Below are 57671 nucleotides of genomic sequence, written 5' to 3' on the forward strand. Positions count from 1 at the left end.
TGTGAATCGCGATTCGCCACGTTTCATCGCCTTGATGCGCGGCTCGTCGCAAAGCAGCGTCGAAAGCCCTTCGAGGCCTGTGCCGCTCACCTGCACATCGACCGAGGTGCCGACCCTTCCCCCGGGTGGAAAGACGATGGTCAGGAGGGGCGAGGACCCGTCGGCGATCGCCGAACGTCCAAGTCCTGCCTGGGCGAAGGTCAGGAATGTCGCGACTGAGATGAGCCAACGAAGGACTGGTTGGAGCATTGGCGGCGCCTCAGATCATTCGAAACCGAAGGTCTCTGGAGTAAGCGAGGCGTACGGCGAGGCGAACGGAGGGAGTCGTGGTGGGTTTTAGGCAGGGTTTCGTTAGTCTGCCGTGACTGCGGCTACTTAATGCCAACCGACATGAGGCAATCCGGTCGATTGAACTCACCCCAGGAACTCCGGAAGCTGAGCCCGGATGACACGAGGCAAACTATTGTTTAGCACCTCGGAGCCGCGGGGTCCAGGGGCGAGTATCGTCGATCCAACGTCCGCTCCTTGGCTGATCGAACCTGGTGATCACCGACGGCTGGGGAATCGAGAGCATCCTGGCAGGAGTCCGCCCGAATTGGGTGGTGCGATCAAAGCTAGGTGAACGGGAGAGCCCGGCCGCGACGGCAATGAGGCACGTTGTGAGGAACGCGGCGACGTCGCAGGTCGTAGTCAAGCAAGCCTGTACCCTCATGGACAATCACCAGGAGGTCAGGCCTTTGGACCGCCATCGGACGAGCCAGATTTGGGACCTACTCGATCATCTGGGTGTGGGAAGCAGGACGTCGGATTTCGGCATCGTCGGGGAATTCTTCGTGGGTCTCGAAGCGATGCGATCAGCTGACAGGTCCAGGTGGAGGTTCCTCGACGGATTCTACTCCCTGATGTGGCAAGACGGGGTGCCCTGGTCCAGGATGTCCCAACAGCAGCAAGTTGCTCGATAACCCAACCCGTCCGGGTTACCCTCTCCTCGGCTCACGAAGGGTTTCGAATCAACTAGCCGCCTGCCTTGGCCGCGAGTCACGAAACCGGACGTGTGACGGGGCGTCGGGCACGAGACGAACTTTCCTAGATCCGCTGGAGGTCCTCATGCGCTGGAAACTACTGCTGTCGCTACTTTTCGTTGGTGTGCCCGCCTTAGCAGAGGACCGCGGCCTGATTGCTCACTGGAATTTCTCCGGCGATACAAATGACACCTCGGGACATGGCAACCACGGACGGGCCTTCTCGGTCGACCTGACCTCGCCCGGCCCCGATGGATCCCCTCGCGGCGCGGCGAGGTTCGATGGGAAGTCGTCCTATCTCGAAGTCCCTGCGAATCCCTCGCTGAACCTCGGCAAAAGCGACTTCACACTCGCCACCTGGGTGCAAACAGAAGAATCGCTCGATGATGTCCTGGGCGATTTGGTGAGCAAATACGACCCCGTCGCCCGACGCGGGCTGAACTGGTGCATTAAAAGCGGAGCCGGATCGACGAACAGTCAGGCCAACGACCGCAATGTCCATCTCGGCATCGACAGCGGCACCGAGCCCGTCTGGACCGACCGCGGGCGGCCCGGCAATGCCGTCTACGTCATAGCAATGGCGGTCCACGACGGGAAGCTGTTCGTGGGAACCTGTGAGGTCGGTCCGGGCGAGGCGGGACACGTCTACCGATACGACGGCGGGTCGAGGTGGGTCGACTGCGGTCGCCCCGACAGCAGCAATGCCGTCACCTCACTCGCTGCTCACGGCGGCAAGCTCTACGCCGGCACAGGTCGTTACCGCCTTGCGGGTTCTGCCTTGCCCGAGTCGACGAACGCGAATCTAGGCGGCAAGATCGCCCGCTACGACGGCGATGGAAACTGGGCCGACTGCGGCCGGCTGCCCGACACAGAAGCCGTGGGCGGTATGGTGGTCTTCCGCGGCGAGCTCTACGCCTCGTCCCTGTACAAGCCGGCCGGATTCTTTCGTTATCAGGGGGGCGACAAGTGGCAGAGAAGTCCCCTGCCCGACGACGGTCGCCGGGTCGTCGCCCTCGGAGTCTATAATGGACATCTTTACGCGGGGTCTTACGATACCTGCTCCGTCAGCCGATTTGACGGCAAGACCTGGAAATCCTTCCCCGCCCTGGAAACCTCCGGTCAGACGTATTCGTTCGAGGTTTTCGCGGGTGAACTCTATGTCGGGACCTGGCCTAACGGGCGAGTATTCCGGCTCGATCGAGGTGAACGCTGGATCTCAGCCGGCCGATTGGGTGAGGAGTTAGAAGTCATGGGAATGGCCGTCCACAACGGTAAACTTTATGGAGGCACGCTCCCGCTCGCGGAGGTCTATCGGCTCGACGACGACACCCGCTGGACCAAGACAGGCCGGCTCGACCTGACCCCCGACGCGAGCTACCGCCGGGCATGGTCGATGGCGATCTTCGACGGCCGCCTCTTTTGCGGAACACTCCCATCTGGGCGTGTCCACGCTCTGGAGGTCGGCCAGAGTCTGACACTCGACCGTGCGCTCGAACCTGGCTGGAAGCACCTCTCCGCCGTTCGCCAGGGAGGGAGGCTCTCACTTTACGTCGACGGAACACAAGTCGCGTCATCGTCCTTGCAGGGACCACCCCTGGATCTGACCAATCAATCTCCGATGCGAATCGGTTTCGGAATGCACGATTATTTCCGAGGCAGCCTGAGCGACCTGCGCGTGTATAACCGGGCAATCTCGGCAGCTGAGATCGCAGCCCTGGCGAAACGGGGTGACGTGACGACGCTGCCATGACGGGCGAGATATTAAGGGCATCGAATCGTCAATAATTCGAATGTTCACGAACTGGGCCTTCAGCCGGACTAACCTAGCTGATTTCGATCCTCGGGCTGTTCGGCATGGTCCCCGCCGCGCAGTCCGGTGGACCGGAATAGAACCGGATCGTTTCGCATAGCGGAGCGTCCTCGATTACAACGCCCGCAGGTACGTGATCGGCATAGTAGCCTCTGATCCCTCCCGGCGATCGACGGATCACTTCGAGACGGCCAGCGAATTAATCGTCAAAGTTGGCAGCACATTAATGATCGTGGTTGGTATCGCGCCGTACTTCGGCCAATCCTACGGGGTCAGGCCAGGGACATTAGGCCGCTGCCTCTTCAGCTGCACTTTCAGGGAGATTGTGCATGTCACGCGGCCAAGCTAAGCAGCCTTTTGCCGGTCGCCCGCATTTCGGCCTCGGTAGTCCCCGGGTGTAGAAACGCACGAATCTCTTCGCCCAGCAATTCACCGCGGCAGGCCCTCCGCTTATCCGAGTGGCTCGGGCGACGCGCCGAACTGTCCCATGGCGAGGCCGATCGGTCCACCAACTCCTTGTCCTTGCGGCCCCAAGCCCATGCCTCGGTCATCGTGAACGTCCACAGGCAGAGGTGGAACGACCCGATATTCGCCCAGATGAACCGCACCTGCTGCTGGCCCGCTCCCACGACCTGCTTGCACTCGCGGAAGGTGATCTCCAGGCTGAGCCAATCGGTCGCCATGCCCAGGATGTCGGCCACGGTCTCCGTGGGATCGGTGCAGAAGTACGCCCGCCAGCCGGTCGGCTCGTCCACTAGCACCACCCGGAACACGCCGTCGGCCGGCCTCCAGGTCGCCTGGAACGTCTTGTACGTCTTGATCTCCTTATCGCCGTACAGGTCGGACGTGTCGGACGACCAGTCGCGCCGCTGGCCACCCCGCTTGGCCAGGTCAATCTTGCCCTCTCCGTAGGTTCGTAGCCAGCCTCGCTTCCCCGCCGGCTTGGAGCCGGGCAAGTTCCGCAGGACTGCGTCCTTGCGAAGACGACTAACGACGGTCATCACCAGGGCCGCCGCCGGCTTGAGGAGGTCCCGCTTGGCATATGCCCCGTAGGCCACCACCCAGATCGGCTTGCCGAGCAGGCCGAGCCAGGGCTTGGCCCAACGGATCAGCTCGACGGCCAACTCCAGGTTGGTGCGGAAGGCCGGCCGATGCTTCGGGTCCATGGCCGGTAGGTCTTTCTTGCGGAGGTACGGCCGGGCCAGCAGCGGCAGGGCGATCGTGCCCCAGGTCCCGTGGGCGACGAGCAGGCCGAGGACGGCGAAGACGTGCCCATCGACATAAGGCGAGCCGGATGGGCCGGGTGCCAGGTTTTGGTGGATGCCGGACCTATGGACGTATGGCCCGTATCTCTTCGTCGGGGTGTCGTCCAGGGCCAGCGTCAGACGCTCGGCCCGGCCAACAGCGGGGTGACCACCTTGGTCAGAAGACGCCAGGCAATGCGATCGGTTCGCTTACCGGCGTTGACGGCGATGTATCAGGACTGAAACCGATCGCTACGTTTGCCCGCCCTGACCCAGGTCGTAACGGTGCGCCGGCCCCGGGCCAGGACGGCGCGGAGGAACAGCAGGGCGAGCCGAGGGGCGGAGCGGGGGTCGAGGGCGGCGGCGAGCCACGAGGACCACTGGCACGGGACGGGAAGCTGGTGCGAAGATGTAATCGAGGGCCGGCTCCGTTCGGGGAGTTAGGCTGGTGTGGTAACCGCAATCGACCCGATCGGGCCTGACCCCGTCTACTCGATGCTGATGAGGTGCCTGTCCGTGCGATGGTACGCTCCCAAGGACCCGACGCCGCGCGAGCAATGCCCCTGCTGGCTGCGTCACGCTCCCGGAACGCGGCATGAGTCTGATCCACCCGGTCTGCTTCTGGGAGGGCGACGCCTTCGTTAGCGACCGCTTGGAAGAGCGTTCGCTCTGCAACAAGATGACCCTGCGCCAAGGCCACGCCAACTTCGTCTCATTCGGGGCGTGCGACCGAGAGATGCTCATTCACGTGGCGACGCCAGAGCAGCGGTCTCGGTACGCTCGCAAGCCGCTCCAGGCGGAATAGCCCCTTACGTAGCCGGGGGCGTCGCGAACGTCGGCTCGGTAACTCGCTTCTCGACTCACGAGCGTGCACGCCGGACCTGGGCCAATTTGAGCTATTCGCGGAGGACAGCAAGCGAATTAACACATTAATTTTCGTAAATTGCTTGAAGTTGAGAGATCGGCCCAACACCAGGTCGAAGCGGGAAATTGATGCCCACTTGGCTAACATCGCTCGGGAGTTGTGGGGGAGACTCGATCGGGACGCCACGGCGGAGCGCTCGACCAGCAATAGACCGGCGAAATCACGTCCCGACTACGAATGTCAAAAGTCCTGGACTCATCCCCAGAACCGCAGTGATTGATTCGATTCAGAAGAAAGGACGATTTCCATGAAAAAATCGCTCATCGTACTCGGGATGGTGAACGTCCTCTCGATTCTGGGGATCGCGGCGCGCGGAGAAGACTTGAAGCGGAAGCCGCCTGATCCCGGAGCTTCGCTTGTCCGCGTGATCACCCTCGGAGATTCCATCACGAAGGGCGTGCGATCCGGCGTTGGCCCCGAAGAGACGTTCGCCGCTCTCGCTGAACGCGCCTTGAAGGCTGACGGGATCGACACCGAGATCGTCAACCTCGGCGTGGGCGGCGAGCGAACTGACCAGGCACTGAAGCGATTAAACATCGTCGCGGAACACCGGCCTAGGGTCGTCACCGTCATGTATGGGACGAACGACAGCTACGTTGACCAAGGCGCGAGCGCGAGCCGGATCTCAGTGCAGGAATACAAGTCGAATCTGAAAGCGATCGTCGCGTTCCTGCTCCTCCATGGAATCGAGCCGGTTCTCATGACAGAGCCGCGCTGGGCCGACGACGCCCCCGTTAACGGTCTCGGAGAGAACCCCAACGTCCGGCTCATACCATACATGAAGGCGTGCCGCGAAGTCGCAATCGAGTGTCAGATCCCACTGGTTGACCATTTCGCCCACTGGAACGTCGCGAACTCAAAAGGCCAGTCTCTGGGCGAATGGACGACCGATGGTTGCCATCCTAACCCAAAGGGTCACCGGGAGATCGCCAAGGCCCTGCTGCCCGCACTCCGCGACGCATTCCGTCCCGCTCCTCGGCCCGTTAACTTCAAGACGACCCTCGAGACCGTGCTTACGCACGACGACGGCCAGTTCCTGTGGTACCACCCCAGAGCGACCGCCGTACCGAAGGCCAACGGCGACGCCGATCCCGATGTCCTGATTACTCTCCAGAAGCACTTGAGCACATCTGACCACTACTCCGGCCTGAGTGTCCTGGACAGCGCCGACATGGGGCGGACCTGGACCGGACCGCGGCCTGTCGCAGAACTGGATTGGGTCCGACAACCGGGGGGAGTCGATCTCGCTGTGGCCGACGTAACTCCCATGTTCCATCCCAGCTCGGGGAAGGTCATCGCCGTGGGTGCACAGGTCCGTTATAGCGAAAGAGGCGAGCAACTCGACGATCAACCCCGTGCCCACCAGACGGCCTATGCAGTGTTCGACCCGAAAACGGGGAGATGGACAGGCTGGCGGCGGATCGAAATGCCAGCTGACGAATCGTTCAATTTCGCTCACAGCGCCTGCGCCCAGTTCGTCGTCGAGGCCGATGGATCTGTCCTGCTGCCGTTCTACATCACCCGATCGGCCGACGCCCCGTTCAGTGTCACTGCAGTTCGGTGCACCTTCGACGGCGATAAGCTAACCTACCGCGAACATGGCGACGTGCTGGGCCTGAACGTGGAGCGTGGGCTCTACGAGCCGTCGCTCATCCGTTCCGGCAGCCGCTATTTCCTGACGATCCGCAATGACCGGAAAGGGTACGTCTCGGCGAGCGGCGACGGCCTGCACTACCGCCCCGTGAAGCCCTGGAGTTTCGATGACGGCGAGGATCTTGGGAGCTACAACACGCAGCAGCATTGGCTAGCCCACGGCAAGACGTTGTTCCTCGTCTATACTCGCCGCGGGGCAAACAACGACCACATCGTGCGCCATCGCGCTCCCCTCTTCATTGCCCAGGTTGATCCCGATCGGTTGTGCGTGATCCGCTCAACCGAGAAGGTGCTCGTCCCGGAGCGGGGCGCCGAGCTGGGAAATTTCGGAGCTGCAGCCATCACCGCTCGCGAAGCTTGGGTGACGGTGGCGGAGGGGATCTGGAACGACAAGGAACGCAGCCGAGGGGCTAAGGGCGCGGTGTTTACGGCCCGGGTCGCCTGGGACGATTCATTGTGGGGGCCGACCCTTCCGAAGACGATGGACACCCTGGAATCTGGCGGGCCCGTCCGCGTCGTTTGCTTCGGAGACAGCGTGACCGGGGTTTATTACCACACCGGTTCTCGCCGCTCTTATACCGATATGCTCGCGATTGCGCTGCGGAGGACTTATCCCCGAGTCGATGTCTCCACGATCAACGCCGGCATCAGCGGTAACACCACTCGCGACGCCCTGGCACGCATCGGCCCCGACGTCCTGGACCACAAGCCAACCCTGGTCACAGTCATGTTCGGACTGAACGACATGACGCGCGTGCCACTCGACGAATACCGCAAAAACCTAGGCGAGATCGTGGCGAAATGCCGGGCGGCCGGTGCCGAGGTAATGTTCTCCACACCGAATAACGTGATCAGTACCTCCGACCGGCCGACCGAACGCTTGCGAGTTTACTGCGACGCGATGCGCGAAGAGGGCCGACGTCTGGGGCTTCCCGTCTGCGACGTTTATGCAGATCTGGAGGCCCTAAAGGATCGCGATCCGGCTTCGTGGCGGCTCTTGCTGAGTGATGAGATCCATCCGAATATGGAAGGCCACAAGCGGGTCGCCGAATCACTGTCTCGGACGATCACCGGGCGTCCGATCGACCTTTCGGACGTCCCACCGCCCGAGCCGGCTTTACCCCAAACGGCTGAACGACTCGCGCGTGGCGAGGTGATCAAGGTCTTGGCCATGCCGCCGATCGACGAATGGATCGGACGTGCAATTCAGTCCGAGGTACCCGGCGCCCGAGTGGATGTGACACGCTGGCCGATCGACGGGAAGAGCCTGAGGGAGTTGGAGCAAGATGCCCGGGAGCGGGTTCGACCGATGGCACCCGACTTAGTTGTCATCGCCTTGCCACGAACGGCGAAGGCTGACTCCCTTGAATCCTTCATTCATGGTCACTCCTGGATTATGAACTCATCCTTGAACTTCGGTGCTGGTGGCTGGGATTGCGTGGTCGTCCACCCCACGCTCTTGGAGCCCGATCCGAACCAGGGAGATGGTCGAGACTCGCTCATACGCAAACTAGTCAAAGCTCAGGACCTGACCCTGATCGATCGTCGCCCCGACGAGAATCGAGCCGCAGAAGAAGTTTTTCGCGACTGGATCCGACGCCATCCGTGGCGGCGTGAATGAATCGACCGCCAAGAGACACGGACCACTGACCTCCTTCGAGTATGAACGGCCGAAGCCCGTTCTCCCTCAACTGTCTCCGGCGGGCGCTCGAAGTCGTCGCGACCTGCTAGGTGGACATGCCTGCGTCGCAGTCGGCCATGACGGTTTCGTAGAGACCAGCGATGAGGACATCAAGGTGGACCGCACGAGGTAGGACGTGTCGCTTAGTCCTACCCAATCAGGAGAGAAGTCGAGACACCGACCCGAACACCGCTCGTGAGGTTCTCGATAGGTGGGACGGAACGATCATCGAGATCGAGGCTCGCCTCCACTCCTTCGAGCCGAGTTCCCGCAGGATCGAGCCTTTTTGTTGTAGCGATCGAGCAAAGGCCGGTCACCGCTCTGCGGATGCGCGGAGGCGACTGGTAGTCCCATTTTTGGAACTTCGCAGTCGTTGGTCGTCAGGAGCTTTCAACGAGATTGACCGAAGAAGGGCCACGACTTGCGAATCGTAGCTTAGCGGATGTGGACCGAGGGTTAGAACGCCGCTCATCGGCTGCTGCGCGTACTACTGTCTTCGAAACCGCCCCATAGATCCCATTTTCGAACCCCCGCTTGAACGCCAACTTGACCCGACGATCCTCGCCCGAGTGGAAGGTCAGGATGGCGATTCGTCCACCAGGGCGCAGGCAGGATGGAAGAACACGAAGGAACGCATCCAGCGAACCAAACTCGTCGTTGACGGCAATCCTAATTGCCTGGAACGCGCGACGGACGGCTTCATCCGCAGCTGCTCCAGGAAGGAGGTCTCGACCTCGGAATGCGTTACGCACGGCCGCAGCCAATGATTGCGTCGTTGTCAGAGGTGCTCGCCCTTGGGCACGCAGAATCGCGCCTGCAACTTCGTGGGGCTGGGTTTCGTCCGCGTTCTCGACGAGAAGGCTGGCCAATTCGACGATTCCCCACTCAGCAAGCCGCTCGGAAGCAGGCTTGCCTTGTCTGGGATTCATCCTCATGTCGAGCGGACCTTCGGACTTGAACGTGAAGCCTCGTCCGGGGTCGTCGATTTGCATCGAGGAGAGGCCGAGATCGGCCAGAATGACGTCGACTCCGGCGGGCGCTTCGGCCGCAAGCACCTGGGCGATTCCGGCATAATTCGTCCGCCTGACGACGAGTGAATCTTCCGGGAACCCAAGGCCTCGTAGTCTAGCTTCGGTCACGGGCAGCTCGATCGGATCGATGTCGATTGCAATCAGCCGCCCGTTGGGCTGGACTGCGGCAAGCAATTCCTGAGAGTGCCCACCGTAACCCAGGGTGCAGTCAACCGCCGTTTCTCCGGGCCTCGGCGAGAGCACTTCCATGATCTCTCGAACAAGGATGGGCCGGTGGGTCCCGGCGGGCGTCCTGCCCCTCGCGAGGACCTTTGCCGCTTCATCGGTGTAAAGTTCCGGTCGAAGCTCTTTGTATTTTTCGTGGAACTGCCTGGGATTTTTGCCCGAATAGCGAGGCCGACGTCCGGGTTTGCTCGAGTCGGAGTCCGTCATCCGGGCAGGCCTCAAGTGCGTTCAGGCGAGTTCCGCCTTGATGGGTCGAACCGCCCCCTTTTCGCCGAGCAAATGGAGGCGGCATGGACCGTTCTGCACAAGCGTTCGAGCTTGTCAGGCGCCGAATTTCTGGAGTCGACCGGCATGCGCCAAGGCCAAGGGAATCAGGTCCTTTGCGAGAAATTGGCCCAAGCCTCCCTGCAGGCAAGGCCGCTCGCCGAACGTGGTGACGAAATCCGGCCGGACCCTCTCGGGTGCCCAGAGGAGGGTCGGAACCGGGTGGAAGCTGTGCGACTTCATCCGGCTTGGGGTCGAGTGGTCTCCAGTCACGATCAAGACGTCGGGGTTGAGGGCCCGGAGTTGCGGGATTTCCGCGTCGAGTGCCTCGATCATCGCGACCTTGCGGGCGAAGTCGCCGTCTTCACCGGTGCTGTCGGTATACTTGTAGTGGATGAAGAAGAAGTCATACTTCTCCCAATTCTCTCGCGCCACCTCGAATTGGTCGGCCAGTGTCTTGCCCGGTTCGACGACCGTCATGCCCACGAGTCGCGCCAGGCCTCGATACATCGGATAGACAGCGATCGCCACCGACTTCAGGCCGTAAACGGCCTCCATTGTCTCGATCTTGGGGAAGGTGGCGAAACCGCGGAGCATCAGGAAGTTCGCCGGGTGCTCGTCCTTCAAAATTTCCTTGGCCTGCCTGAGGAATTCCGCGGCGATCGCAGCCGTCTTTTCCGAGGCCTTATCGCCGGCCAGCGGCTCCAGGGTCTGCAAGCCTGCAGTCAGCGGGTCAGTATCCGCAACATTGTCCGACAGGCCATCGGCGCGGAAACGGACGACCAGGCGATATTCCCTCACCGGTTCGACCAGGACCTCAACGCCCTCGATCGCCACACCGGCTCGAAGCTTGGCAACGAGTTGTTCGCAGACCTCGGTCGGAATGCGACCGGCCCGTCGGTCCGTGACCCGGCCTTCGGCGTCGATCGTGCAGAAGTTGCCGCGGATCGCCACGTCGCGTGGGCCGACCTCGACACCGATGCCCAACGCCTCAAGCACCCCGCGGCCGATATTATTCGTGAGGGGATCGTAGCCGAAGAGTCCCAGATGGCCCGGGCCGGAGCCGGGGGTAATCCCAGGCGCCACAGGGGTGCTCAGGCCGACGGTCCCCTCGGCTGCCAGGGCGTCCAGGTTCGGGGTCCGGGCCGCTTCCAACTCGGTTTTCCCGCCCGCTTCGATCGGAAGCCCGCCCAGGCCATCGGCCACGAGCATGACGATTTTACTTCCGTTAGACTCTCGAAGCTGGCGGATCAGGTCGTGCATCGACATGGGCAAGGGCTCGTAAAGCGTCGGGTCCGTCGTTGGCTCGTATTCTCACGGCTGCCTTAGCGCCGGTCAACCGAGCTTTCTAGGTGCGGGTTTCATCGATCCAGATGATCGATGGAGACTTCTCTTTCGCCTCCAATGCACTGGGCCTGCGATTCACACCTCTTGAGAGCCGATGGTTCTCCTGAACCTGAGTTGGCACCCCAGACGACGACCGCACCTGTCACTCGTGTACTTCGCCCGGGTAGCTCAAATTCCAGTCACGGCGCAGGGTATCCATCAGCTTCAGGACGCCAAGCGTATCGCCCAGTGGCATGCGATCGCTCTCCGTTATGCCTTCCCGCAGGCAACGCATCGCCTCGGCCGCCTCGTGGTGGTATCCGTTGCCGTTATCCGGCCGGAAAATCGTCCGGCTTTTCCCACCACGCCCTCTTGAAGCTAGGAGACGCTGCCCCAAGGCACTTTCCTTGACCGCGAGGAGGAGCTTTTGCTTGGTCGACAGTGCGGCGGGAAGCTCAGTAGGGGTCGGCGTCGCCGGCTTGCGGACGGTGATCGTCAAGCGGGTGGGGTGATAGAAAGGGGCGTGGATGCGTATCTCTCCGGTCGCCCCGGTGATCACCGCCTCGTTAGAAGTCATGGCGATGAGGGTCGAAGTGAGGACCGCGAGGGGCCCGTCAGCGTATTTCAGAACGATCCCCACGCTCCGATCCACTCCGCCGGCCGTCATCGTCGCTTGGCCGCTTACGGAGGAGGGATTGCCGAAAAGCTGATAGGCCAGCGAGAGTGGATAGATTCCGCGATCCAGCAAGCACCCGCCCGCGAGCGAGCGGTCGAACAGGCGGTCCTTCGGGTCGTAAGCTGCGGCGTAGCCGAAGTCGGCCGTCAGCAACTCCGGGCGGCCGATGGCTCCGTCAGAGATCAAAGCCTTCACCTCGGCGATGAGAGGCATGAACCGCATCCACATTGCTTCCATGCAGAAAAGGCCCTTGGAGCGGGCCAGGGCGATGACCGACCCGGCCTCGATCGCGCTCACCGCGAACGGCTTCTCGCACAGGACGGGCTTTCCGGCTTCCAGGACAAGCCGGCAGTCTCGTGCATGCCGGATGTGCGGGGTCGCGACGTAGATGATGTCGACTTCGGGATCGGCTGCCAGCGCCTCGTAGCTGCCGTGAACTTTGGGGATCCCGTATGCGTCCGCGAACAACTTTGCGGAGGACAGGTTGCGGGAACCGACGGCCATCAGCTCGGCGTCCGGGAGGACTGACAGGCCGCGGGCGAACTGCTGCGCAACGCGGCCGGTCGCCAAAATTCCCCAGCGGATTTTTTGTTTGGGCATGGTCGGTCATCGCATCTGTGTGAGGAACCGTCGTGCTCAGGCCAGCGGAAGAGGCTGCAGGGGCTCGAACGAGGTGGTGAGACGTACTGTGTCGCTGAGTTCGAGGGCGTGATGGATCGCCAGGGCGATCTCATTGTTGTGCAAGCAATAATCCATCGGAATTGGGCTAGGCTGCTTTGCCTCGATTGCCGCAGCCATCAACGCCGGGGCGCGACTGAACTCCATGGGGTGCGCCTTTCGGATCGGCGCCGGGATCCCACTCAGTCGGACGAGCGGATATTTTCGCCCGAATGGTGAGACGAGAAGCTTGCGGCGGATGCGGATCAACTTGCTTACCCGAACGGGCTCGCGATAATTCCAGGCGTGTTTGGTGGAGAGGATTCCCTCGTCGCCGAAGAACCGCAACCTCTGGTCCTCGGGAGCAATCAGGCTGCACGTCAGTCGGGCCACGGTCCCGGATGCAAACCGGATGCACGCAACGGAAAAATCCGGCGAGAGCTGATCGAGAGGCTCTCCCGGTGTCTTATCGGGGTAGAGACAAGACGAGAAGGCCGTGACCGAAGTGGCTGGCCCGAAAAATGCCGTCAGCCAATTTACGTAGTAGCCGGCGTGCTCGAGAGTACAGCCCACCTCGAACTCGTCCTTGTACGGCCAGGGAGTTCCCGAGCTGCTCTTCCAGTGCTGGTAGGGGGCCTTGAAGACCATCCCGTCGTCCATCTCGGCATAGACGAGCCTGACGTTGCCGACGACGTTCGCTCGAAGCGCGTGCCAGATCGACTGGGCCGTCTCACCCAGAATGCTCCCGGGCGCGCACGCGATCTGCACCCCGGTCTTCTCGGCAAGAACGACAAGTTCTCTGGCTTGATCGAACTCCATCGCGAGCGGCTTCTCGCTATAAACACTCTTTCCTGAGGTCAGGCAGGCCTTCGATATGGCATAATGATCGCGTGGATTCGTCAGATTCAGGACGAGGTCGATCGACCGATCATCAAGAATTTCGTCGAGCGAAGTGTAGACCCGCCCGACACTGTAAAAGGCCGCGAATCTCCGGCCTCGAGCGAGGTCGCGATCGAAGACCCCTTCCAGCTCTAACGACGGGTAGAGGCGTAGCGACTGCAGATAGAAATCCGCCACGAACCCGCAGCCGATGATCGCAATTTTCATAGATGCAGATCTGCCTGGATCAATCGATCAGACGACGTCGTCTCCCTCAGCACCGATTCGGGCGCTCCGAATCTCGTGCGGAAGGGGCCGGTTTCTTAAGCTCGTCGATCCTACTCGAACAGAGTTGCCAGTGCCAATCAAAGTCACGAATCCAAGCCGTGCTTTGCGGCTCATTTCGACTTCTAGATCGCGACAGGCTGCCGCCGAAGGAGATCTAGCTTATAAAATAAATATATAGAGAGGAACCAAGAGACTGAATCAGATAAAAGAATCGATCACCGACCTAAGAGCCATGGAATTCCCGGTGGGAGAATTCCAGAAGACTTATAAGTGGAGGATAGGGGATTTGAACCCCTGACCTCTTGCATGCCATGCAAGCGCTCTCCCAGCTGAGCTAATCCCCCTGTGGAGGACAGAATTTAATGCTCCAGGGTGTCAGTGTCAAGCGTCCTGTGGCCAGGATAGCGAAATTCCGCGAAGTTGCTCCGAGAGCTAGCATGGGGATGGATTCATGTTCCTTCTGACGAATGATGATGGGATCGATGCTCCGGGCCTGGCGGCACTCGAAGCGGCCGTCCTTGGGCTGGGGCCGGCCTCGGTGGTGGCGCCGGCCTCCGCATACTCGGGGTGCGGGCATGTGGTCACGACTCATGGGGCGATCGCATACGAGGGGAGAGGCGATGGACGGACGGCAGTCCATGGAACTCCGGCGGATTGTGTCAGGCTGGCACTCCATGGGCTGACGCGGGGAGTGACATGGATCCTTTCAGGGATCAATTCGGGCGGGAATCTTGGTGCCGACATCCATCATTCGGGGACCGTTGCGGCCGTGCGTGAAGGAGTCCTGCACGGAATCCCGGGGGTGGCCTTCTCTCATTATCTGGTGCGAGGGCGGACGGTCGACTGGGAACAGGCGTCGCGCTGGACGGCTCTCGTCCTGCAAACGCTGCGCTCGCGGCCCCCTGCTCCTGGAAGTTTCTGGAACGTCAATTTCCCGCACCCCGCGAGTCTCGATCCGGAACAGTCGATCCCCGAAATTGTCTTCTGCGAGGCCGATCCATCCCCGCTACCCCTGGATTATCTGATCGACGAGGGAAAAGCGTTCTATCGTGGAGATTATCACACGAGGCAGAGGCGGCCCGGGTTGGACGTGGATGTTTGCTTCGGAGGACGAATTGCGATCTCGAACGTCCTGGCTTTGGGGGCGGGTCCGGACACAACTGACCGGGATGGAGCGAGGGACTGAGTTCCGATCCGATCGAAAAACGGGCTGCCGGGGGACAATTCGCGGCCGCTTGTTCCATTCGATCTAGCTCGAAAGCGGGCCGCAAGCGGCCCGAGGCTTGATCGTCGGATCGTTTGAGGTAAAGTAGATCTCGTCAGGCACCCGTAGCTCAATTGGATAGAGTACCGGTCTTCGGAACCGAGGGTTGGGGGTTCAAATCCCTCCGGGTGCACTTGCGAGCCGTCAGTCTTTGGACTTCTGTCGCTGCGAGGATGAGCCATCCTTGTCGGCGATGAAGACCCGTTCGTGCGGGAAACGTTCGAAGAGCGTTTCCGGCTTGCTGAAGTTCGTCGAAAGGACCTGCGTAGGATTTCCCGCAATCCACGTCGAGAGGTCGATGGCCTGATAGTGACCGGTGTTGAAGCCGATCAGCACCCGGCAGGGCTTGCTCCCGACATTCTCGATCGAGTGGCCGTAGCCCTGCGGGATGTAGCCGACGTCGCCCTTGTCGAGGGTCTCGGTGCGGTAGCGTCCGTGTGAGCCGAACAGAGTTACCGAGACGTGGCCCTCGATGACGTACTGCCACTCATCGGCGTTTGGGTGCCAATGCAGCTCGCGGAGACCGCCCGGCTCGAGGTCGAGAATCACGCCGGTAACCGTCCTGGCGATCGGGAATCGGTCCTGACCGAGACGCCACTCACGGCCTCCCTTGTGGACCGAGTGCGGCTCCTGCGCGAGGAGTTGGAATTTATGACTCTCCGGCGGCGAGACCATGGCCCCCTGTAGGTTGGGGGGTGTGGATTCGTCGGGGATTGGACCTCTCGCGAAGTAAACCTCATCCGTCGGGAAGCCGTCGAAGGCCGATTCCGGGAGCCCGAAGTTCTTGGCCAGGAGCGTCTTGGGGACGTGTCCCAGCCAGTCGGTGATGCTGAATGTGCCGAACTCGGAGAAATAGCCGTTGTCGAAGATGAGGATGAAGTGACAGGGCTTTTCGCCAAGACACTGGAGCATATGGCCGTGGCCACGGGGGAAGTACCAGACGTCGCCAGGCTCGAACTCGTTCGTCTCGGAGTTCCCTTCGGGACTGATCGCAGTGGTCCTCACGCGGCCCTCGATGACGAAGGCCCACTCGGCGGCGGTGGCGTGCCAGTGCATCTCGCGCATCGCGCCAGGCTCGAGGCGCATTGAGACGCCGGCGAGGCCCTTGGAGATGGGGAGTTGCTTGACGGTCGCCTCCTTGCCGGAGGATCCGCCGATCACCTTCCCTTCGGACTTCTCGAGCTCAAATTTGAAGGTCGGCAGCTCTTTGCCGGCGAGGATCTCATCCGGCACGTTGTTCTGGAAACTGGTGTCACCGGCCTCGGCCTTCGATACGGCGGCCAGCAGGCTCGCCGCGGCCGCGGTCCCGAAAAATCCCCTTCTCGAGACTTCCGACATCGACCTTGCTCCTAGAGAGGTCTCTCCAGAGACGAGAATGGGCGGACTTCGATCGCGGAGGCCACCCCCGAGGTAAATGAACAGCATCCCCGCGCATCCACATCACCCGAGGCCAGGGTCGCCCTGGCGAAGTTTGGAATCCTCGCCAGGGTGATTGTCAGGAGCAATTCGCCTGGACAACGATCGAATCAGCGGAGATTCGGCGATGAGGCGACACCGGGACCGTAGATTCGGCGGATAGGACCCAGGAGAGAAACGGAAGAGCGGGCCTAAATCGATCGTACGGCGTCGTAATCCGTGGGGTATGTTCGATCAAGGCTTGGCGAGATAGGAGTCGAAAACGCGAACCTTCTCGAAAGAAGCCTTGTTCTCCTCGACGAACCGGTCATGACGCGGATGTTCGAGATAATGGGCTTTCGCCGCCTTATTCTCGAAGACGACGTGCAGGGCGATGTCGAAATCCTTGACGCTGACCCCCGCCTCTTCGACGTCATCAGCATAGGTGCCGACGGAGAAATAAGTGACCCCTTCATGGTTGGTCAAGTTCTTCTGGCACGAGGCGATGAAGGCATCTCGGGCAGCCTGGCTGTGGTCCTTCAAGGTGAAGAACACCATGTGGGCCAGGGGGACATTGTCCGCCCGGGGAAGCAGCCTCGCGCCGGCGTCGACAGCCAGGCCGACCGTGAGCAATAAGGGCAGGACGAGGAAGACAGTCGGGGTCATCGCACGCATCATCCAACCCTCCGAAATTCGAGCCGAGCGGCCGAAGGCCAACATCCGGCTGGCCATCATGAACGGTCAAAGGGGCCGCCGCAAGCGATCCGGGCGACCATCAATCGGCCATGCCCTCAAGCCTCTCCCAACGCGCATAAGCAATCGCCAGGTCGGCCTGGATCCTGGACAGCTGCGCCGTGGTCTCGGCGATCTCGGCGCGATCCTTCCGATAGAAGGACGGGTCGCCCATCAGACCCTGGTGACGCGTCAATTCGGCTTCCATGGCCTCGATCTTGGCCGGGAAGGCTTCCAGTTCGACTTTTTCCTTGTAGCCGAGTTTTCTGCTCTTTCCTTTTTCTGCGCGCGGTGAAGAGGCATTCTTTGCGGGGGTCGCCTCCTGGATGGTCGCGGCACGCTGACGGAGATAGTCTTCATAGCCGCCGTCGTACTCGCGGACCTCTCCGCCGGGCTCGAACGCAAGGGTGCTCGTGACAACCTCATCGAGGAAGGCGCGGTCGTGGCTGACGATCAGCACAGTCCCGTCATAGTCGACGATCAGCGACTCGAGAAGTTCCAGGGTCTCGACGTCGAGATCATTGGTCGGCTCGTCCAGCACAAGGACGTTGGAGGGCTTGGTGAAAAGCTTGGCGAGCAGGAGACGGGTGCGCTCGCCGCCCGAGAGGGTGCGTACCAGGCTCCTGGCGCGTTCGGGGCTGAAGAGGAAATCCTGAAGATAGCCCATGATGTGGCGGGGCTGGCCGTTGATCAGGATCGAATCGTATTCGCTGACATTCCGCTGGACGGTCTCCTCATCGTCGAGGGTCGCTTTGAGCTGGTCGAAGTAGGCGACCTCGAGTTTCGTCCCCTGGCGGATTGATCCCGAGGTCGGCTCCAACTGGCCCAGCAGGAGCCGCAGTAGGGTCGTCTTGCCGGCGCCGTTGGGCCCGATGATGCCGACCTTATCGCCGCGCATCAGCGTCGTCGTCAGGCCGGACACGATCGGCGTACTTCCATACTGAAAGGCGACGTCCTTGGCCTCGACGACGAGCGTGCCGGATCGCTCGGCCTCCTGAACCTGGACGCGGGCGATCCCCTGCTTCTCGCGGCGCTGGAGGCGTTGGTCGCGCATCGCCTTCAGGGCACGGACACGCCCTTCGTTGCGGGTCCGGCGGGCCTCGACCCCTTTGCGGATCCAGACTTCTTCCTGGGCGAGCCGCTTGTCGAAGAGGGCCTGCTGGCGGGTCTCGGCGTGGAGGACTTCCTCGCGCCGAACGAGGAAGGTGGGGTAGTCGCACGCCCAGTCGTACAACTTGCCGCGGTCCAGCTCGACGATCCGAGTGGCCAGCCTCGACAGGAAAGCTCGGTCGTGGGTGACGAAGACGAGGGTGCCGTCAAACCGGAGGAGGAAGTTCTCCAGCCAGGCAATCGAGTCGATGTCCAGGTGGTTCGTCGGCTCGTCGAGCAGGAGGATATCGGGCTCGGCGGCAATCGAGCGGGCGAGCAGCGCCCGGCGTTTCATTCCCGAGGAGAGCGAGTCGAACGCCACGTCGGGGTCGAGCCCAATCCGTGAGAGAATCGTCTGGACGCGGTGGTCCTCGGCGAGCCGTGGGTGGCCGTCTTCTGGCAGGCCTTCGGCCACGACCTCGCCGACCGACTTGCTCAAGCCCTCGGGCACCTGCTGCGGGAGGCGAGCAACGCGGAGGCCGGACTGGCGTAGAACCTCGCCTTCGTCGGCGATCAGATCGCCCTCAACCAGGCGTAGGAGGGTGCTCTTCCCCTCGCCATTGCGGCCGAGCAGGCAGAGACGATCGCCCCGGGCGATCTGGAGGTCGACGTGATCGAGCAGCTTGGGGCCGCCGAAGGAGAGGGTGACTTCGCGGAGACTCAATAAGGACATCAGGCCGAACCTCTCCCCTACCTCGCGGCGTGCACGTTCGTTCCAGTACCGCATAGGGTAGCAGAATTCGGGGTGCGGCTTCGACCCCGACACGACGGCACATTGCGGAAGCTCCGCTGTCGGGATAGCCTCGACGGCTCCCGCGGGTCGAAGTCCCGCGTCGAGCCGCGACGATCGCGGCACCCTACCGCCTCAAGAGAGATGTCGATCATGCCGGCGATTTCCGGATGGCAGACGCGGTTCCTTCGCCAGTCGACCTGGTTTTTTTCGGCGTGTCTTCTCCTCAATGGTCCCGCGAGGACCGAGGTGCCCGCGGCCGAGGTGCCCGCGATTGACCTGACGAACGCGATCGTCTACCGGCCGCCTTCGTTGAGCAAGACCGAGCGTAAGGCGGTCGATCTTCTCGTCGACGAGGTCGCCCGGAGATCGCAGCTCCGCTGGGAGATCCTGGACATTTGGCCCCTCAAGGTCGGCCGGCCCGTGATCGCCGTCGGTAAGGCGAATGACCTTGCGGGCACGTCGACGCTTGATGGCTGGCTGGGTCAGCTTGCTGAGGCGAAGGGGGCCGAGGGATATCGCGTTGCTGTCGAGCCCGGCGGTGTCCTGATTGCCGGAAATGACTCCCGAGGAGTCCTTTTCGGCGTGGGCCGACTGCTTCGTGAGTTGAGGATCGATCGCGGGAAGGTCGTGGTCCCGGGTTCGTTTCGTATTGCCAGCGCCCCCGCAACGAAGCTGCGCGGGCACCAGTTGGGATACCGGCCGAAGACGAACTCTTACGACGCCTGGGATGTCGACCGCTGGGAACGATACATCCGAGACATGGCGATTTTCGGCTGCAATGCGATCGAACTGGTCCCTCCCCGCAGCGACGACGACGCTGACAGCCCGCACTTCCCCAGGCCGCCCATGGCCATGATGGTCGAGATGTCCCGGCTGGCGGATGAGTACGGGCTCGACGTCTGGGTCTGGTATCCGGCGATGGACGCTGACTATTCGGATCCCGCAACGGTCGCGTTTGCCTTGCGAGAATGGTCCGACGTGCTCGGTAAGCTCCCCAGGGTCGACGCCGTCTTCGTGCCGGGAGGTGACCCGGGGCATACCCGACCGAAGTTCCTGATGGACCTGCTGGAGAAACAGGCCGCCACACTGAGGAAACTCCATCCGAAATTGCAGATGTGGGTTTCACCCCAGAGCTTCGACGCCACCTGGCACGAGGAGTTCCTGTCCCTGGTTCGAGCGGAGCCGAAGTGGCTCGACGGAATCGTATTCGGGCCACAGGTCCGCGTAGGCCTTCCTGAACTTCGCCAGCAGATCCCCTCGCGTTACCCGATCCGCAACTATCCCGACATCACCCACACCCTGAAATGCCAGTACCCGGTGCCCGACTGGGACGTGGCCTTCGCCCTGACGCAGGACCGCGAAGTCATCAATCCGCGCCCACTGGGACAGGCGGCCATTTTCCGCGCCTGTCGGGCTGACTCGATGGGGTTCCTTACGTACTCCGAAGGCTGCCATGACGACGTGAACAAGATCGTCTGGAGCGGCCTGGGGTGGGACCCGGATGCCTCCGTTCTCACCATCCTGCGTGAGTACGGCCGATATTTCCTGGGCCATCAGTACGCCGACACGTTCGCGAATGGATTACTCGCGCTGGAACGAAACTGGCAAGGGCCGCTGGCGACGAATTCCGAGGTCGAGCGCACCCTCCATCGATTCCAGGACATGGAGCGGGCTGCCTCACCTGCCCTCCTGCGCAACTGGCGATTCCAGCAAGCCCTCTACCGGGCGTATTACGACGCAGCGTTGCGAGACCGGCTCATCGTCGAGACGGCAACTCAGCGAGAGGCCTACATGTGGCTGGGCCGTGCGGAGCGAATCGGTTCGACCCTGGCGATCGAAGGGGCCCGGCAAGCATTGCGGAGTGATGCGACCAATTCTGCTTCGGCGGATCGTCGCGGGCGTGTCTTCGAGCTGGCCGAGGCCCTCTTCCAGAGCATCGGCCTGCAGATGAGCGTGGGAAGGTACGGGGCGATCGCCCTCGGGCGCGGCACGCATCTGGACACGATCGACCTGCCCTTGAACGAACGCCCATGGCTGGAATTGAAATTCGCCGAGATCGGCAAGATGGCCAACGAAGGCGATCGCCTGAAAGCCATCGACGCGATCGTGCGCCGGACCGATCCCGGTCCGGGTGGGTTTTATGACAACTTGGGCGAACTCACCCGCCAGCCTCATCTGGTGCGGGGCATGGGATTCGAGGCAGATCCCGATTTCCGCCACTCGGCGGTTGTCGGGTTCGCCCGTCATCTCGACGGGCCGCTCGCCTGGTGCCGCAACGCCCAGAGCTTGTACGACCAGCCGCTGGAGATGCTCTATGAAGGGCTCGATCCCGAGTCCAGCTATCGCCTGCGAGTGAGCTATGCCGGCGACTCGCCCAAGGTCCCGATCGGCTTAGAGGCCGAGGGAACTCCGATCCACCCGATCCAGGCCAAGCCCGACCCAGTCGGTCCGATTGAGTTCGAGCTGCCATTGAAGTTGACCGAAGACGGGACACTTCGCCTGAAGTGGTCGGCGCAGCCCGGCCGCGGGGGAAACGGCCGAGGCTGCCACGTCACGGAAGTCTGGTTGATCCGGTCGAATCGCTGAGTGGCCAGGTCAACTTCACCAGATCAGGGCTTGGAGGCATTGGCGGGGGGATCGAGCACGCCGAGCGTTCGGAGCCATTGCTCGGCGAACTGGGGCCATTTTGCGACGTTGAACGACGACGGTCGCAGGCCATATCCATGGCCGCCCTTTGCATAAAGGTGCATCTCTGCTTCGACCTTGGCGTCTCTGAGCGACCTGTAGTAGATCAGGGCGCTCTCCACGCCCACGACATCGTCTTCGGTCATGACGATGAAGGTGTGAGGGGTCTGGCTGGTCACTTTCAGCTCGGGCGAGAGGGCGAAGTCTTTGGTGACCAGATAGGCGGGATAGATGAGGAGAGTGAAGTCAGGTCGGCAGCTCACCTTGTCCGTGACATCCACCTCGGGGTAGCCCCGCACGCCGTAGTTTGTGCTAATGGCCGCGGCAAGATGGCCGCCCGCCGAGAACCCGATCACGCCGATGCGGTCGGGCTTGATCCCGAGCTCGGTGGCCTTCGCGCGGACGATTCCCAGGGCACGCTGGGCATCCTGGAGCGCCGGCGTATGCCGCACGATCCCCTCAGGTGGGGGAACTCGATATTTGACCACGATCGCGGTTATGCCGAGCGAATTGAGCCAGGCGGCGACCTCGGTCCCTTCGAGGTCGATCGCCAGCACCCTGTAACCGCCACCGGGGAAGATGAGAACCGCCGTGCCGTTGGACTTCGATGGCTCGGGCCGGTGGATGGTTAAAGTCGGCTCAGTGATGTTGGAGAGGAGCAGAGTCGGCGCTCCCGCATTAATTGTCCTAGAGGTTTCTGGAGCCGCGTCTCCCGTCTGGCCGGGAGCCTTACCAGGCCAGAGGGGGATCGGCTTCTCCGCGGCTCTCAACGGCCCCGAGAGAAGCAGGGAAGGAATCATCGCGAGAACCAGTCGTCGCATCGTGTGTCGCTCCGAGGCAATTCCGGGAGCCGATGCGATCCGCACCGGACTCCGGACAACCGAGACGGACGCATGCCCGGAAAGATCTTGCTTGCGTGGGACTCGCGAAGTCACGGGACTTTTCGCGGAAATCCAAGTTTTCGCAGAACTTTCGGCGAGAACGAGACTTTAAGGTGTAGATGACGCTCCGATCATCGCGAAGCCCTCGATCCGGCTTGTCCGGGCATGATGTGCCGGATAAGTTCGTCGACGACTTCGGGCCTAAGCCGGCCATCGCGCCTCACGAAGAGGCGGCCCTTCGCCGGGCGAGAAGTTCCAGGCCTCAGTTACGTGGAGAGTTGCCGTGAGCACCCGCCGCAAATTCCTGTCCGCCATCCTCCCCGCCTTCGTCGCCGTCGGACTCATCGCCGGAGCGGCCTTCGCCGACGAGCTCTTCGGCGTCCTGACCGAGGTCGACCTCGACGCCAAGAAAGTGACCGTCGTCGAGAAGGGGACCGACAAGGAAGTCATCGTCACCGTGACCCCCGACACCGAATACGTCACGCCCAAGGGCTCGAGCAAGGCCGAGCTGAAGAAGGTGGCCAAGGCCGTCGAGAAGGCCAAGGAGAAGGGTGCCAAGGGGATTCAGGTCAAGGTCGAGCATAAGGGTGGCGTCGCCTCGACGATCACCGCGGCCCCGCGCAAGAAGGCCCAGCCGAAGGATTGATCCCAGATCAATCGGACAGCCTTCTGTCCAGGCGAAACGGGCCGCGCCATTAAGGCGCGGCCCGCTGCCGTTTCACGATCGTCGTCGACCGGATGACCCAACCAGGCCGGCGACTTTCGCCGCGACCAAGGCATCGACCTCGGCGATGGCCGCGTCCGTATCGGCCTGGACGGCGTTCAGCGATCCGCGTCCGCGCGAGACGATCTGCTTGCGAGAGTCCTGGCGGATCCCCCGGATGGCGATCTTGGCCTGCTCCCCGAGCGACTTGACGTGCCTGGCCACCTCATCCTGCTGTTCCACGCTGGCCGGCGGCACGCCGACGCAGACGGTGCTCGGGTTGAGGGCGTAGGCGTTCATCTTCGCCTCGACGAGCGTCCTGACGATGGCAGGGACCGTCGCGGGATCGAACGGGCTGATGTGCACCTGATCCCCCTGGACACGCATCGCACCAAGCTTGCCGATCGGGACGAGATTCCCTCGGATCGAGACGCGAAAGGTCTCCAGGAAGCCGACCCCGACCTTTCCGGGCCGGATGCCCGCAATCTGCTCGGCGAATAGCTTGATCGTCGATTTCATGCGCCCGGACCAGTCGCTCACGATGCATTTTCCCCGGATGAATCCGTTGGCTTGACCTGAGAGGCCAAAAAGCACTCGCGGCCTGACGTCGATCTTGCCAAGATGAGAGTGTTGCGTTCGAAGTGCGACGACGCAATCCCGCCCGCCCCACCAGCGCCGATCGATCTCCGCCTGGCTCGCCCCGACTCGACGAGGTGCCCGCGATGCGTCCTAAACGTGTTTGCCAGTCGGCGTCCGCCGCGATGGCGTTCTTCGTCATGGCCCTGTCCGGCTCATCCGCCTCCAGCGGCGGCGAACTGGCCCGGATCCCGACGACCCGCGAGCAGCGGACGCTGGAATTTCGGTCGCTCCCGCCCGTCCCTGATCCTCCGACACCGGCGGGTGAGAACCCGATCGACTCGATCCTGGCAGGCTGGCGTAAGGCCCAGAAGACCGAGCTCAGGGCTCCGGTCGATGCGTCGCTGTTCGCACGCAAGATCCACCTCGATCTGATCGGGCTTCTCCCAACGCCGGGCGATGTCGAGGTCTACAAGGCCCGTCCGGATCCGGCAAAGACGGCCGACGCTCTTCTGGGCGACACCCGGGGCTATGCCGAACACTGGATGACGTTCTGGAATGACCTGCTGCGCAATGACGAGCAGACGAGCATCGACGGCCTGCGCAAGCCCATCACCCCATGGCTTTACCGGTCTCTGGTCGAGAACAAGCCCTATGACCAGATGGTCGAGGAGCTTCTGAGCCCCGGGCCAGGCGGTCCCGACGGCTACCTGATGGGCGTGAACTGGAGAGGACGGGTCAACCTGAGCCAGCGGCCACCCGTCCAGGCGGCCCAGAATGTCGCGCAGGTCTTCCTCGCCACGTCCATCCGCTGCGCCTCGTGCCACGACGGATTCACGACCCCCTGGAAGCTGAAGGACGCTTACGGACTCGCGGCCTTCTTTTCCGAGGGGACCCTCGAGACTGCCCGCTGCGAGAAGCCGACGGGCGTCTTCGCCCCGGCGAAATTCCTCTACGACGGCCTCGGAGACGTGGCTGCCGATGCCGACTTATCTACCCGACGGGCCGCCGTCGCCGGGATGGTCACCCGGCCCAAGAATCCTCGCTTCGCCAGGGTTCTGGTCAATCGCCTCTGGGATCGCCTGATGGGCCGGGCCCTGGCCGAGCCGATCGACGAGATGACCGAGCCGACCTGCGCCGAGCTACTCGACTGGCTGGCGTATGACTTCATGGGGCATGACTACGACCTCAAGCACACCATCAAGCTGATTGTCACCTCCAAGGCGTATGCCCAGTCGGTTGCCGAGGGAGAGGCCGTGGGAGAGCCCAACGAGCTAGGCCCGGTCCCGCGTCGCCTTTCTGCCGAGCAGTTCATTGATGCCTTCTCACGGCTGACTGGCTACTGGGCCCGCCCCGCCGAGTTGATGAACATCCCGCTTGACGGTCCCGAAGTCAGGGCCTGGCGTCATCGGAGGCCGAGCCCGCTGGCCGTTGCTCTGGGGCGGCCCACGCGTGAGCAGGTGACGACCAAACGCGTCGAATCGGCCACCGTGTTGCAGGCCCTGGAAGCGACCAACGGCAAGACCCTGGGCGACCTGGTCTCGAAAGGCGCCGAGACACTCCTGGCCTCGGATTGGGCCAAGGACGCAGACGCAGTCAAGGCCGCGAACTTGCTCTTCCTCCGTGCTTATTCCCGCCCCGCGAGCCCCGAGGAGCTCGCCTTCGTCGGGCCGATGCTGGGGCACCCCGGAGACCCGGTGGAAGCCCGGCGCGAAGGGCTGGAAGACTTGCTCTGGATCGTCATCAACAGCCCTGAATTCCAGGTCATTCGTTAATCGGCATCGCAATCGACTCGAACCTTGGAGCAAACTCATGCTCGATCCGAACTCGAACCCGCGGGACGGCCGACGCGAATTCCTCAAATCCATCGGGCTGGGCGCGGCGACCGTCGCCACCTTCGGCGGCCGTGCCTGGGCCGAGGATGGGCCGGCGAAGGATAAGGACGCGCCCGCGGCGACAGCCGACTCGATGATCCTCCTCTGGATGGCCGGCGGCCAGGCGCACACCGAGACCTGGGACCCGAAGACGTACACCCCTTATGTGAAGGGGATGGAGTCGAAGGCGGTCATCTCGACGTTTGATTCGATCCCGACCTCCGTCGACGGCCTGCGCATCTCCGAGGGGCTCCCCGAGTGCGCCAAGGTGATGCACAAGGGAACCCTGATCAAGACCTTCCAGGCGCCCGATCTGGGGAAGATCCTCCACTCCCGTCACCAGTTCCACTGGCACACGGGCTACGTCCCGCCGCAGTCGGTCAACGTGCCGTCAATCGGCGGGTTCATGGCCAGGACGCTCGGGTCGAGGTCCAAGGGAGCCCCCGCCTACGTAGACATCGGCCAGCGGTTTGATGTGGGCGGCGAGGATTTTGAGGTCAAGGCGTTTCACACCGCCGGGTTCCTGGGCGACGACTACGGCCCCTTCTTCGTGCCGCAGCCCGCCGAGGCCACGACCGTCGTCCGGCCCCCCACGGGCATGTCTCGCAAGCGGTTCCGCGACCGGATGGAACGGTTCCACAAGCTTCAGGCCCTCAAAGTCGCCGGCTCATCGAGCAAACTGGGCGACGAATATATCAAGCGAATCGACTCCGCCTTCGAGCTGATGGAATCGCCCGCGGCGAGCGCCTTCGACCTCTCGCTGGAGCCGAAAGAAGTCTACGACAAGTACAATACCGGCCGATTCGGCCTGGGCTGCCTGCTCGCCCGCAGACTGGTCGAGGCGGGCTCTCGATTCATCGAAGTCACCACCGAATATATTCCCTTCTTTGGCTGGGACACCCACGAGGACGGCCATGCCCGACTCGTCGAGATGATGAGGTCGATCGACATGCCGATCGCTCAGCTCATCCGCGACCTCGACGAACGAGGTCTCCTCAAGCGGACACTCGTCGTCGTCGCCTCGGAGTTCAGCCGCGACATGCTAATGGAGGGAAAACCCGGCGAGCCGGTCGACGATCAGGTGGTGGTCCCCGACCTCGTCACCGAGCCGAAGCACTACGGGATGCACCGTCATTTCACCGGAGCCGGCTCGGTTGTCGTCTTCGGCGGTGGCGCCAAGCAGGGCCACGTCCACGGCGAGACCGCCGACGAGCGGCCGTTCACCAGCGTGAAAGACCCGGTGACGATTTCCGAGCTGCACGCCACCTTCTTCACCATGATGGGTATTCGCCCCGACCACGCTTACGAGATCGACGAGCGGCCTGTCTACGCGACCGAGGACGGCAAAGGCAAGCCGATCCGGGGGATTCTCGCGTAAATTGCAGCTCGATCAGGCCCCGGCCCGGCGAGAGGGCCGGGCGAGGTCGATCCATTCGATCGCGGCAAGGCTCGCCGGAACCGATTGCGCATTGGCCTGATGCGGGACGACCCCGAGTAACGGGACATCGCGCAGCCAACGGACGAGTTCCAGCGGGTTGGTCTCGCCGGCGACGCCGAGATCGCCCGACGTTGGCTGGGTCAGGACGACCCCGGCGATTCGGAGGCCGCGGAGACGCGCGGCCTCGACCGTCAGGATCGTGTGATTGAGCGTCCCCAGGCCGAGCCGGCCGACGATGATGAGCGGGTAGTCCAGGTGCGACGCGAGGTCGGCCAGCGTCGCATCCTCGGCGATCGGACAGAGCAGGCCGCCGATCCCCTCGACAATCAAGACCTCGGAACGCGTCGTCCAGGCAGCGACCGCCGCATCGGTCCGGTCGAAGATGAGCTGGCGCGTGAGCCGCCAGCCGGCCCTGCGAGCCGCGACGGGCGGGGCCAGCGGCTCGTCGAGCAGGATCGGGACGACGTGCGAAAGCTCGACTCCGGGACGCGGTCCCAGCGCATCCATCAAGAACCGTGCATCCTCCGGAATTCCATCCTTCCGATCGATGACCGCCCCAGTGGCCAACGGCTTGAGCGCACCGGCAGCGATCCCGCTCAACCCGAGCGATCGGAGGATGGCCGAGGCGACGAAGGTTTTGCCCACGTCGGTATCGGTCCCTGTGACGAGCAAGCCTGGAAGGCTCATCGGGAATTTTCCTCGGTAATCCGCCTGACGCAATCGATCAACGCATCAATAAGCAGATCGATGTGCTCAATCTCGGCGGCGAGGGGGAGCATCACGACGAGGACGTCGCCGAGCGGACGAATCAGGACGCCCGACTCGCGGGCGAGGCGGCAGACGCGAGCCCCGACCTGATCGGAGAAGGCGTATCGTTCTCGGGTGGCCCGGTCCTTGACGAGTTCAATGCCGGCAATGAAGCCTTTACGGCGGACGTCACCGACGTGCACAAGCTGCGCGAGGTCGACCAGGCGAGCGGCGAGGTGGTCCATCTTGGGAACGAGGGTTTCAAGCGTCCGCTCTTCATCAAAGACGGACAGGTTGGCCAGCGCCACGGCCGCCCCGAGCGGATTTCCGCCGTAAGTGTGCCCGTGATAGAACGTCTTCCCATCCGCCGGGGTGCCGTAGAACGCAGAAGAGATCCGATCGGTCGTCAGGGTCGCCGCGAGCGGCAGATAGCCGCCGGTGATCCCCTTGGCCAGGCAGAGGAAGTCGGGCCGCACCGATTCCTGTTCGCAGGCGAAGAGAGTCCCGGTCCGGCCGAAGCCGACGGCAACCTCGTCGGCGATGAGCAGAGTGTCGTGCTCGCGGCAGAGTCGTTCGACCCCTTTCAGATAGCCGTCGGGCTGGACGATCATCCCGGCGGCGCACTGCACGGTGGGCTCGATGACGACGGCCGCGACCTGACCGCGATGCTCGCGCAAAACCTTGTCCATCTCCGACAGGCAGGCAAGGCCACAGGTCTCGCGGGCCTGGCCGAGCGGGCAGCGATAACAGTTCGGCGAGGGCGCACGCAGGCTTGGAAAAAGGATATCGCCGAACATCGCGTGGAACCGATCGACGCCGCCGACGCTCACGTCGCCCAGGGTATCGCCGTGGTAGGCGTCGGTAAGCGAGAGGAACAGGGTCCGCGCGGGCTCCGGATCGGGCTTCTGGCGCCAATATTGATAAGCCATCTTCAGGGCAACTTCGACCGCCGTGGCGCCGTCGTCGGAGTAGAAGACGCGATTCAGGCCCGCGGGAGCACGTTCGACCAGCTCACGCGCCAGGCGGATCGCCGTCGGATGGGTCAGGCCCAGCATCGTGGTGTGGGCGATCTGGTCAATCTGATCACGCAGGGCGGCATCGAGTTTCGAATGACGATGGCCGTGGACGTTGCACCAGAGAGAGCTGACGCCGTCAAGGTAACGGCGACCCTCGGAATCTTCGAGATAGACCCCCTCGCCCCGCTCGATAATGAGCGGAGTCGACTCGGCCCAGGCAGCCTGAGGGGTGAACGGGTGCCAGAGGTGGGCGAGATCCCAGGCCCGGAGCGTGGCGTCGTCTGGCGTGCGAAGGTTCATCGATGGGTCTCGAGGCGGAAGCGGACGGGAGTCCCTGGCCCTGCGCCGAGCAAGGCTGCGGCGTCGCCATTGACGACGGCCACCTCGACACGGTCGGTGCTGCCGAACAAGGCGATCAGGGTGCCCGGGAGGGATTCGCCGTAGGTAGGTGCAAACGAGTCAATGGTCGTTCCGGCGATCTCGATTCGCCACGCCCGTCCGGCCAGCATTCGGGCATCGACATTCGTGATGAGGTTGCCGAAACGATCGCGGTAGAGGACCTGGCCGAGGATTCCGCCGGGTGCTTCGCACGGTTCGAGGCCCGGCAGCGACATGAGTTGCGTGAGAGCCGGGCCAAGTTCGCGGGCGTCGCCGCCGATCAGGAGATGGGCGGCGGCCGGGGCGAAAATATCTCGGCCGTGGAACGTGGCGGAAACTACGGGCCGACGCAACGCCGGGTTGACCAGTTCGACGATGAGTTCCACGCTCCGTCCGGTCAGCAATCCCCCCAGCAGGCCGTTATCGGGCGCGACGAACCAGTGGCCGTCGATCCGGGCGGCGATCGGGAGGCGATCGGTCCCCACGCCAGGGTCGACGACCGCGAGGTGGACAGTTCCCGCGGGAAAGACGTCGATCAATCCGGAGAGGACAAAGGCCCCCTCCGCGATATTCTGGGGCGAAATACCATGGCTGACGTCGACGAACTGGGTACTGGGGGCAAGCCCGAGTACGACCCCCTTCATCTGAGCGACGTAGGGGCCATCGCTCCCGAAGTCGGTCGTCAGCGTCAAGATGCCCGGCTTCATCGGCGGCTCGCTTCGAAAGTCGAGGATTCAGCGAGGGCCGCCTCCCCCCGTCCTGGGCGTACCGACCTGGTCGAGGTCTGGTCCCCACCCTAGCCCTGGATCAGGCCTTGGCCTGGTGCCGGGCAGTGATCTTTGAGGATATTCCCCCCCTCGGCGTGAACTGGCCAACGACCGTCATGCTTCGAGGCTGACAGGCGGCGACAAGATCGTCGAGGATCGAATTGATCGAATGCTCGTAGAAGATCCCCCGGTCGCGGAATGCATTCAAGTAAAGTTTGAGGCTCTTCAGCTCGATGCAAGTGGCGGCCGGGACGTAGGTAATGAGAATCGTGCCGAAGTCGGGCTGGCCTGTCTTGGGGCAGACCGCGGTGAACTCAGGGCAGGTAATCTCGATCTCGTACTCGCGATCGGGGAACTGATTCGGGAACACTTCGAGGGACATCGAGTCGACTCCGGTCCGGGTGCGGCGCGGCCCCAGAGGCCACGTCACGAAACGGGACCGGGTCATTTTATCGAGGAGCCGCCGACGGCGTCTCCCCGACTTCGACGAATCCCTATCGCCGTAGCTCGACGACCAGAGATCCCGGGGGCTCGTCTCCCACCGTCACTGCCCCGTACGTCTTGGGCTCCACTCCGTGGTCGGCCGAGTAGTCGGTCACGCGTGTGAAGCCGGCCTCGCGAGCGAACGCTTCGAGGATCTCCGCCGTGTAGGCGTATTTGTGCTGCCCCTCGCAGAAGAGGTAGTTGACCGCCTGCGAGGCAGGTTCCCGGAAGGCCCTGGGCCAGTCTTCGATCACCTCGCCCCGGGCGACGGCCAGAGCGTGTTGGAAGCTGGGAACGGCAATCCGGGCAACTCCATCGTCCTTGAGGATCCGGCGGATCTCCTTGAGGAGCGCCACCGCCTCGTAAGGGAAGAGATGCTCGATCGTGTGCGACGAGTAGACCAGCGTGCAGCTCGCGTCGGGGAACGGCAACGTGTTACGCAAGTCGATCCAGAGGTCGATCTTGCGCAGGACATTACCGTCTGCGTTGATCAGGCCGTCGAGATATTTATGCCCGCAGCCGAGGTGCACATAATGTCCCTCGGGGTGCTTGGATCCGCCAAGGCGATAGCGGGCCGAAGCATACCAGGTGGCGGGAAGGCAGGCGTAACGGGAAAAGAAGAAGCAGACATCCTTGATGCTCTGGCGGATCATCCTGGGCTCATTGAGGCTGAATTCAATTGACCGGGCCGCATCCGAGGGAGGACGCATGCAGACAATCCGCCGCGCCGGGCCCGAGGAGCCGGATTATGCCCCGGTCAGTCCGTGCGGGTCCAGAGGTTTATCTGACCCTGTCGGTCCAGCCTCGGATCAGGGGAGGGTTGAAGCCACCGAGCTTCGCGTGCCAGCGAGTTCGATGGCATGCTCCAGGCGAGCGAGATTCATCGGTGTCGCGCCGGAATCTCTCCAGAGGATGACACCACTTCGGTTCACCAGGACCATGGTAGGATAGACCTGAATGTGGAGCAAATCTTGGATCTTGGACGGAACCTCAGCATCATCGAGGAGGACCGAATAGTTGACGCCCAGCTTCTTTGCGACTGCGGCGACATTCTTAGCCCGGGAATCAATCGGCCCCTTCTCGCAAGCGATGCCCACAACCTGCAACGTCTTGGGACCGTATCGCTTCTGTAGGGCCGCCAGCCTGGGAATCGATTCGAGACATGGCGCGCACCAGGTGCCCCAGAAGTCGATCAGAATCAGGTCGGAGTCGAAGTCTTTGAACTGAACGGTCTGGCCTTCGAGATTGGGCAGGCTGAAATTGACGATGCGCTGGTTATTCGGGTCGATGGCGGCGGTCGTGGTGCCGGCCTGTGGCGAGGGTTTCCCCTTGGCTCCCGCTCGAGCGAAGCCGAAGCGGCGTCGCGTTGAAACCGGCTTCGGCCCGACGGTCGCGACAGGGGTGGGTAAACCGGTAATTTCTGTTGGGGCCGGACCTTCGGCAATCTTGATCGGGGGTTTCGTCCCAGACGCGAGTTTAGTCGAGGGCTTCGCGACAGGCTTCGGAAGTTCGCCCCAGGATGGACGCTGACGCTCAGTCTCGACGTCTGATTCACTAGCCGGAAAATTCGCCAGCACAACCGGATCGGCGGTCGGCTCGGGTTTCGCGACCGCGAGCGATTTGTCGGGACTAACGTCCTCGTCCGGAGTAGCATCGGCAACCGAGGGCGGCGCTGTGGGCTCGGGGACCGGAAGCTCCGCGACCTTCACCTCGGCGACGGGGACGACCTGGGGAGGCGGGGCCTTGCTTGAGGTGCGAAAGGCTCGCTCGATCAGGGCCGTCTCTTCGGCGTCTGGCCTCTTTGGCGTCGTCGCTTCGGATCGCGCGGGGGGAGCGACCTCCTCCGGCTCGTCGTCGGGAAGGATTGGATCGGGATCGGGAGAAGAGACGCGTCTCGACTGCCCTTGATCCTCGGCGTCTTTGCGGTCCAGGACCTCCGCAGCACCCTTGCGCCAGGCGTTGACAGTCTCCGCATCGGCCTGGGGCGGGACGTCTTCATCCGACTCGCGACGGGCGACTCGCGTCCGACGCGCGGGGGGCAAATCCTCGTCATTGGCCATGACGGAGTCGTCGATTATATCGGACTCCTCGACCGACACCTCTGGATCGGGCTCACTCGCTTCGCTTGCCCGCTTAATCGACTTGCCGGAATGAACAGAGCGGACTTCCCGGAGAGAAATCCGTACACCCGATTCGGGGGCGTTGGCCTCGATCCTCCCACCGAATCGGCGCTCGCCGTCTTCGGTGTCTGCGAGGAGCGTATAGGTCTCGCCGGTTTCGAGGCCACGGATCGTGAAACCGCCCGCTCGATCGGTCTTCGTTTCCTTGACGCGGCCGCCCTGCACGGAGCCGTCCGCCACGCGAACCCGGACGCCTTCGAGCGGGGATCCCTGCTCGTCGACGACTCGGCCCGAGATCCTGTCACCTCGTGGAGTATTGGCTTCCAGCGGGGATCGATCGGCGGTGACGCTCAGGCCGGGCTCGCCTGACACGGCGGGAAGCGGGCTATCGCCGATGGAGGCGACGGTCGAGATGCCATCGGGTGCGGTCGTGACCACTTCGGGGCGCAAGCCACGCGTGGACGAGCAGCCGGCGCAGCAGGCCAAAGCAATCGAGAACAACTGGCTCAGGTGAAGCATCGCGCGACGTGAGGACATTGGGGGACATCTCCTCCTGAGCAAGCCCAACCGGCGTCGTACGGCTGAGGGCCAGGGTCTCGCGAGATTGAACCCGCGCGGACGCCAGGCCCCGTCCTTCCTCCGCGCCGGAGGTGACCAGGGTGGTTTGAATCCCGGTTGATGTCTCGTCTGATGATCGGCGGTTTGAAACGGGCGACTTGAGCAAGTCCGAGGTGGGTTTGCGGGCAAGGTATCCGAACGAGCGTCTTTAGCCCAGGCGAATTCTTACCGTCAATTCCTCCGGGCGATCTCACGCATCGACAACCCGATCAACGACCGGATCTCCTCGGCATCGTCGGCGTCGGGGACGGCTTGCAGGTAGGCATTGAACGCCCTGATCGCCTCGCCCGGCCGGTCAGTCCTGACGCAGACGAGCCCGAGGTCTCGCTGCTCGATGGGGTTGCAACGATCGATCGCCACAAGCCGCTCGATGACGCGGCGTGCGGCGGCGTAGTCGTCGCGGCGGAGTAGCTGCATTTTCAGGTTGCGGAGCATCCTGGCCACGATCGATTGCGGACGAGCGGGGGCCAATTGGAATGCACTCAGCTCGACCGGCTTGCCGACAACCCGGGAGATCTGGCGGGCACAGCCCGGGGGGTCCAGGAGGGCCCCCGAGTGGAATGCGTCGACGTAGATGGGGAAATCTCCGTCGATCCTGAGCATGAAGTGGGCGGGCAGGTTCACGCCGTCCATCTCCAGGCCGAGTCGTTCGGCCACGGCGCGATAAAGGAGGCAGAGGCTGATGGGAATCCCTGTCTTCCGTTCCATGACCTCATGGAGATAGCTGTTGCGCGGGTCGTCGTATTCGTCCTCGTTGCCGGTGTACCCTTCCTCAATGAAGAGCACCCAGTTGATCTGGCCCAGGACGTGCGCGGTCCGGCAACCGGCGGGGCAACGGGCGCGGACTCGCTCGGAGAGGTCGTCGATCTTGGAGACATAGTCCCCGAGGGTAATCGTCGGGTCGGCGTCGCGCCCGATCTCCAGCGCGATGAGGGTGAGATCGGCGGCGGGGTCGCCCGCGAGCAGCTTGCGGAACTCGGGGCTGTGCTCGAACTTGGTTGGCACGCGACGGCTCCCTCCGTGTCGACGATCCCGGGCCTCCCGAGGGGAAGGGTACGGACGTTCTCGTCTGGATCTCAAGGATAATCGTTCGACGCCATCGGAGCAATCGCCGGACATGCGGGGATGGCCGGGGTCGGCCCCCCCTTGCAAGGCGAAGGGCTGGAACGTAGCCTGAATCGCGCGGGGTAGTTGGCCCGATTGGCCCGCCCGAACGTCCTAGCGGAGAACTCCGACGTGTCCGAGTCGCTCGATGCCCTGATCTCGCGGGCCAAGACCATCCGTCAAGACATCGTCCGGATGACGACCGAGGCCGGCTCGGGGCACCCGAGCAGTTCGCTCTCCGCGACAGAAGTCGTCACGGCGATCTACTTCGGCGGGTTCCTGAACTTCGACGTGAAGAACCCGACCTGGCCCGACCGGGATCGCTTCATCCTGTCCAAGGGGCACGCCGCCCCGGTCCTCTACGCCGCCATGGCCGAGGCCGGCTACTTCCCCAGGGAAGAGCTGATGACCTTGCGCAAGCTGGGCAGCCCGCTCGAAGGGCACCCCAACATGCTGCGTCTGCCGGGAATCGAAGCCTCAACGGGCTCGCTCGGCCAGGGCCTGTCGATGGGCGTGGGTTACTCATTGGCCGCGCGGGTCGACAAAAAGGACTATCACACCTACGTCCTGACCGGCGACGGCGAGCTCGGCGAGGGGCAGATCTGGGAGGCCGCCGCTTCGGCCTCCAAGTATCGCCTGGATAACCTCACCGTCATCGTCGACCGCAACCATTATCAGCAAACAGGCGCCGCCGAAACCGTCCTTGACATGGACCCGATCGACGGCAAGTTCGCCGCCTTCGGCTGGCACACGCAGGCGATCAACGGCAACGACATGGGCGAAGTCGTGACCGCCCTGCAGCGGGCCCGCGAGGTCAAGGGCCAGCCGACTTGCATCCTCTCTCTGACTCACAAGGGTCAGGGGATCCTCAAGCTGCTCGAAAGCCTGGGCGACCTGAACTTCCACGGCAAGCCCTTGCCCGCGAAGAACCTGGACGCCGCCCTGGCCGAGATCGGCTGACACAAGACAAGTTGGGTCCGCGGCCGAAACCTTGACGGGGAGGCCGTGGATCGACGCGCGCGGACATTGGGCAACGGCACACACGCTCGACTGACAAAGGTGGTAAGACGATGGCCGGAGCCGGCTCGGCGATCCAATCCAAGCGGGAAATTGGCAAGGCCACGCGCGACGCCTTCGGGCGAGCGCTTGAAGCACTCGGCGGGGTACATACCGACCTCGTGGTGGTCGACGCCGACGTGAGCAACTCGACCCGGACCGAGTGGTTCGGCAAGAAATACCCCGACCGGTTCTTCAACGTCGGCATCGCCGAGAGCAACCAGGTGGGAGTCGCCGCCGGCATCGCGGCCACGGGCAAGATCGGCCTGGTCTCCAGCTTCGCCGCGTTCATCACCTGCAACGCCTACGACCAGTTGCGGATGTCGGTCGCTTACCCCCGACTGAACGTCAAGGTCGTCGGCAGCCACGCCGGGATCTCGATCGGCGAAGACGGCGCCAGCCAGATGGGCATCGAGGACGTCTCCCTGATGTGCTCGCTGCCCGGCTTCGTGGTCGTGGTCCCTTCCGACGAGGAGTCGGCCAAGGCGGCTACTAAGGCGATGCTCGAGCACAAAGGCCCGGTCTATCTCCGCGTCGGCCGCCCCGACGTGCCGAAGATCTATGCCGAAGGCAAGTGCGACTTTACGCTCGGCAAGGCTATCGTCCTGCGTGAAGGTAAGGACGTCACCTTGGTGGCAAACGGCCTGATGGTCGCCGCCTGCCTGGACGCCGCCGACTCACTTGCCGGTCAGGGCATCGAGGCCCGCGTCCTCGACATGCACACCGTCAAGCCGATCGACCGCGACGCCCTGCTCGCCTCCGCCAAGGCGACCGGCGCGTTCGTCGTGGCCGAAGAGCACCTCGCCCACGGCGGCCTGGGCAGTGCTGTGGCGATGACGCTCGCCGAATTGCACCCGTCGCCGATCCGCTACGTCAATCTGGGCGACCAGTTCGGCGAGAGCGGCACGCCCGACCAGCTGATCGAGAAGTTCGGCATGACTCCGGCCAAGGTCATTGAGGCCGCCCATGCGGTCATCGCCGCCAAGAAGGCCTGAACCGACATCGTTCTTCATCGAGCAACGAGCCGCGGCCGTCGTGAATATCACGACGGCCGCGGCTCGTTGCATCGAGTCCATCGCTCAGTCCGATCGCGACGCCAATCCTTGATTGGTCTCGGCAGGTCGGCCAATGTGGTTACGCACATCGCCGAGCGGATTCACGCGTAACGGGAAATTGGGCCGATGAACGGCCGAACGGGCCAGGTCCGTTCGCAATCGTCGACGTCCTGCAAGGTCGCGCCCGAGTAGGCTCAGGGCGTCGCATTTCCCCCGCCAGAATGGCCCGAATCGACCGCGCATCAGCCTGGCCAGGCCTTGAGCCATGACGAATCCGGCATGCGGGACGACCGAGATCGCCAGCCAGGTCCTCGTCAGATTGGCCCAATACACCAGCTCGGCATTGCGTGCCATCTGCCGCTGTAAGCCGGGTCGGGCGTGGTCGAACGTGGCCGAGATGGCGTGCAGGATCCGGCACGAAGGGGCGAACTCACATTCGTATCCCGCCCATCGCAGCCTGAAGGCGAGGTCAACGTCCTCGTAATAGGACCCGAAGCTCGGGTCGAGCAGGCCCGATCGGCGCAGCGCCGATGCGCGATAGATGGCCGCTGCCCCGCTTGCTCCGAAGACGCGATCAGCCGGCCTGACGGCCCATTCGGCCGCGGACTCACCGTGCCCTCGCTTGGTCGGCCAGCCGAAGAACGCGTATGAGTCTCCCGCCGAGTCGACCCGATCCGGCTCGGACAGGACGAGCACCAACGGGGCAACCGAGCCGACGGCCGGGTTTTCAAACGGCCGTAGGGCCGCTTCGTACCATCCTTCGGTCACTTCCGTATCATTATTCAGGAGCTGGACGAATTCGCCTTTTGCGGCCGCGAGTCCGGCGTTCGCCGTCGTACAGAAGCCGCCGTTCTTCTCCATCCTGAGCAGGCGGACGGCCGGATGAATCGCGGAAATCCACTCGGCTGTTCCGTCCGTCGAAGCGTCGTCGATGACGAGAATCTCGACCCCCGGCGGCGAGTGCTGGTCCAGGCTGGCCAGGCATCGCTCCAGAAGCGCGCGGCCGTTGTAGGTCGGGATGACGACGGAAAGTCTCGGCGACGACCGCTCGATCAACGACGCCCCCTCCTCGTCCGCGCCGAGAGGCCCCGAAGCGGCTCGGGCTTGCCCCAGCTGGTCCTGCTCCAGCAGACGTGCTCGATGGTCATGACAAGGACCTTCAAGTCGAGCCAGAAATTCCAACGCTGGATGTAGTCGAGGTCATACTGCACCCGCTTGCGAAGCGACGTCCGGCCTCTCCAACCGTGCACCTGGGCCCAGCCGGTCATGCCGCCCGGCATGGCGTGGCGGAGGTCGTAATCGGGGACGGCCGTGCGGAACTGATCGACGAAGATGGGCCGTTCAGGTCTCGGGCCAACCAAACTCATATCACCCATCACGACATTCATAAGCTGGGGCAGCTCGTCGATGTTCGACCGCCTGAGCCACGAACCGACCCTGGTGCACCGCTGGTCGTAATTCGACGCCCAGATCGGTCCGGTCGCACCCTCGGCGTCGACGCTCATGCTGCGGAACTTGAAGAGCTTGAAGACGCGTCCCCCCTGCCCGACCCGTTCCTGGGTGTAGAGGATCGGCCTGCCGGACGTTACCCAGATGATCAAGGCCACGGTTAACAGAAGGGGGCTCAACAGCAGCAGGCCCAGAAGCGACGCGGTCGCGTCGAGGACCCGTTTCGCCAGGCGATCCCATCGCCAGCTGGCGTGGGTGTGGGGCGAATGGTATGGGGAGTGGCCCATCGGCCCGGCTTTTCGGTCCTCGCCCACCCAATGGACGCTGACCTCGGCGCGGTTCAGGCTGCTCAGGGCGGGCTCGAGCCGCTTGCCTTGCGGCCCGGACATGGCGACGACCAGGTGGGTGGCGCCCGAGCGAGTCACCACCTCGGCGAGGCTGTCGAGCCGGCCCAGGACGGGGACCGGCTCGGACTGCGAGTGCAAGGCGAGTTGCCGCCCGCGGCTCGGGCCGCCAGAATGGCGGGGGTGGCCGGCGTCGACGAAGCCGATGACGGGGAGATCCAGCCAGGGGCCGTCCCGAAGACTACGAGCCACGCGACGGCTGTCGCGATGGAAGCCGACGATCAGGACGCGGCCGGTGGCCACGGCCGGACTCGGCCATCTCCACCAGCGATTCCTGTCCAGGGGATTGTCCATGAGTCTCCACCGATCCATCGGCGTGGGATTCGGGGGCGGGGCGGGCCGGCGACGACTCTCCCTCACACCGCGAGCTGTCTGGCCATCCGTGGCGAAGCTCACTCGGATTTCCCTCAAGGCACTCCATCGGACGATCCGACGCTTGATTCCAGTTATTCCGAGAAACTCGGCCGTGCCGCCTTCCCCGCGGCCGGCCCGACAGGGCCATCAAGCGTGACGACTCGTCCCCCGGCGACGGTCCGACTTTCGGTCGTGATCGTCAACTACAACAGTTGGCCCGACACCCTGCGACTCGTCGGAGAGTTAGCCAACGCGCCCGAGGTTCGCTCGGGCCTCTGCGAAGTCGTCATCGTCGACAACGCGTCGGCTGGCCCTCCTCCCTCGGAACTCGACGCGGCCAATGCCAGCGTCAGGCTCGTCGAGCGAGAGGACAACGGCGGGTTTGCGGCGGGGGTCAACGACGGGGTGCGGGCCGCGCATGGGGCGCGAATCCTGGTCTTGAACCCCGACGTTGTCACCGCGCCCGACTTCCTGTCCAGGGTCTTCCGCCGGCTCGATGGCGACGAGAAGTCCGGGGCCAGGCCACCGGGCGTGGTCGGCTTTGCGCTGGTCAACTCCGATGGATCGCGACAGGGATCCGTCGGGGCCTTCCCCGACCTGGCCCGGGTCGTCTGGGAGCAGTTCATACCTCGGAGTCGGCGGAAATACCAGGCCGATTGGCGTCCGGAGGGGGGTTCTGTCGATTGGGTTACAGGGGCCTGCATGCTGCTCTCGCGGGACATGCTCGACGAGATTGGCGGGATGGACGAGGACTTCTTTCTGTATCACGAAGAGGTCGCCCTCTGTCGGGTGGCACGAGACGCCGGCTGGCGCGTGGAATATGACCCCTCGGCCGAGGTCGTCCATCGAGATCCCTTGCAAAATCGGGCACTTTCCCCCAAGATGCGCCTGATTACCAGGCACAGCAAGCTCCTCTATTTCCGCAAGCACTTACCACGTTGGCAGTTCCTCATTTTATCCTGGGTCGTCACGCTGGAGTCGGGTTGTGCCCTGCTCTGGCTCAGAGCCCGCGAAGAAACGCAGGAGACGCGATCGTGGGCCCGGATCGGCGAAGTCGCCAGGGCATTGCGGAACGGCGAGACGCCGGGAGGAGGGACGGTCCGACGCCTCGCCGAAGCGGTGGAGGAGACCGGGCCGGATGACGGTGGGGCGTCGAAGCCCACCTCGGGCCTGGGCGCACACCGTCGGAACTGAGCATCGCTCCGGGAAGAAAGTCGATCGGCCGCCGGATGCTGGCCGCGTCTCCCCGAATCTAAGGATGGATCTCGTGAGACCGACCCAACACGCCACACGCATGGCCGCCCTGATGATCCTCGCCGCGGGCCTGCTCGGCTGGCTGGCCAGGCACACCGAGATCCTCTTCGCCGACGGCCTGCGCTACGTCGCCCAGGCGAAGCTCATCGACCAAGGGACCTGGCGGGAGGGTCTCGTCAGATCGGTCGACCACCCGATCTACCCCATGGCGATCGCGGCGGTTCACCAAGTCGTCGGCGGTACGAGCCCCGACGACTGGCAGTTTGCGGCCCAACTGGCCTCGATCCTCGCCGGCGTGCTGCTGGTGATCCCGCTCTACCTGGTCTCGGCCGAACTCTTCGGCGACGAGACGGCCTGGCTCGCCTGTATCCTGGCGTTCCTCGTGCCGATCACCGGCCACGTCTTCGCCGACGCCCTGAGTGAGTCGACATTCCTCCTCTTCTGGAGTTGGGGCTTCTGGGCGGGCCTGCGCTTCCTCCGTCAGGGGAAGTTCGGCTGGCTCCCCCTGAGCGTCGCGTTCGGCGGGCTTGCGTACCTCTGCCGGCCAGAGGGGCTACTTCTACCGGCGGCGCTGGCGTGCACCCTGCTGCTGATGCCGCTGACCCAATCGACCCGAATGTACTGGCCTCGCTGGTGGGCGGCGATCGCGTTCCTGATTCTGGGCCCAGCCCTGGTTGCCGGCCCGTTCGTGCTTGCACGCGGCGGCCTGGCGACCAAGCCGGCGGTCGGGCGACTGCTCGGCCTGACGGCCAAATCGGGAACTCTGGCCGTGGAGCGTGAACGTCCGCTCGAGCCGGACCAGAGCGTGGCCAAGACCTACGCCCTGGCCTTTCGCTCGGTCGCCCGAGCGATCCGCGATGCGGTCTCGCTCCCTCTGCTCCCGCTCGTCGCCTTCGGTCTCTGGATCGCCTGGCCACCCCGCGAGCGCTCGAGGCTCTGGCTCTTCGTCATGGTTGTCGAAGGTGCCGCATTCCTCGGCCTGATGCGACTGCACGCGACCGGAGGCTACTGCACGCCGAGGCACGCGATGCTCGCGGTCCTGCCGATGTTTGGAGCGGCGGCGCTCGGCCTTTCGACCCTCATCCGCGCGATCGTCATTCCGGGTCGCTGGTTCGGCCAGCCCGAGACGACGTTCCGCCCCGGCCCGATCATCTGGGCCATGGCGTTTGCTGCGATCGTCACCATGCAGACCGATGGCCTGCTCGCGCCGGTCAATGATCGCTTCGGCAGCTACAAGGATGCCGGCGGCTGGGTCTCTGCCCACGTCCCCGAGGGCGCCAAGATCGTCGACGTCACCGGCTGGTCGCAGTTCTACTCGGGACGGCCCGGATATACGTTCGCCGACCTGCACGACGCCCGCCCTTCGGGCTCGGCCCGCTGGATTGTGGTGCGTGACGCCCACCTGAAGGGGCCCTGGATCTACTGCGACTGGCTCCGCGAGATGGTCGCCGGCCGGACCCCGGTCGCTTCCTTCCCCCCCGAGCCCGTCCGCGGCGTGGCCCAGGTCTACATCTTCGACCGAGAGACCCCTCCCGCGCAAGCCGCCGCGGTTGGTGCCGCCCCCGAGCGTCGTTGATCACGGTTCTGTTCCAGGCACAACGCTCCGGAGGGTCGGCGTGCACGATTCGACGCAGCCCACACCGAGATGGCCCGGCACGCGAAGCTTGTTGATGGCGCTGGCGGGATATTTTGTCGCGCTCATCGCGGCCACATATCCCGCGCTTCTCAGCCCGACGACCCGCATCCCGGGACATCCCACCGATCCCCTCGTGCATCTCTGGACGATGCGAAACACCCAGGCCGGCATGGGGGGCGATCGCTCTCCTTACTTCTCCGACGGCCTGAACTACCCGACCGGCCTGCCGCTGGGCTTCAACCCGACGATGCACCTTCAGACCGTCGGTTTCATGGCCCTTTCGGCCTTCACCGACAACGACATCCTCAGATTCAACATCCTCTGGACCTTCGGCTTTCTCTCGACGGGCATCGGCGCGTTCCTGCTCGGATTTCGGGTGAGTCGGAGCCGCTGCGCCGCCTGGCTCGCCGGCCTGGCGACGATGCTCAGCGGCCCGATGATGCTGCACGCGCACGGTCACGTCGAGTTGATTCAGATGGGCGCGGTCTCGCTCTTCCTGATGGCCTGGATCGACTTCATCGAGAGACCTAAGGTCGGGAGGATGCTGGTCGCCGGCGTTTTCTATCTGGCGATGGTCTTCAGCTGTCCCTATCTCGCGGTCCTCGGCCTCATACCCGCCACCTGGTATCTCGCGTGGGCCACCTGGCAGCAGGTTAGGTCACAGAGACTGGGCTGGCTCAGGTTGCGACTCCGCTGGTCGCTGGCGCTTTCCGCCCTCCTCGTTGGGCCGCTTGCATTAGCCTTCGCTGGCCAGGTGTGGGCGGTCTCGGCCGGCTATTCGATGCAACGCCCTCGCACCGCCTTCGACCGCTTCGGCGCCGCGGCCTGGAGCTATGCCGTCCCCACTCCCGAGCATGGCCTGGGGAAGATCCTCTTGAATCTGGGCGGGACCTTCTTCGACGATCGGGTCTACGAGTGCGGTTCCTATCTAGGCCTGGTTTCAATCGGACTCCTGCTGGTCGCAGCCCGAAGTTCGGGCCGCTCGCGCTTGCCGAATGCCGGTTTCTGGTGGTCGGTCCTGGGGCTTATGTTCGTCCTTTCCCTGGGCTCACGGCTCGACGTGTTCGGGCTGAACGTCCCGCTGCCCGCCGGTTGGTTGTGGACGTTGCTGCCACCGATGCGATTGCTCCGCGTGCCGGCCCGTTTCAACCTTCTTGTGGCCGTCGCCGCCGCCGCGCCCGTGGCCATCGGTGCCAGAATGCTGCTGGAACACCTGGACCTTCGTCGGCGACTTGCCGCCACCTTGGTCCTCGCAGTCCTCATCGTGGTCGATCTCAGCATGGTCTTTTTTCCGACCGCTGCCATCCCGGACGTCCCCGACTACTACCGCACTCTGGCCGGACGAGAGGGCAGCCGCTCCTTGATCGACGCCCCCTTGTTCGATTCTTCCGAGGGCCTGCCGCAATCCTCGCTCTGGGGCTACTGGCAGTCGAAGCACGGCATCTGCTCCACGGCCGGTTACAGCGCCCACCCCAATCGTGCGTTCGACGCCGCCATCATTCACCCCTCGCCATTCTGGTCGGAACGCAATCGGGCCGGGGCCGAACATCCGGAAAGCTCGGCCGACCTGCGCGACGAGGTCTGGCTCTATCTCACGATCCATAGCTTCGATCACGTCGTGCTGCATCGCGCCGAGCCATTCGAGCTTGCAATACCCATGGAATTCGGACCTCTGGAACGGGCCCTCGCGAGTGCCGAGATTCACCGGGACTCCGCCGTCACCATCTGGTCGCGCGAGAAGCTCGCGTCGCCAATCCGGCCGATGCTGCTCCGGCTCGACGGCTGGAAGATTCGCCCCGACACCAGGCAGGACGGCGAGTGGGTGGCCGGCCGAACCTCGAAGCTGGCCCTGTTCGTCCCGCCGGATTCGGGCCCGATTGCGCTTCAGTCGTCCATGAGGGTCGACGGTGAGGATCGCCCGGTCCGATTGTCGGAAGACGATCGGACGCTGGCCGAGTGGACAGCCAGCTCGACCCGAGAGGTGCTGTTCACCACGGCCGATCTTAAGATTCGACCGGGCCTGCATCATCTGACCCTGTCCGTCGCCGATGGGAGCTCGAGGTCTCGACGAGCCGATGATTTTCCCGTCCTCAAGGTTCGCGGACTCACTGTCTCCAACGGCTTGAAGCCCGCTCAACTGGCCAGCCCGGGGCGATCGCCCGACCGGGAGGCGACGCGATGAGAGTCGCCTGGTTCACGCACCGATATGCACCGGTTATCGGCGGATCCGAGAATTACGCCCGCGCGATGGTGCGCCGGATGGTGGGCGAAGGGCATGAGGTCGATGTCTTCACGACTGATGCCGACGACCTCGCACGCTTCACGAGCCCCGCAGGCCGAGCAATCGAAGCCGATTCTCGAACAAACATCGACGGGGCGCGGATCACCAGGTTCCGGCCTCGTCACGTCCCTGGACAGCGCTACGCGGGAAAGCTGCTAGGCTACGCACCACTTCCGTCGATCCGCAGTCAATTCGCCTCGTTCTTCCCGATCCTGCCCGGGATTAATCGCGTAAGAGGCGAATACGACCTGGTCTGCTCGATTGCGTTCCCTTACACAAATTTCACTTACGCGGCGCTCCGTACGGCAAGGGCCGCCGGTGCCCCGCTCGTGGTCACCCCGTTCCTCCACCTCGCGACCCCCGGCGACCCGGTCCATCGGGCCTACACACGATCGCATCAACGCTGGCTTCTCTCCCAGGCGGACCTCGTGGTTGCCGCCACGCGGCTGGAGGCCGACACCATTGTCTCGTGGGGCATCAATCGGTCTCGACTTCTCACTCTGCCGATGGCCATCGAGCACGCGGATGTTACCGGAGGGGATGGTTTGGATTTTCGAGCCAGACTCGGCCTCGACGCATCCACGCCCCTCGTCGGCCAACTCGGCGCGCTTGACCTCGACAAGGGGACCGTCGACTTGGTGAACGCCCTTTCTCGGATCAACGCATCTCGGGTTGGAACGCCCGTTCAGCTCGCCCTCGCCGGGCGGGCGACACCCAGGTTCGCCGAGTTCCTGGGCACCCTTGAACACTCCCCCTGGCTGCACCACATCGGACCGATCACGACGGAGGAGTGTCGCGGGTTCTTCGACGCGATCGACATTTTCGCCATGCCGTCCCGGACCGACTCCTTCGGCATCGTTTTCCTGGAGGCCTGGGCCAACGGCAAACCCGTCGTCGCCGCACGCGCGGGTGGGGTCGCCGAGGTGGTTCAGGATGGGGTCAACGGGCTGCTCGTCCCGTTCGGCCAGCCCGGCGACCTTGCCGCCGCAATCGGCCGTCTGGTCGCAAGCCCCTCGCTCGGGCAAACTCTGGGAGCGACCGGGAAGCAGCAGGTCGAGACGGGCTACACTTGGGATGACCGCTATCGGACGCTCACCGGCCGGATCGAAACGCTGACCTCGGTCGATCGCCGAACGAGATCGTCCCGAATCGCCTCGGGAAGCCCCCTCGCCACGAATCCGTCTGGCAGCGTGCTCGGGTCGTAGAATGCCGGTTCTTTGCAGGGCCGATCGGGTAGAATCAGTGCTTCAAGGCGTGAGTCAGCACCGACCGAACCCCTCGGCCCGCGATGGCGTATTCTAGAGTGGGGCATTGAGTCGACTTGCTTCCGCACTCGGCCCGCCCCAGGAGTGCATCATGTTCTTCCACTTCGACTATATGTACCTCGTCTTCGTCGCGCCGGCCATGTTGCTCGCCATGTGGGCGCAGGCACGGGTCTCATCCGCCTATGCCAGGGGCTCACAGGTCAATTCTTCCTCGGGGATTACCGGGGCGGAGGCCGCGCGACGGATCATGGAAGGTGACGGAATCTACGACGTCCCCATCGAGCCCGTGGCCGGGCACTTGACGGACCATTACGACCCTTCGAACAAGGTACTCAGGCTCTCGCAGGATAATTTCTACGGCACCTCGCTCTCCGCCCTCGGCGTGGCGGCCCATGAAGCGGGGCACGCCATCCAGGACGCGCATCGTTATCCGTTGATGGTCGTCCGCGGCCTGATGGTCCCGATCGCCAGCTTCGGATCGAGCGCCGCCTGGATCACGATGATCGCCGGCTTCATGCTGTCGATGACCCCGTTGATTCTCGCCGGCGTCATCCTGTTCAGTACGACGGTCGTCTTCCAGCTCGTCAATCTTCCGGTCGAGTTCGACGCCAGCCGCCGGGCCAGGGCTAATCTCGCCGTGACCGGCCTGATCCGTCCCGAGGAAGACAAGGTCGTCGGGGACGTCCTCAACGCGGCAGCCTGGACCTATGTGGCCGCCACGTTGTCCAGCGTGCTCACCCTCCTGTACTACCTGTATCGCCTCGGCCTGCTCGGCGGCCGGAGCGACGACTGACTTCCGCGGCAGCATGCGGCCTGGAAGCGATGTGATGCGGCGTCGGAACGGCCGAGGGTTGCCGACGCTGGGAGGCGACCTCGGCGAGGAGGTCAAGCAACCGATTTCGGAACTGGGAGAGGCTGAATCCGTCGGCTCGACGTCGCGCCTCTCCGGCGTCGTGCGGCATTCCGTCGGCTTCCCATGTGTCCAGTGCTGCCTGAAGTGACCCCGTCGTGGGTTCGGGATAGACCCGGCCCACGCGGTCGTTCACCGTCTCGGCGACGCCGCCTCGCCCAAGTGCGATGACCGGACAACCGCAGGCCAGAGCTTCCATGGGCACGATGCCGAAGTCTTCCTCACCGGGGAAGATCAGTGCCCGGCAAGTCTGATATTGCTCGCGGATCACCTCGTCGGGTTGCCACCCCAGGAACCGGACATTGGGCCCGGCGATCCGCTCCAGGCGTGCCCGCTCGGGACCTTCTCCGATGATCGTCAGGGCTCGTCCCGTCTTGATGCAGGCTTCGATCGCCTGATCGATTCGCTTGTAAGGCACCAGCGCGGAGACACAGAGATAGCCTTGCGACCGCTGGACGGGCTCGGCCGACGGGCGGTAGAAGTCGGTGTCGACGGGGGGCTGGATGACGCGACTTTCGCGATCGTAGCATCGCGCGATCCGGTCGCGGATCGTCTCGGAGATCGAGACGAAGTGGGTCACCCGGGCCGCTGAGCCTCGGTCCCACCGACGCAAACGGTCGAGCAGAAAGCCCGCCAGTGCTTTGCGTAGCGGCTTACCCTCATAGGAGGCCAGATAAGCTTCGCGTCCATCCCAGACGTAGCGCATCGGGGTGAAGCAGTAGCAGACGTGAGGCACGCCGGCCGGCACGCTGACCGATTTAGCCACGCAATGGCTCAGGCTGACGACGAGGTCGACATCGCCCACATTCAGGCGGCCAGCTGCCAGGGGCATGATCGGTAGGAGCTTGCGATAGTGCCGGAAGATCCCCGGCAGGCGTTGCAGGGGCGATGTCCTGATCGACATCGCCTCGATGGCCGGGCTGAGCCGGCCTTCGCGATGAATCAAGGTATGCAACGTGGCGTCGGGAAACGCGCGACAGAGGACTTCGAGGCACTTCTCGCCTCCGCGCATCCCGGTCAGCCAGTCGTGGACCAGGGCGATCCGCAGACCTTCGAAAGCGGTCGGGCTGTGCGCGGACGGGCGGCGCGTGCGGGGAGATCCCGCCCTTCGGGTGCTGGCGTCCATGCCCGCTCCAATCGTGGTCAAGGGGGCGGCGAGTCCTTGCCGGCTCCCCTCGGATGCGCGGGAATGTACTCCAGACCCGGAGATCAATCAAGCCGGGCCGGCTCGTCCATCAGGCGCCGCGACAGGCATTCACGGCGTTGCGGAAGATGCGCAAGCCATCCCCCTCGAGTGTCGGGTTGATCCGACGAGTCCAGCGGGGGTGATGCAGCGGGTCGATATGTCGCTCGGGGTGCGGCATCAGGCCGAAGATTCGCCCGGTCGGGTCGCAGACGCCCGCGACGGCTCCTGGCGATCCGTTCGGATTGGCCGGATGCCCTTCGGTCGGCTCGCCCGACTCGTCGACGTAGCGCAGCACGACCTGGCCGGATCCGAATAACGAAGTGAGTCCATCGCCGGCCGCGAGGAACTTGCCCTCGCCGTGCGCCACCGGCAGTTCGATCGGCTCGTCATCGGCGAGGAACGGTGTGACGCCTCCCTTGGGTCGGAGGCGGACCCATCGCGACTCGAAGCGGCCCGAGTCATTGTGTGTCAGCGTGGCAGAAGAGGCTTCGCCTTCGCCTCCTGGCAGTAGGCCAGCACGTACGAGCACCTGGAATCCGTTGCAGATCCCCAGGATCAGGCCGCCGCGATCGCGAAATCGGCGCAAGGCTTCGCCTAATCCGGCCTGGAGACGCGTGGCCAGGATCCGCCCCGCGCCCAGGTCGTCGCCGTAGGAGAAGCCACCGGGGATGGTCAGAATCTGGAAGGCGTCGAGGCCGGCAGAATCCTCGACCAGGCGGTTGATGTGGCAGGTCTCGACCTCGGCCCCCGCCTTCGTCCAGGCCAGGGCGGTCTCTTCGTCGCAGTTGATCCCGGGGGCGCGCAGGACGAGAACTCGGGGCGTCGGCATCGGTCGGGCATCTCCCTCTCGGGCCGGAGTCGAATGGAATTCGGGTCGACCCCGGCCTGATTCCTCTGGACTCAGTATCCGCCGTCGCCCGGGTTGGAATAGCCGGTCGACTGGTAGTCGGGCTCGGCCCGATAGCCGAGATTCCGACGGATCAGGTCGGCCTCGTAGATCTGCACCACGAAATCGGCCGCGATTTTCAGGCGGGACGAGGCGCCCTTGGTCGGGAAGTCTGCCGCCGACCCGCGACGGAATTCGACCACGCCGACGTGCTTCGACCGGCTCTTGACGTAGTTGATACCGGGGATGCCATCGGCATCGCCCGAGATCAGCAGCGCGATGTCATAAGTATCCTGCAACGCCACCATGTCGACGGCCAGGCTGGTATCCAGGCCCTTCTCGTTCAGGGTGTGGTGCAGCAGGTCGACCTTCCAGTGCCCTTCCTGGCGGATCTCGACGAAGTCGGTTGCCGACTGCACGCCGTGGTAGAACCGCTTCTTTCGCTCGAGGGCCCGTCGCTTGTTCTCGTACCAGTCGCGAGTCTCGGCGAAGCAGATGCTCCAGGCCTCCTCGCTGCGATGGTCTGGCGACATGTCTGGCATGCGCCGGGCCAAGTCCTCGATGTAGGAGTCGCGTAGCCTCGGGTTCAGCTCGAACCGGGAACGGAGCCGGGACTCGGCCTTGGGATCATTCAGGTCCCACTCATCCATCTTGCCGACGACATACCAGTAGATCCTGGAATGCTGCGCCGAGGGCCAGGGGGAGCCTTCCGCGAACGTCCTGCCCCAGTAATGCACGCTTTGTTCGAAGATATGCCGGTAGAACGAGCCGTAGTCGTCCACTCGCAAATTCAGATGCTTCAGCACGCCATCCAGATTCGAGCCGTCGACGAATGTGATGAATCGGAGCATCGGACCTTCCTCAACAAGACCATACCGAGAAATCCAAGGTTGAACGGGTCGGACGCCGGGGCGTCTTCACCAACGCAATGGGGCCTGCCAGGCGGACTTCATCGCGGAGACTTCGAGTTCAACGGCCGCCTGACCGTCGAGACCCAGCACACGGAGGGGAAACTCGGACTTAACCACATCGCCAAGTCGACCGAGCGGCAGCCCTTCGAAGAGCTCGACGACCGCGCTGACATTCTCGGGGGCAACCTCGAGCACGAACCTCGACGGACTCTCGGAGAAGAGGAGGATGGCATCCTCGGCCGCATCATCATCGCACGGGATGTCGCGCACGGAGACTTCGGCCCCAAGCCCGCCCGCGATGGCCATCTCGGCCAGGGTGACCGCCAGCCCCCCCTCGCTCAGGTCGTGACAGCTGCGAATGAGACCTCGTCCAATCGCCGCGTGGACCGCGCGGAACAGGGAAAGGCCCAGCTCGGGGGCGACCTCGGGGACGCGACCACCTTCCAGGATAGCGACCTCGGACCAGAGCGACCCGCCCAGCTCGTTCCGCGTGTGGCCGGCGATGAAGAGGACGTTACCCGGCTCCTTCAGGTCCATCGTCACGCAGTGGCGGACGTCCGGCACCTGCCCCATCGCGCTGATGAGCAGCGTGGGCGGAATCGCCAGGCTCTTCCCCTCGTGAGTGTATTCATTGTAAAGGCTGTCCTTGCCAGAGACGAACGGAGTGCCGTAAGCCAGGGCCAGGTCATGGCATCCCTGGGCGGCCAGGACCAGGGAGCCGAGCGTCTCGGGACGCTCGGTGTTGCCCCAGCAGAAATTATCCAGCAGCGCGATCCTCGAGGGATCGGCACCCACTGCCACGCAGTTACGGATCGCCTCGTCAACCACCAAAGTGGCCATCGCATAAGGGTTCAGACGTCCGTAGCGTGGATTGATCCCGCAGGAGATCGCTAGCCCTCGGTACGAACCGTGAACCGGCAGGACCACCGACGCATCTCCGGGGCCGTCGTCCTTGACGCCGACCAGCGGCTTGATGACCGTCCGTGCCTGCACCTCGTGGTCGTACTGGCGGACGATCCATTCCTTACTGCAAACGTCCCAATGTCCGAGGAGCTTCAGGAGGTCCGTGTTGAATTCCGTTCGATCCGGCAGGTCCAGCTCGACGTACGGAGGCGGGGTGAACGTGGCAGCACGGATGACTTTGGGGCGACCCTCGTGGAGGAATTCCATAGACAGGTCGCCGACGACTTCACCGTTGTACCGCAGGGTGAGCCGGCCCGTGGCTTCGAAGACCCCCAGGTCGGTCGCCTCGACCCCTTCAGCGGCGCAGAGGTCGAGCAGGGCGCCGAGGTTCTCGGGCGGGACGGCCATGACCATCCGTTCCTGGGCCTCGCTGATCCAGATCTCGGTGTAGGAGAGGCCCGCGTATTTGAGCGGAGCCCGGTCGAGGTCGACGGCCGCCCCCATCTCGGCGCCCATCTCGCCTACGGCCGAGCTGAAGCCGCCCGCACCGCAGTCGGTAATCGACCGGAAGAGGCCACGTTCGCGTGCCTGCATGATGACATCGAGCACCATCTTCTCGGTGATCGCGTCGCCGATCTGGACCGCACCGCCGGAGATCGACTCCGAATCCGCGGTCAGCTCGGCAGAGCTGAACGTGGCGCCATGAATGCCATCGCGCCCGGTCCGGCCGCCGACGGCTACGATCCGGTCGCCGTGCTCGACGTGCTTCTCGGACATCCCGCGCGGGATCACTCCGACGGTTCCGCAGAAGACGAGCGGGTTGGCCAGATAGCCCGGGTTGACCACCAACGCGCCGTTGACCGTCGGAATGCCCATCCTGTTGCCGTAATCGCGCACCCCGGCGACGACCCCGGTCAGGACCCGCTTGGGGTGCAGCACGCCCTGAGGCAGCATATCGGGGGGGAAATCCGGGGGCGCGACGCAGAAGACGTCGGTGTTGCAGATCGGCTTGGCACCCAGCCCGGTCCCCATCGGGTCGCGGATCACGCCGCCGAGCCCGGTATTGGCCCCTCCGAACGGGTCGATCGCCGAGGGGTGATTATGCGTCTCGACCTTGAAGCAGACGTCCACCTCGTCATCGAACCGGACGACCCCGGCGTTGTCGGCGAAAACGCTGACGAGCCAGTCGAGGTTTAGCTTCTGGGTGGCTGCGAAGATCGTCTGCTTGAGCAGGTTCTTGATCGAGACGCCTTCGAAGTCGATGTCCCCCCGCAGCGTCTTGTGCGAGCAGTGCTCGCTCCAGGTCTGGGCCAGGGTCTCCAGCTCGCAATCGGTGGGGTTGCGCCCCTGACTCTCGAAGTGGTCGCGTATCTGCCGCATCTCGGCCGGACTGAGATAGAGCTGGCCTTCCTTACTCAGCTTCGCCAGGGCGAGGTCGTCCATGCCACGGATCGGCACCTCGACGCGCCGGAAATCATAGGATTGTCCGCCGCCGAGCTTGGTCAGCGACAGGGCCCCGATCACCGACTGCTCGACGGCGTCGTTGGCCAGGACCTTGCGGATGAGTTCGCCGATCTTGCCGTCGGGCCCTTCGACATGATATGTCCGGATCGTCCGGACGTTTTCGACGGCATAGCCCAGCTCGCGCAAGATCGCGCGCCCGCTCTCGGCCTCGGGATCGGTCACGCCCGTATGGCGGAAAACGTGCACCAGCGTGGCCTTGCCTTCCGAGGCATCGGCCGGATCTCCGGACGCGTGAATCTGCGAGATTTCGGCCACCGGATCGACAAGGATCGACCGGGCCGCCTTCTCGACTCCCGCGCGGTCGATCTCGCCTTCCAGCAGGAATCCGCGAGATGAGCCGATGGACCAAGGCCCTGCCAGGCCGAGTTCTTCGGCCACGGCGGCGAGGCGTTCACCTTGATGGTCGGCGAGCCCGGGGGCGGGCAAGATCCGCAGATGCCAAAGCATGCTTCTGTCCACTTTCCGATCCAAAGGACGATTTTAAGCGACGATCTTCCGGCAAATGCCCCGCATCACGAGTCGAGCAGGGCCTGTCCGTCTGCCTCACGGTACTGAACGCGTGACGATCGCCCTTCTTCCCAACAACGTTCTAATCTTCCCGGCTCGGAGGATTCGAGCGCACGACGAAAAGCCTCGATCCGTTCTTCGAAGCCGTCGAGCGCGGCAAGTAGATGCTCGCGATTTTCGCGGAAAATACCCGCCCAGAGCGAGCCGTCGGAGGCCGCCACTCGCGTGCCATCCCGGTAGGCACCGGCGGCCATCGGCAGGCAGCCCGCGGGGATCGCGGCCGCGAGGGCCGAGGCAACGACGTGCGGAAGGTGGCTCGTCAGGGAGAGGATCCGGTCGTGCTCCTCGGGGCTGGTGCATTCCACCCGACAGCCCAGGGATGACCAGAACGCCTTGGCACGGGCGACCCGGTCGTCAGGGGTCGATACGGTTGGTGTCAGGACACAGAGCCGACCTTCAAAAAGGTCGGGCATCGCGTGGGCGACTCCCTTCCGCTCGGACCCGGCAATCGGGTGGGCGCCGACGAACGCGTCGCGGGCCGCCGGTTCACGCTCGATGCGTCCGACCAGCCCTCGCTTTGTGCTCCCGGCGTCGGTCAACAGGACGTCACGAGGCGCGGCTTTCGCTGCGGCGATGATGTCCTCGGCGATCCTCGTGACGGGCGTGCAGACAACGACGATCTCGGCGCCAGCAACCCCGGCGGCCAGGTCAGTCGTCCCCTCATCGAGGGCCCCCAGCGAAATGGCGAGGTCCAGCGAACGGGAGTCGCGGCCAATGCCGACGACATGCCTGGCCAGCGACCGTTTGCGCAGTGCCAGGCCGATCGACCCGCCAATCAGGCCGACGCCCACGATCGCCACCGTCCCGGGTCGCTCCAACAGACACGCCTCCCTACCCACGATCGGATCGACCGAACGCGCAGCAAATAGCCTAACACACCGCAAGCTTCGCGACGAGGGTCAAGCTCATCCGGGCTCGTCGACGAACGGGCGAAGAGCCTCGTACATGGCCGCCGCCGACTTCCAGCGGTCGCGAGGCTGCTTCTCCATTGCCTTCCGCAAAACGCGATCGAACCCCTCGGGCACGTCGGGCCGATGTGCCCGGATCGGCACCGTCGGATACTCCAGGATCATATTGTAGGCGTCTGCGCGGCTCGGATCGAAATTCAGGTACGGATAGTGCCCGGACATCATGTAATAGAGCGTGGTGGCCGCGCTATAGATGTCGGCCGGCTCCTTCACCTGGCGGAAGTCGCGAATGTGGTCGGGCGAGATGAACCCGACCGAGCCGCCGATGTCGCCCTGATGCGTCAGGCCGACGAAGCCCGCATCGTCGCGGAAACTCTTGGCCAGTCCGAAATCCGAAAGTTTCACCTTGGGCCGCACACCGCCGCCACCGACCAGCAAATTCGACGGCTTGATGTCGCGGTGAACGTACCCCTTTGCATGCGCATGGTCCAGCGCCGCAAGAAGTTGCAGCCCAACCCGCGCCGCAGTTCCCGTCGAGATCGGCCTCGATAGGCTCCCGACCCACTCAAGTGCATTCTTGCCGTCGACGTATTCCATGATGATCTGGAATTGGCCGTCGATTTCTTCCATGTCGATGAAGGCGACGATGTTCGGATGGCGGAGATCCTTCATCACCTCCTGCTCGCGCCGGAATCGCTCCTTGGCGTGCCGGCTGGCGGCCACGGTGGGAATCATCGTCTTGATGGCGAACGGCTGCTGGTCAGACCGGCGCCAGGCTAGGAAGACTTCACCCATCCCCCCGCCGCCAATTCGCCGCTCGATCCTGAAGCCCTCGGGCGGCGTGGGATAGCGCCTGCGCTGGTCGACACAACGGTCGCAGTACCATTCGACTTTCTGGTCGACCGCGGTGGTGGCCACCATCAGGTCAGACGGGGCTTTCTGGCCGCAGTCGAGACAGCGGATCGACATCGCGTCGACCGACGACTCTTCAGCGACGACTTCGAAGGAGGTCCCGCCCGCCGAGATGATGTCGCCATTCTTCAGTCGGGCCGAGCCCACGCGAACGCCGTTGAGCTTCGTGCCGTTGGTGCTCCCCAGGTCTTTGAGGTAGCAGGCCGGGGGATTGAACTCGACGAGAAAGTGATTGCGCGACAGGAAGCCGTCGTCCGGCAGTGGGAACTGGACGTGCGACGATCGCCCCACGACGAACGTGGAATGGCGGTCAAAGAGATACTCTTTGCCGGTTCTCGGTCCCGAGGTGACTCGGAGGATGACGTGCATCCGCGCCCCCGCGCCGTCGTGAAGTCTCGGAGTTTCGTGAGTTCGACGACTCTTGAGAGTCTAACACCGAGGGCCTTCTCCTGGTAATACCCGACGCGATTTGGCACGACTTGTGAACCGATTCAAGCCTATCCGGCCCCTTGCAAAGCCAGCTCCTTCATTCTTCGAAGGTCGATCTTGCCCGAGGCCAGCACCGGAATTGCGTCCACCTTTCGAAAATCGGACGCCGACGGAAGCCAGAGTTTGGGCAGATCGGTTGCCGACATTTTTCGGCAAATCTCCTCGGGCGTCCCGCCTAAATCGGTATACAGCACGACGAGGCGTTCTCCCCTCTTCGGATCGGGAATGGACGTCACTGCCACGGTCTGATCGATCCGACCAATCGCCTGGATCAGGGCCGACTCAACCTTCTCGTGAGGCACCATCTCGCCGCCGATCTTGGAGAACCGGCTCAGGCGACCCGTGATATGGAGAAAGCCGTCGGAGTCCTGGTAGCCCAGGTCTCCGGTCCGATACCACCCGTCGCGCAGGACAACCGCCGTCTCGGCCGGCTTGTTGAGGTAACCGACCATGACCTGAGGACCCTTGATGTGGACCATCCCCTCGACTCCTGGCGCGAGGTCATCCCCGGTCTCCGGGTTGGTCGTCTTCACGGACGTGCCGGGCATCAGCAAGCCCACCGTCCCGGGCCGGTTTCCCTCCAAGGTTTTGCCGTGGCAGTTGACCGCGGGATAGGGCTTGTTCACCGACGCGACCGGCGAGGTCTCCGTGCAGCCGTAGCCTTCCAGAGGCTCGATCTTGATTGACTCGCGGATCTCTCGCGCGAGTTCGGGCTTGAGCTTCTCCGCGCCAAGGAGAAGGTGGACCAATGTGCTGAACTGGCTCGCCTTGCAGCGCTGGATGTAGGTGCGCATGAAGGTTGGAGTCGCGGTCATCAGCGTGACCTTGTGTTTCTCACAAAGCTCGCCGACGATCTTGGCGTCCAGTGGGTTGCTGTGAAACGCCACCTTCTTGCCCAGCGTCAGCACCGTCCAGATCGAGATCGTGTAACCGAACGAGTGGAAGAAGGGCAAGACTCCAAGGACCACTTCGTCGTCGCTCAGATTCAGGTGGGAGTTGACCTGATGCACGTTGGACAGGATGTTCTCCTGCGAGAGCACGACACCTTTCGGATCGCCCGTCGAGCCCGACGTGAAGATGACCGTCGCGATATTGCTCAGCCGTTCGTCGTTCATGCCCGGGAGGAAGCGGCCGAGCATCGAGGTCGGCACGAGTCTCGCAACGAACAGCGCCCAGGCCTTGTCCGCGAGCGTGATCTTCGCCTTCACGTCTTCCAGATAGATCAGTGTCCCTGGCGGAGTCAGCTGAACCTTATCGACCACCTTGTGCGAGGTCACGACGTGGGTGATGCCGCACTGCCCGATCGCGGAGTCGAGGACTGGCTGGCCCGAAGCATAGTTCAGGTTGACGGCGATCTTGCCCCAGAGCGCCAGTGCCACGTTGACCACCGCCGCGGGCACGCAGGGGGGCACCATCACGCCGACGTACTTCGAAGAACCCACCTCGCGGGACAGGTAACGGCCCAGCGCCAGCGAGCGGACCAGAACTTCGCCATAGGTGAGGCTCGCCTTCGTGCTGTCGACCATGGCCACCTTGCCGCGATGTGCCCGGGCGCTCTGCACGAAGGCGCGTGCCAGCGACGTCCAGCCGGGCGGTAACGGCGGCAACGGGACGGAGCACGCAGCCTCGACCTGGGCCGAGGGCTTCTCGATCGGAGCAGTCATCATCGAGTCAGTTCCGCAGGAGGGGGCCATCCCGCACCCGTCGAGGGCGGCGAGATGGTTCGGGGAGCCGACGACCACGGCCCACGACCGCCGTCGGGACGGGGACTGGCGACTTCGCCCATCCGGTCGTCCCGCCGAGATCCGAATGCTTGGATCGGGCGATCGCAATTCCCAAGGTAAACAAACCCGGCGGTTTTGCAACGAGGCACCCGCCCGAAGCGACGAAGGGTTGTCGACTCTCACGTGGACTAACCTCCCGAACGATGATGCGCTCCCCCCACTGACGAGGGCCGGATTAACTGCCGTTGGAACGGACTCGATAGAATTGATCTCCCATCGAGCCCGAAGGTTTCTGGCCTACGTCTCGTCTCTCCTCCCAGGAGGTCCCCCCATGCGACGCGTTCTCTTCGTCCCCGAAGGCGAGGCATTCGGCCTGAAGATCATCGATTTCCCTTCGCCCGAGCTGAAAGCCGGCGAGGTCCGCATCCGAGTCCGTGCCACTTCACTCAATTACCGGGATCTCATCGCCCTGCGGAACATGGCCGGACGAAAAGTCGCGGGAATCGTCCCTCTGTCCGATGGAGCCGGGGAGGTCGTCGAGATCGGTGAGGGGGTGAGTCGTGTCGGCGTCGGCCAGAAGGTCGCTGGTTGCTTCTTCCAGGGTTGGGTCGACGGCCCATTCCAGATGGCCTACCACAAGGCCGACCTCGGCGGAACGATCGATGGAATGCTCGCCGAGGAGGTCATCCTCAATGAGCAGGGGATCGTGAGAATCCCCGACTCCCTCTCCTTCGAGGAGGCCGCCTGTCTCCCGTGCGCGGGCCTTACGGCCTGGACCGCCCTGACATCTCGGGGCGGCCTGAAGCCCGGAGCGACCGTCTTGGTGCTGGGGACCGGAGGCGTCTCGATGTTCGCCCTCCAATTCGCGACGGCCCTTGGGGCCAGTGTGATCGTCACTTCCAGCAGCGACGAGAAGCTGGAACGTGCCCGGTCGTTGGGCGCATCCCATACGATCAACTACAAGACCACCCCCGATTGGGATGCCGAGGTCTGGCGGCACACGGAGAAGAGTGGTGTCGACCACGTCATCGAGGTCGGCGGCCCCGGTACGCTGGAGAAGTCGATCAATAGCCTGAAGGCAGGCGGTCAGATCGCCTTGATCGGCGTCCTCACGGGCTTTGGCGCGACGACGGCCAGCCTCTTCCCGCTGATGGCCCGCAACGCACGGATCGACGGGATCTACGTTGGCCCTCGTGTCGATTTCGAATGGATGGTCGCCCACCTCGTCGAGACGGACGCGAAGCCGATCATCGATCGAGTTTTCGACTTCGAGCAGGCCGCCGAGGCGTTCCAATACATGGAGTCTGGCCAGCACTTCGGCAAGGTTGTGATCAGGATCTGAAGTAAGCCCGCTCCGCCTGGGCCCGCGATCAAGGCGACTGCGGGCCCACGGATACCTCGATCAGCCGTGCTGATGACGCCGGAAAAGGGGACAGCGACTGTGTTTCTCATCAAGCGTCACGGACGTTTTTCACACCTTGACGCACGTCATCTTAGGCGTCCAGGGCTTCATGTCGCGGATCATCGCGTTGGCGATCGTCAGGAGTTTTCGCGACACCGCCGTCAGGGCGACTTTGGGCGCTTTGCCGGCCTCCCTCAGACGCTTGTAGAATGACTGCAAATCGGGGTTGTACCGCGCCGCGGAGACGGAGG

At 63.7% G+C, this 57671-nt stretch carries 41 protein-coding genes, 2 tRNA genes and 2 pseudogenes (1 of these 45 running past the window's edge); 17 read left to right on the forward strand and 28 right to left on the reverse strand.

Translation table 11 applies throughout. The features are described from left to right. Nucleotides 1–1107 precede the first annotated feature (1107 nt). Nucleotides 1108–2772 (forward strand): LamG-like jellyroll fold domain-containing protein, encoded by a 1665-nt coding sequence (locus EP7_RS20640; protein WP_463524036.1) that lies wholly within the window; start codon nucleotides 1108–1110, stop codon nucleotides 2770–2772. Between the two features lie 392 nt (nucleotides 2773–3164). Here the strand turns inward: EP7_RS20640 and EP7_RS20645 are convergent, their stop codons facing one another. Next, on the reverse strand, nucleotides 3165–4268 hold the full coding sequence (locus tag EP7_RS20645) for an IS701 family transposase (RefSeq protein WP_463528447.1): 1104 nt from the start codon (nucleotides 4266–4268) through the stop codon (nucleotides 3165–3167). A gap of 388 nt (nucleotides 4269–4656) precedes the next feature. Here EP7_RS20645 and EP7_RS20650 point away from each other — a divergent pair. Next, a pseudogene (locus tag EP7_RS20650) lies at nucleotides 4657–4881 on the forward strand (CPCC family cysteine-rich protein); the annotation flags it as partial. A gap of 367 nt (nucleotides 4882–5248) precedes the next feature. Then, nucleotides 5249–8275, forward strand: a complete 3027-nt coding sequence (locus tag EP7_RS20655; RefSeq protein ID WP_463524037.1) for a GDSL-type esterase/lipase family protein — start codon at nucleotides 5249–5251, stop codon at nucleotides 8273–8275. 440 nt (nucleotides 8276–8715) lie between these two features. On the opposite strand, the gene rsmH is transcribed toward EP7_RS20655, so the two are convergent. The 5 genes from rsmH to EP7_RS20680 all read right to left on the reverse strand — a co-directional run bounded on the left by rsmH (nucleotide 8716) and on the right by EP7_RS20680 (nucleotide 14025). Beyond that, a complete protein-coding gene (rsmH, locus tag EP7_RS20660; RefSeq protein WP_463524038.1) occupies nucleotides 8716–9798 on the reverse strand; it encodes a 16S rRNA (cytosine(1402)-N(4))-methyltransferase RsmH in 1083 nt (360 codons plus the stop codon). A 114-nt stretch (nucleotides 9799–9912) separates the two neighbouring features. Then, nucleotides 9913–11124, reverse strand: a complete 1212-nt coding sequence (locus EP7_RS20665; protein WP_463524039.1) for a 2,3-bisphosphoglycerate-independent phosphoglycerate mutase — start codon at nucleotides 11122–11124, stop codon at nucleotides 9913–9915. Between the two features lie 220 nt (nucleotides 11125–11344). Continuing rightward, nucleotides 11345–12457 (reverse strand): Gfo/Idh/MocA family protein, encoded by a 1113-nt coding sequence (locus tag EP7_RS20670; RefSeq protein ID WP_463524040.1) that lies wholly within the window; start codon nucleotides 12455–12457, stop codon nucleotides 11345–11347. 36 nt (nucleotides 12458–12493) lie between these two features. Further along, nucleotides 12494–13621: a Gfo/Idh/MocA family protein gene (locus EP7_RS20675; protein ID WP_463524041.1), complete on the reverse strand. Its 1128-nt coding sequence runs from the start codon at nucleotides 13619–13621 to the stop codon at nucleotides 12494–12496. A gap of 331 nt (nucleotides 13622–13952) precedes the next feature. After that, nucleotides 13953–14025 (reverse strand) — tRNA-Ala (locus EP7_RS20680). A 107-nt stretch (nucleotides 14026–14132) separates the two neighbouring features. Here EP7_RS20680 and surE point away from each other — a divergent pair. Both surE and EP7_RS20690 read left to right on the forward strand, forming a co-directional pair. Further along, nucleotides 14133–14867, forward strand: coding sequence for a 5'/3'-nucleotidase SurE (gene surE, locus EP7_RS20685; RefSeq protein WP_463524042.1), 735 nt, complete (start codon nucleotides 14133–14135; stop codon nucleotides 14865–14867). A gap of 137 nt (nucleotides 14868–15004) precedes the next feature. Further along, a tRNA-Arg gene (locus tag EP7_RS20690) sits at nucleotides 15005–15078 on the forward strand. A gap of 11 nt (nucleotides 15079–15089) precedes the next feature. Here EP7_RS20690 and EP7_RS20695 read toward each other — a convergent pair. The 3 genes from EP7_RS20695 to EP7_RS20705 form a co-directional block, all read right to left on the reverse strand. Beyond that, nucleotides 15090–16283 (reverse strand): cupin domain-containing protein, encoded by a 1194-nt coding sequence (locus EP7_RS20695; protein ID WP_463524043.1) that lies wholly within the window; start codon nucleotides 16281–16283, stop codon nucleotides 15090–15092. A 312-nt stretch (nucleotides 16284–16595) separates the two neighbouring features. Next, complete coding sequence (locus tag EP7_RS20700) at nucleotides 16596–17015, reverse strand: Dabb family protein (RefSeq protein ID WP_463524044.1); 420 nt, start codon at nucleotides 17013–17015, stop codon at nucleotides 16596–16598. 100 nt (nucleotides 17016–17115) lie between these two features. Beyond that, complete coding sequence (locus EP7_RS20705; RefSeq protein ID WP_463524045.1) at nucleotides 17116–18894, reverse strand: ATP-binding cassette domain-containing protein; 1779 nt, start codon at nucleotides 18892–18894, stop codon at nucleotides 17116–17118. Between the two features lie 306 nt (nucleotides 18895–19200). Here EP7_RS20705 and EP7_RS20710 point away from each other — a divergent pair, with 306 nt between their 5' ends. Next, complete coding sequence (locus EP7_RS20710; protein WP_463524046.1) at nucleotides 19201–21540, forward strand: hypothetical protein; 2340 nt, start codon at nucleotides 19201–19203, stop codon at nucleotides 21538–21540. Between the two features lie 23 nt (nucleotides 21541–21563). Here EP7_RS20710 and EP7_RS20715 read toward each other — a convergent pair whose 3' ends face one another. Continuing rightward, nucleotides 21564–22460, reverse strand: coding sequence for an alpha/beta hydrolase (locus EP7_RS20715; protein ID WP_463524047.1), 897 nt, complete (start codon nucleotides 22458–22460; stop codon nucleotides 21564–21566). 343 nt (nucleotides 22461–22803) lie between these two features. Between EP7_RS20715 and EP7_RS20720 the strand changes: the two genes are divergently transcribed. After that, the gene (locus tag EP7_RS20720; protein WP_463524048.1) at nucleotides 22804–23166 is read left to right on the forward strand and encodes a hypothetical protein; all 363 of its coding nucleotides are present in this window, start codon (nucleotides 22804–22806) and stop codon (nucleotides 23164–23166) included. Between the two features lie 72 nt (nucleotides 23167–23238). Here the strand turns inward: EP7_RS20720 and EP7_RS20725 are convergent, their stop codons facing one another. After that, nucleotides 23239–23742: a ribosome-recycling factor gene (locus EP7_RS20725; RefSeq protein WP_463524049.1), complete on the reverse strand. Its 504-nt coding sequence runs from the start codon at nucleotides 23740–23742 to the stop codon at nucleotides 23239–23241. A gap of 203 nt (nucleotides 23743–23945) precedes the next feature. Here EP7_RS20725 and EP7_RS20730 point away from each other — a divergent pair, with 203 nt between their 5' ends. Both EP7_RS20730 and EP7_RS20735 read left to right on the forward strand, forming a co-directional pair. Beyond that, on the forward strand, nucleotides 23946–25574 hold the full coding sequence (locus tag EP7_RS20730; RefSeq protein WP_463524050.1) for a DUF1553 domain-containing protein: 1629 nt from the start codon (nucleotides 23946–23948) through the stop codon (nucleotides 25572–25574). Nucleotides 25575–25611: 37 nt separating this feature from the next. After that, nucleotides 25612–27051, forward strand: a complete 1440-nt coding sequence (locus tag EP7_RS20735) for a DUF1501 domain-containing protein (RefSeq protein ID WP_463524051.1) — start codon at nucleotides 25612–25614, stop codon at nucleotides 27049–27051. 12 nt (nucleotides 27052–27063) lie between these two features. Here the strand turns inward: EP7_RS20735 and bioD are convergent, their stop codons facing one another. The 7 genes from bioD to EP7_RS20770 all read right to left on the reverse strand — a co-directional run bounded on the left by bioD (nucleotide 27064) and on the right by EP7_RS20770 (nucleotide 34245). Beyond that, nucleotides 27064–27798, reverse strand: coding sequence for a dethiobiotin synthase (gene bioD, locus EP7_RS20740; protein ID WP_463524052.1), 735 nt, complete (start codon nucleotides 27796–27798; stop codon nucleotides 27064–27066). Continuing rightward, complete coding sequence (gene bioA, locus EP7_RS20745; RefSeq protein ID WP_463524053.1) at nucleotides 27795–29174, reverse strand: adenosylmethionine--8-amino-7-oxononanoate transaminase; 1380 nt, start codon at nucleotides 29172–29174, stop codon at nucleotides 27795–27797. The genes bioD and bioA overlap by 4 nt, the downstream gene beginning before the upstream one ends. After that, nucleotides 29171–29959 carry an SAM hydrolase/SAM-dependent halogenase family protein gene (locus EP7_RS20750; RefSeq protein ID WP_463524054.1) on the reverse strand — a complete coding sequence of 263 codons (789 nt, stop codon included), beginning with the start codon at nucleotides 29957–29959 and terminating at the stop codon, nucleotides 29171–29173. Before EP7_RS20750 ends, bioA begins: the two co-directional genes overlap by 4 nt. Before the next feature lie 100 nt (nucleotides 29960–30059). Continuing rightward, on the reverse strand, nucleotides 30060–30401 hold the full coding sequence (queF, locus tag EP7_RS20755; RefSeq protein ID WP_463524055.1) for a preQ(1) synthase: 342 nt from the start codon (nucleotides 30399–30401) through the stop codon (nucleotides 30060–30062). Between the two features lie 112 nt (nucleotides 30402–30513). Continuing rightward, nucleotides 30514–31212, reverse strand: a complete 699-nt coding sequence (locus tag EP7_RS20760) for a class I SAM-dependent methyltransferase (protein ID WP_463524056.1) — start codon at nucleotides 31210–31212, stop codon at nucleotides 30514–30516. A gap of 99 nt (nucleotides 31213–31311) precedes the next feature. Continuing rightward, on the reverse strand, nucleotides 31312–33159 hold the full coding sequence (locus tag EP7_RS20765; protein ID WP_463524057.1) for a redoxin domain-containing protein: 1848 nt from the start codon (nucleotides 33157–33159) through the stop codon (nucleotides 31312–31314). Nucleotides 33160–33411: 252 nt separating this feature from the next. Further along, nucleotides 33412–34245 (reverse strand): SirB1 family protein, encoded by an 834-nt coding sequence (locus EP7_RS20770; protein WP_463524058.1) that lies wholly within the window; start codon nucleotides 34243–34245, stop codon nucleotides 33412–33414. Nucleotides 34246–34476: 231 nt separating this feature from the next. On the opposite strand from EP7_RS20770, the gene EP7_RS20775 reads away from it, so the two are divergent. After that, a complete protein-coding gene (locus EP7_RS20775) occupies nucleotides 34477–35304 on the forward strand; it encodes a transketolase (protein WP_463524059.1) in 828 nt (275 codons plus the stop codon). A gap of 110 nt (nucleotides 35305–35414) precedes the next feature. Next, complete coding sequence (locus EP7_RS20780) at nucleotides 35415–36395, forward strand: transketolase family protein (protein ID WP_463524060.1); 981 nt, start codon at nucleotides 35415–35417, stop codon at nucleotides 36393–36395. 84 nt (nucleotides 36396–36479) lie between these two features. Here the strand turns inward: EP7_RS20780 and EP7_RS20785 are convergent, their stop codons facing one another. Further along, nucleotides 36480–37511 (reverse strand): glycosyltransferase family 2 protein, encoded by a 1032-nt coding sequence (locus EP7_RS20785; RefSeq protein WP_463524061.1) that lies wholly within the window; start codon nucleotides 37509–37511, stop codon nucleotides 36480–36482. Next, entirely contained in the window at nucleotides 37508–38602 is a 1095-nt protein-coding gene (locus tag EP7_RS20790; protein ID WP_463524062.1) for an exopolysaccharide biosynthesis polyprenyl glycosylphosphotransferase, read from the reverse strand. Before EP7_RS20790 ends, EP7_RS20785 begins: the two co-directional genes overlap by 4 nt. 213 nt (nucleotides 38603–38815) lie before the next feature. Here EP7_RS20790 and EP7_RS20795 point away from each other — a divergent pair, with 213 nt between their 5' ends. From EP7_RS20795 to EP7_RS20815, 5 genes are all read left to right on the forward strand, one after another. Further along, nucleotides 38816–39856: a glycosyltransferase family 2 protein gene (locus EP7_RS20795; RefSeq protein ID WP_463524063.1), complete on the forward strand. Its 1041-nt coding sequence runs from the start codon at nucleotides 38816–38818 to the stop codon at nucleotides 39854–39856. 73 nt (nucleotides 39857–39929) lie between these two features. Beyond that, a complete protein-coding gene (locus EP7_RS20800) occupies nucleotides 39930–41492 on the forward strand; it encodes a glycosyltransferase family 39 protein (protein ID WP_463524064.1) in 1563 nt (520 codons plus the stop codon). Nucleotides 41493–41532: 40 nt separating this feature from the next. Beyond that, complete coding sequence (locus EP7_RS20805) at nucleotides 41533–43734, forward strand: hypothetical protein (RefSeq protein WP_463524065.1); 2202 nt, start codon at nucleotides 41533–41535, stop codon at nucleotides 43732–43734. Further along, nucleotides 43731–45038 (forward strand): glycosyltransferase family 4 protein, encoded by a 1308-nt coding sequence (locus EP7_RS20810; RefSeq protein WP_463524066.1) that lies wholly within the window; start codon nucleotides 43731–43733, stop codon nucleotides 45036–45038. Before EP7_RS20805 ends, EP7_RS20810 begins: the two co-directional genes overlap by 4 nt. A 151-nt stretch (nucleotides 45039–45189) precedes the next feature. Beyond that, nucleotides 45190–45891, forward strand: coding sequence for a zinc metallopeptidase (locus EP7_RS20815; protein ID WP_463524067.1), 702 nt, complete (start codon nucleotides 45190–45192; stop codon nucleotides 45889–45891). Here the strand turns inward: EP7_RS20815 and EP7_RS20820 are convergent. The 7 genes from EP7_RS20820 to EP7_RS20850 all read right to left on the reverse strand — a co-directional run bounded on the left by EP7_RS20820 (nucleotide 45833) and on the right by EP7_RS20850 (nucleotide 55958). Next, nucleotides 45833–47134 carry a glycosyltransferase gene (locus EP7_RS20820; protein ID WP_463524068.1) on the reverse strand — a complete coding sequence of 434 codons (1302 nt, stop codon included), beginning with the start codon at nucleotides 47132–47134 and terminating at the stop codon, nucleotides 45833–45835. The two genes, EP7_RS20815 and EP7_RS20820, sit on opposite strands and share 59 nt — an antisense overlap. Nucleotides 47135–47243: 109 nt before the next feature. Beyond that, nucleotides 47244–48023 carry a phosphoribosylformylglycinamidine synthase I gene (gene purQ, locus EP7_RS20825; RefSeq protein WP_463524069.1) on the reverse strand — a complete coding sequence of 260 codons (780 nt, stop codon included), beginning with the start codon at nucleotides 48021–48023 and terminating at the stop codon, nucleotides 47244–47246. A 71-nt stretch (nucleotides 48024–48094) separates the two neighbouring features. Continuing rightward, a complete protein-coding gene (locus EP7_RS20830; RefSeq protein WP_463524070.1) occupies nucleotides 48095–48931 on the reverse strand; it encodes an NYN domain-containing protein in 837 nt (278 codons plus the stop codon). Between the two features lie 66 nt (nucleotides 48932–48997). After that, on the reverse strand, nucleotides 48998–51865 hold the full coding sequence (purL, locus tag EP7_RS20835) for a phosphoribosylformylglycinamidine synthase subunit PurL (RefSeq protein WP_463524071.1): 2868 nt from the start codon (nucleotides 51863–51865) through the stop codon (nucleotides 48998–49000). A 65-nt stretch (nucleotides 51866–51930) separates the two neighbouring features. Next, a complete protein-coding gene (locus tag EP7_RS20840; RefSeq protein WP_463524072.1) occupies nucleotides 51931–52803 on the reverse strand; it encodes a prephenate dehydrogenase in 873 nt (290 codons plus the stop codon). An 87-nt stretch (nucleotides 52804–52890) separates the two neighbouring features. Beyond that, entirely contained in the window at nucleotides 52891–54174 is a 1284-nt protein-coding gene (locus EP7_RS20845) for a protein kinase domain-containing protein (RefSeq protein WP_463524073.1), read from the reverse strand. 128 nt (nucleotides 54175–54302) lie between these two features. Next, nucleotides 54303–55958, reverse strand: a complete 1656-nt coding sequence (locus EP7_RS20850; protein WP_463524074.1) for an AMP-binding protein — start codon at nucleotides 55956–55958, stop codon at nucleotides 54303–54305. A gap of 391 nt (nucleotides 55959–56349) precedes the next feature. On the opposite strand from EP7_RS20850, the gene EP7_RS20855 reads away from it, so the two are divergent. Next, a complete protein-coding gene (locus EP7_RS20855) occupies nucleotides 56350–57360 on the forward strand; it encodes a zinc-dependent alcohol dehydrogenase family protein (RefSeq protein WP_463524075.1) in 1011 nt (336 codons plus the stop codon). A gap of 129 nt (nucleotides 57361–57489) precedes the next feature. On the opposite strand, the pseudogene EP7_RS20860 reads toward EP7_RS20855, so the two are convergent. Beyond that, nucleotides 57490–57671, reverse strand: a pseudogene (locus EP7_RS20860) (IS110 family RNA-guided transposase) (it continues 776 nt past the right edge of the window).

The sequence above is a fragment of the Isosphaeraceae bacterium EP7 genome (assembly GCA_038400315.1).
Lineage (GTDB): Bacteria > Planctomycetota > Planctomycetia > Isosphaerales > Isosphaeraceae > EP7.

Coding starts and splice junctions, on each gene's coding strand:
- queF (WP_463524055.1), bottom strand. CDS start 30,401: ATGTCCCTCGAAGTGTTCCCGAATCAGTTCCCCGATCGCGAGTACGAG.
- bioA (WP_463524053.1), bottom strand. CDS start 29,174: ATGAACCTTCGCACGCCAGACGACGCCACGCTCCGGGCCTGGGATCTC.
- EP7_RS20790 (WP_463524062.1), bottom strand. CDS start 38,602: ATGGACAATCCCCTGGACAGGAATCGCTGGTGGAGATGGCCGAGTCCG.
- EP7_RS20665 (WP_463524039.1), bottom strand. CDS start 11,124: ATGTCGATGCACGACCTGATCCGCCAGCTTCGAGAGTCTAACGGAAGT.
- EP7_RS20700 (WP_463524044.1), bottom strand. CDS start 17,015: ATGCGTGCGATGACCCCGACTGTCTTCCTCGTCCTGCCCTTATTGCTC.
- EP7_RS20760 (WP_463524056.1), bottom strand. CDS start 31,212: ATGCGTCCTCCCTCGGATGCGGCCCGGTCAATTGAATTCAGCCTCAAT.
- EP7_RS20725 (WP_463524049.1), bottom strand. CDS start 23,742: ATGAAATCGACGATCAAGCTATTCGCCGAGCAGATTGCGGGCATCCGG.
- EP7_RS20810 (WP_463524066.1), top strand. CDS start 43,731: ATGAGAGTCGCCTGGTTCACGCACCGATATGCACCGGTTATCGGCGGA.
- EP7_RS20850 (WP_463524074.1), bottom strand. CDS start 55,958: ATGACTGCTCCGATCGAGAAGCCCTCGGCCCAGGTCGAGGCTGCGTGC.
- bioD (WP_463524052.1), bottom strand. CDS start 27,798: ATGAGCCTTCCAGGCTTGCTCGTCACAGGGACCGATACCGACGTGGGC.
- rsmH (WP_463524038.1), bottom strand. CDS start 9,798: ATGACGGACTCCGACTCGAGCAAACCCGGACGTCGGCCTCGCTATTCG.
- purQ (WP_463524069.1), bottom strand. CDS start 48,023: ATGCCGACGCCCCGAGTTCTCGTCCTGCGCGCCCCCGGGATCAACTGC.
- EP7_RS20735 (WP_463524051.1), top strand. CDS start 25,612: ATGCTCGATCCGAACTCGAACCCGCGGGACGGCCGACGCGAATTCCTC.
- surE (WP_463524042.1), top strand. CDS start 14,133: ATGTTCCTTCTGACGAATGATGATGGGATCGATGCTCCGGGCCTGGCG.
- EP7_RS20705 (WP_463524045.1), bottom strand. CDS start 18,894: ATGTCCTTATTGAGTCTCCGCGAAGTCACCCTCTCCTTCGGCGGCCCC.
- EP7_RS20815 (WP_463524067.1), top strand. CDS start 45,190: ATGTTCTTCCACTTCGACTATATGTACCTCGTCTTCGTCGCGCCGGCC.
- EP7_RS20845 (WP_463524073.1), bottom strand. CDS start 54,174: ATGCACGTCATCCTCCGAGTCACCTCGGGACCGAGAACCGGCAAAGAG.
- EP7_RS20715 (WP_463524047.1), bottom strand. CDS start 22,460: ATGCGACGACTGGTTCTCGCGATGATTCCTTCCCTGCTTCTCTCGGGG.
- purL (WP_463524071.1), bottom strand. CDS start 51,865: ATGCTTTGGCATCTGCGGATCTTGCCCGCCCCCGGGCTCGCCGACCAT.
- EP7_RS20830 (WP_463524070.1), bottom strand. CDS start 48,931: ATGCTCCGATTCATCACATTCGTCGACGGCTCGAATCTGGATGGCGTG.
- EP7_RS20655 (WP_463524037.1), top strand. CDS start 5,249: ATGAAAAAATCGCTCATCGTACTCGGGATGGTGAACGTCCTCTCGATT.
- EP7_RS20780 (WP_463524060.1), top strand. CDS start 35,415: ATGGCCGGAGCCGGCTCGGCGATCCAATCCAAGCGGGAAATTGGCAAG.
- EP7_RS20675 (WP_463524041.1), bottom strand. CDS start 13,621: ATGAAAATTGCGATCATCGGCTGCGGGTTCGTGGCGGATTTCTATCTG.
- EP7_RS20765 (WP_463524057.1), bottom strand. CDS start 33,159: ATGTCCTCACGTCGCGCGATGCTTCACCTGAGCCAGTTGTTCTCGATT.
- EP7_RS20820 (WP_463524068.1), bottom strand. CDS start 47,134: ATGGACGCCAGCACCCGAAGGGCGGGATCTCCCCGCACGCGCCGCCCG.
- EP7_RS20695 (WP_463524043.1), bottom strand. CDS start 16,283: ATGTCGGAAGTCTCGAGAAGGGGATTTTTCGGGACCGCGGCCGCGGCG.
- EP7_RS20750 (WP_463524054.1), bottom strand. CDS start 29,959: ATGAAGCCGGGCATCTTGACGCTGACGACCGACTTCGGGAGCGATGGC.
- EP7_RS20640 (WP_463524036.1), top strand. CDS start 1,108: ATGCGCTGGAAACTACTGCTGTCGCTACTTTTCGTTGGTGTGCCCGCC.
- EP7_RS20855 (WP_463524075.1), top strand. CDS start 56,350: ATGCGACGCGTTCTCTTCGTCCCCGAAGGCGAGGCATTCGGCCTGAAG.
- EP7_RS20670 (WP_463524040.1), bottom strand. CDS start 12,457: ATGCCCAAACAAAAAATCCGCTGGGGAATTTTGGCGACCGGCCGCGTT.
- EP7_RS20730 (WP_463524050.1), top strand. CDS start 23,946: ATGCGTCCTAAACGTGTTTGCCAGTCGGCGTCCGCCGCGATGGCGTTC.